Genomic DNA, 55858 nt, shown 5'->3' on the forward strand with positions numbered 1-55858 from the left:
CCGGCCCAACGTCTTCGGCACCATCGTCGGCGCGGTCTTCGTCGGGGTGCTGCTGAACGGCCTGACCATGCTGAACGCGCCCTACTATGCGCAGGATTTCGTCAAGGGTGCCGTCTTGGTCGGCGCGCTGGCGCTGACCTATGGCGTTGCCCGCGGGCGACGCTGATTTTCCATAACGAAACCGGGAGACACCCATGAATGCAATCCTGAAATCCCTGACCGGCGCCGTCGCGGGCGCCCTGCTTGCAGCCGGCACGGCCGCGGCCGGCGGCATCGCGGGCGCACCGGCGCCCTTCGACAAGGGCGATGTCGACATCGCCGTCGTCAGCTTCCTCGGCTCCGGCGACTGGCTTCAGGCCTTCGAGGCCGGCGTGAAGCGCCAGGCCGACGCGCTCGGCGTCAAGCTGACGATCTCGCAGGCGCGCAACGACAACGACACCCAGCGCAGCCTGATCGAACAGGCGATCAACCTCGGCGTCGACGGCATCATCATCAACAACGGCCGCCCGGAAGTGCTGCAGGACGTCGCCCAGAAGGCGCTCGACGCCGGCATCAAGGTCGTCGCCTACGACGTGAACCTCGACAACGAGCAGATCCCGCAGATCGAGCAGTCGGACGCCGACATGGCCCGCCTCGTCCTGGAGCAGGCGGTGAAGGACAAGGGCGACGGCTTCGTCGGCGGCGCCGTCTATGTCGCCGGCTTCGCGCCGCTCGACCGCCGCTACGCCGTCTGGCAGGACTTCGTGAAGAAGCACAACCTCACGGAGAAGGCCGTCTGGGGCGTCGTCAACGACACCGTCCCGGCCTCCGTCGCCGACCAGACCAAGGCGATCCTGCGCGCCAACCCGGACATTTCCGTCATCTTCACGCCGTGGGACGAGTTCGCCAAGGGCGTCAAGCTCGCCATCGACGAGCTGGGCGTCTCGCAGAACGTCAAGATCTACGGCGTCGACATCTCGACGGCCGACATCCAGCTCATGGCCGAGCCAGACAGCGCCTGGGCCGCGACCGCCGCGACCAACGCCGCCGTCGTCGGCGAGGTTTCCGTGCGTGCGGTCTCGCTGGCGATCGCCGGCCAGTTTCCCGGCCGCTCGGTCCTGCTCCAGCCGACGCTCGTCACCCGCGACGACCTCGTGAAGAACGAGATTTCGACGATCGAGGAGCTGCAGCAGAAATTCCCGGCCTTCCTGAAGAGCGATGCGGCCACCGCGTCCTGGATCCCGGCCGTCAACTGAGACCCGCGGGTGCCGCGCGAGCGGCGCCCCTTCCCCATCCCTGAAAGCAGATACCATGAGCCTCATCGCCCCGGACTTTTCCCGCAACATGACACTGATCGGTCATTCCGACATCGGCGGGCGCGGCGACGGGCTGCAGCTCATGGTGCACCGCGGCTTTGCCTATGTGGCGCATCCCTGGTCGCAGGGCTTTTCGATCATCGACGTGCGCGACCCGAAGAACCCCGGGAACGTCACCTATGTCCCCGCGCCGGCGAACACCTGGAACATCCATCTCCAGACCCATGACGACCTTCTCCTCGTCATCAACGCGCTCGATCTCTTCGCCGATGTCGAGACCTTCTCCGACGAGAAGGCCTATTACACGAAGTCCGTCGGCGAGACGGTGGCGGGCGCGAAGACGAAGCGCGCCTGGACGGCCGGCATGACGGTCTACGACATTTCCACGCCCGACCGGCCGCGCAAGATCGGCCAGCTCGACGTCGACGGCGTCGGCTTCCACCGGCTGTGGTATGTCGGCGGGCGCTATGCCTATGCCTCGGCGCTGCTCGACGGCTTCACCGACTATATCTTCGTCACCATCGACATGGCCGACCCGACGAGGCCGGAACTCGTCGGCCGCTGGTGGCTGCCGGGCATGAACAAGGCGGCCGGCGAGACCTCCAATGCGCCGGAGGGCCGGCGCCATGCGCTGCACCACGCGCTGGTGCACGGCGACACGGCCTATGCCTGCTGGCGCGACGGCGGGCTGACGCTGCTCGACATCACGGACCATTGCGCGCCGACGCTGATCAAGCACCACAACTGGTGCCCGCCCTATGGCGGCGGCACCCACTCGCCCCTGCCGCTCGTGGAGCGCGGCCTGCTCGTCGTCGCCGACGAGGCGGTGCTGGACAACGAGGAGGACGGGCGCAAGCACACCTGGGTCTTCGACATCCGCGCGCCGTCGAACCCGATCAGCATCTCGACCTTCCCGATCCCGGACGAGATCGACTACACGAAGAAGGGCGGCCATTTCGGCCCGCATAACCTGCACGAGAACCGGCCGGGCAGCTTCGTTTCCGACACGCTGATCTTCGCCACCTGGCAGAATGCCGGCATCCGCGCCTTCGACATCTCCGACCCCTACCGCCCCGTCGAGACCGGCGCACTCGTGCCGGCCGCCCCGCGGACGATGACCGACAAGCGCCCGGGCCGGCCGCAGGTCATCCAGTCGGCGGACGTCTTCGTCGACGCACGGGGGCTGATCTATGCGACCGACTACAATGCCGGGCTCGAAATCATCGAATACGGCGGCTGAGCCTGCGGCCCGTCATGCGGGCGGCCGGTCGAGGCGGCGCCCTTCCTCGTCGAAGAGGTGGAGCCTCTCCTGCGGCAGGTCGATGCGCACCGTCGCGCCGGGGGTGAGCATGGCGCGGTCGAGCGTGAAGATCTTCAGCGGCACGTCGTGCACGCTCACATGCATGATGATGCCGAAGCCGGTCGGCTCGATGAGGTCGACCTTGGCCTCCAGCGCACCGCCCCCGGCGATCGCCACATGTTCCGGGCGGATGCCGAGCGTTGCCGCCGCGCCGCTTTCGAGGCCCGCCATCCTGCGGACGGGCAGCATCACGCCGTTTGCGAGCCGCAGGTCGGCCCGGTCGCCGGAAACGATATAGCGCCCCTCGAAGAAGTTCATGCCGGGCGAGCCGATGAAGCCCGCGACGAAGAGGTTGGCGGGGCGGTCGTAGAGGTCGAGCGGCGAGCCGACCTGCTGTACCACGCCACCATGCATGGCGACGATGCGGTCGGCGAGCGTCATGGCCTCGATCTGGTCGTGCGTCACGTAGATGGAGGTGGCGCGCAGGTCGCCGTGCAGTTTCTTGATTTCGGCGCGCATCTGCTCGCGCAGGCGCGCATCGAGGTTCGACAGCGGCTCGTCGAAGAGAAAGGCCTTCGGCTGGCGCACGATGGCGCGGCCCATGGCGACGCGCTGGCGCTGGCCGCCGGAAAGGGCGCGCGGGCGGCGCTCAAGGAGCGGGTCGAGCCCGAGCTTCGCGGCCGCGCCGCTGACGGCGCTGGCGATCTTCTCCTTGGTGGAGCGGCGAAGGCGCAGGCTGTAGCTCATGTTGTCGGCAACGCTCATATGCGGATAGAGCGCGTAGGACTGGAACACCATGGCGATGTCGCGGTCCTTGGGCGCAAGATCGTTGACGCGCTTGCCGTCGATGCGGATGTCGCCGGCCGTGACCTCCTCAAGGCCGGCGATCATGCGCAGCAGTGTCGATTTTCCGCAGCCGGAGGGGCCGACCAGCACGATGAACTCGCCGTCCCTGATGGTGAGGTCGACGCCGTGCAGTACGGGAAAGGCGCCGAAGCTCTTGCGGATGCCCTCGATATCGATGGAAGCCATGGAAGGTCCTTTCAGCCTTTGACCGCGCCGGCCGTCAGGCCCTGCACGAGATAGCGCTGGATGAGCAGGAAGAAGAGGCAGGCCGGGATGAGCGCGAGAATGCCCGCCGCCATCATCTGCCCGAAATCGACGGAGAATTTCGAGACGAAGGTGAGAAGCCCGACCGGGAAGGTCGCCGCGTCGTTGCCCGAGATCAGCATCAGCGCGAAGAGCAGCTCGCTCCAGGCGGCGGTGAAGACGAAGCCGAGCGTGGCGGCGATGCCGGGCAGGGTCAGCGGCAGGATGATCTGGCGGAAGGCGATGAACTGCGTCGCCCCGTCGATCATCGCCGCCTCCTCCAGGTCCTTCGGGATGCCGTCGAAGAAGGACTGCATGAGGAAGGTCGCGAACGGCACGTTGAAGGCGGTGTAGACGATGACGAGGCCGGTCAGGCTGTTGGTGAGGCCGAGTGGCGAGAGCATCTTGAAGATCGGCGCGACCAGCATGACGAGCGGGAACATCTGCGTGATCAGCATCAGCGCGACGATCCAGTATTTCGCCCGGAAGCGAAAGCGCGACAGTGCGTAGCCGGCAAGCGAGGCGAGGATCGTCACCGTCACCGCGGTCGAGCCCGCGACGATCAGGCTGTTCTTGAAGAAGGTCGGGAAGGCGCTGTGGGCGATGACGAAGGTATAGTGCTCCAGCGTCGCGCGCGACGGCCACATGCGCACGCCCTCGCTGTAGAGCAGGTCGTTCGGCGTCACCGACACCTTGAGCAGCCAGAAGAGCGGAAAGAGCGCGAAGGCGATATAGGCGAGGATTGCGAGCCGGTGCGCGACGGTGAAGGCGATTTTGCGGGTTCGCATGGCGTCAGTCCTTGTTGAGCAGCGTCTGGCGCAGAAGCACGATCAGCAGCGAATAGACGAGAAGCAGGACGAGCAGCACGAGCGCGATGGCCGAGGCATAGCCGAAATCCAGCCGCTTGAAGGCCTGGGTGAAGATGTAGCTCGCGACGATCTGCGTGCGGTCGGCCGGCCCGCCATTCGTCATCACGACGATGAGGTCGGCGAAGTTGGAGATCCAGACGGTGCGCAGGAGGATGGTGATGGCGATGGTCGGCGCGAGGAACGGCAGCGTGATCGAGACGAAGCGCTGGACCGGCCCCGCCCCGTCGATGCTCGCGGCCTCGTAGAGATCGCGCGGGATCGCCTGCAGCGCGGCAAGCAGGGTGATCGCGAAAAAGGGAATGCCCCACCAGACATTGGCGACGATCGGCCCCCACATGGCAAGCTGCGGATCGGACAGGATGTTGTTGGGCGCGTCGAGAATGCCGAAGGCATACATCCAGTGCGGCAGCGGACCGATGACAGGGTTGAAGAGCCAGGCCCAGTTGAGGCCGGCAAGGAAGCTGGGCACCGCCCAAGGCAGGAAGCAGAGCGCCTGCGCCAGCCCGCGGCCGGCAAAGGGCTTGTCCAGCAGCAGCGCGAGGATGAGCCCGAAGACGAATTGCAGAAAGACCGAGGCGCCCGTCCACCAGAGCGTGTTGCGCAGGGCCCGGAAGAAGGCCTGGTCCTGCCCCAGCGCCCGGAAATGATCGAGCCCGATGAAGCCGCCGGAAAAGGGATTGAGAAGCTGGATATCGCGGAAGGCGTAGGAGATGCCAAGCACCAGCGGCACCAGCATCACGGCGACGATCAGGATCAGCGCCGGCGCGCTGTAGAGATAGGGCTCCGCAGCATCGGCGAACCGCTTTCTGAACGGCCGCGTGGCCGGGTGATAGGCAGCATGGGTCATCGTCTCGCTTCCGTCAGGCTTGCGGGGCGTTTCGTGGAAGAAGCCGGACGGAGCCTCGTTCTCCGTCCGGCGGCTCCCGGCGTTATTGCTTCGCCAGGAACTTCTGCTGCGCCTTGGTCAGGTAGTCCGCCCACTGATTGGCGAGGTCTTCCGGCGTGATGTCGCCGAGAAGGGCCTCCTGCGAGGTCTTGATCACCAGCGAATCCTTGAAGAAGGCGAATTCCTCCAGATGCGTCGGCATCACGGTCGGCACGGCATCCTTGTCCTCAAGCTCGGCGAACCAGCCCTTGAACTGCTCGCTCGAATAGAACGGATCCTTTTCCGCCGACGTGTGCACCGGCAGCGCGCCGGTGCGCTTGTTCCACTCGATATTGCCCTCCGGCCCTTCGAGCGTCTCGATCAGCTTCCAGGACAGGTCCTTGTTGGCGCTGGAGGCGAACATCGACCAGCCGGCAAAGCCGATGGTCGGGAAGGTCTTGCCGTCCGGGCCCTTCGGCATGGTCATGATGCCGTAGTCTTCCGCCTTCATGCGCTCGGCGATGGCGATGAGCGCATCCGGGTCCTGGTCGAGGAAGGCGCAGGTGCCGGAATAGAAGCCCGCGACGATCTCGTTGAAGCCCCAGTTGACGCTGTCCTTCGGCGCATAGCCGTTCTTGTAGAGGTCGATCAGGAAGGTAAGGCCCTTGACCCAGCCCTCGCTGTTGAAGGTGGAGGTGCCGTCCTCGTTGAAGAATTTGTTGGAGCCGGCCATGGAGGCGCCGAACATCACCCAGCCGTTGAGGCCGCCCGGCCCGCCGCGAAGGCAATAGCCGTACTTGCCCGGCAGGGCCGAGACCTTCTTTGAGGCTTCGGCGAATTCGTCCAGCGTCTTCGGCGGCTCGGAAACGCCGGCCTCGGCCAGCAGCTTCTTGTTGTAGAACATGGCGCGAAGATAGAAGCCGTAGGGCAGCATGTAGGCCGTGTTCTTGATGTCGCGGCCGAGTTCCAGGGCGCGTGCCGTCAGGCCCGGCGTGTATTCCCATTTTTCGAGATAGGGCTCCAGGCTCTCCAGCATGCCGTTATTGGCGTAGAGCGACAGCCAGGTGTCGGGCATTTCCATGACGTCCGGCACCTCGCCGGCCGAGACCATGGTCGCGAATTTCTGGAACGCCTCGCCCCAGGGCAGCGAGATGATCTCGACCTTGGTGCCGGGATTGGCCGCCTCGAACTTGCCGACGATGGATTTCAGCGTTTCCGTGCGCTCGGGGCTGGTGATCACCTCGACGAGCTTCAGCGTGGTATCGGCCAGCGCGCTGGAAGCCATCAGCGTGCTGAGAAGCGCCGCAGTCAGAAGTCTTTTCATGGTCGTTCCCTCTTTTCGTTTTGATTGATCGTTCGACGTCAGTTTTCGGTCGCGGCTTCCATCGCCGCTTCCAGATCCCTCCACAGGGCCTCGGTTCCCTCCAGGCCGACATGGAGACGCACGGACCGCGCATCGATGCCGAAGGCATGCGCGGAATTCGGTTGGGCCTTCTGCTGCAGAACCACCTCGCCCGGCACGATCAGGCTTTCGTGTCCTCCCCAGGAAACGCCGAGCTTGAAAAGTGTGAGGTGATCGGCGAAGGCGCGGATGTCGACGTCCTCGCGGAAGGTGAAGGAGAAGAGGCCGGACGTGCCGGTGAGCCCCGGCGGCAGGCGATTGGCGAGCGCCGGATGAAAGACCGTATCGACGATATCGAGCGCCTGCAGGCGCCTTGCGATGTCGAGCGCCGAGGCCTCGTGCGCCTTCATGCGGATCGGCAGGGTGCGAAGGCCCCGGACCAGCAGCCAGGCATCGAAGGGCGAAAGCTTGCCGCCGAGATAGGGATAGGCCTCCGCGCGGATGCGGCCGATGAGTTCCTTCGAGCCGGCGACAACGCCCGCGACGACGTCGCTGTGGCCGCCGAGATATTTCGAGGCGGAATGCAGCACGAGATCGACGCCGAGCGTCAGCGGCCGCTGGAAGACGGGGCTCGCCCAGCTGTTGTCGATGACGCTGATAACGCCGTGGCGCTTCGCAAGCGCGGCGAGCGCGCCGACGTCGTGCGCCTCCATGACCCAGCTCGTCGGGCTTTCGAGATAGAGGAGCTTGGCGCCCGGCAGGGCTTTCGCGACTGCCTCCTCGTCGCGCCCGTCGACATAGGTCACCTCCACCTTCATGCGCTTCAGGTGCGTGCCGAACAGGCGGAAGGCATCCGGGTAGCAATGGCGCACGGCGACGATGCGGTCGCCCGGCTCGACGAAGGAGAGCACGGTGGAGGAGATCGCCGCCATGCCGCTGGCAAAGCCCAGCGCATCCTCGCCGCCTTCGAGCTTGGCCAGCATCTCCTCGAAGGCGCGCACCGTCGGGTTGAGGCCGCGCGTATAGATCGGCCGGACGATCTCGCCGCGATAGGCGGCGACCATCTCGTCATAGCTGCCGAAGGTGAAGAGCGAGGTCTGGACGATGGGCGGCACCACCGCATCGAAAGCGTTCGTCGCGTCATGGGCGACGGTGAGGGAGGCAAGGTCGAACGGATCGGCTCCGTTGATCATCGGGACATTTCCTTGATGTCTTCCTCGACGACTTCGAGGATCCTGAGGGTTTCGATGCGCGCGGTCTCGGGGTCCTCGGCGGCGATCGCATTGAAGAGCGTGCGGTGGAACGGGAAGGAGCGGCGGGCGAAATCCGGCCGGTCGAACGGCTTTTCCCAGAAGCGCTCGAAGGCGCCGCGCATCTGTTCGAGAAGCTGCTTGAAGAGCGGGTTGTGCGTGGCGTCGTAGATGGCGAGGTGGAAGGCAAGGTCTTCCGGGCCGGAGCTGCCCTTGGCGATATGGACGCGCTCCATCGCGTCCAGCTTCGCCTCGATGATGGCAAGGTCCTGCGGCGTGCGCCGCCGCGCCGCCACCATGTTCGCCTCGCATTCGAGCCCGCGGCGGACCTCCAGCGTCTGGAGCAGCACGTCGCGCAAATGCGCCGCGTCGAAGGAGAGCGGCATGTGCACGGTGGCGGTGGTGACCGGCTTCAGGAGATAGGTGCCGCTGCCCTTGCGGCTTTCGATGACGCCGAGCGCCTGGAAATGGCGGATCGCCTCGCGGATGGTCGAGCGGCCGACCGCCAGCGCCGCCATGAGCTCGCGCTCGGCCGGCAGGCGGTCGCCTGCCTGAAGGCTCGCCCGGTCGATATAGGAGGCCAAAGCCTCCGTCACCTGCCGCGCCCGGTCGATGGGCGGCAAAGGCGCGATCTGCGGCCTGTCGCGAGTTCCGATTGGCATGATGCCAATTCCCCTGTTTCGTGCCAGCTTCTCGAATTGGTCTGACATCTTAGCATTATGCGGCACGGTCCGGCTGTCAAGCCCGGCCGTCGACCGGATTGTTGCGGGGACTTCCGTTTGGATACTGGAGGGGAAGGTCGTTCTTCGGGCGCCGCGCTCTGTCTTCATGAAGGACCAGCGAAGCGCCTTTCCGGCCGTTCCCGGAGGTCCCCTTGCGTGCAAACAGCATGGCCGCACCGCATCATCCGGGCGAGCCAGACCCGGATGGCGCGGAGACCGCGTTCGGCCTTGCGTGCCGGCGACCGGCGGGCGGCGCCTAGCCGGCGGACGGTCCGTCCCGCAGCATGGCGATGATGGCGGAGAAGTCCTTTTCGCCGAGCCCCTCGTCCGCGAAGCGCTGATAGAGCGCGGCCGCCTTGGCGCCGAGCGGGGTCGTGACGCCGGTGTCGTCCGCCGCCGCCTGCGACAGCTTCAGGTCCTTGAGCATCAGCGCCGCGGCGAAGCCCGGTTCGTAATCGTGGTTGGCGGGCGAGGTGGGGACGGGACCCGGCACCGGGCAATAGGTGGTCAGCGACCAGCATTGCCCGGACGAGACCGCGGCGACGTCGAACAGCGCCTGATGCGAGAGGCCGAGCCGCTCGCCGAGCACGAAGGCTTCGCCCACGGCGATCATGCTGATGCCGAGGATCATGTTGTTGCAGATCTTCGCTGCCTGGCCGGCGGAGGCGCCGCCGCAATGGATGATCTTCCGGCCCATCGCCTCGAAGACCGGCTTTGCCCCGGCAAAGGCCCCGGCGTCGCCGCCCACCATGAAGGTGAGCGTGCCGGCCGAGGCGCCCCCGGTGCCGCCCGAGACGGGCGCGTCGAGCGCCGGACAGCCATGCGCCTCGGCCAGCGCATGGGCCTTGCGGGCGCTCGCCATGTCGATGGTGGAACAATCGATGAGCAGCGTGTCTGACGGCACGGTGGCGACGAGCTCCTGCCACACCGAAAGCACATGCGTTCCGGCCGGCAGCATGGTGATGACGAGATCCGCGCCGGAAACCGCCTCGCCGATCGAGGCGACGGTCGCCACGCCGTTTTCCCGCGCAAGATCGAGCGAGGCGGCGGAAAGGTCGAAGCCGCGCACGGCATGGCCGACCTTCACGAGATTTGCGGCCATCGGGCCGCCCATATGGCCGAGGCCGATGAATGCGATGGAGCTCATGGGCGTTCTCCTTTTCCCGTTGCGCCGGCAAAAAGCGGCTTTGCCGGCGGCTCGAAGAAGGCGGCGACGTCCCGCTCGGTGACGTCGGCCAGTTGCGCCGGATGCCAGCGCGGATTGCGATCCTTGTCGACCACCGCGGCCCTGACGCCCTCGTAGAAATCGTGGCTGCGCAGCACCGCCGCCGTGGCAGCGAATTCCCGTTCCAGGCAGGCTTCCAGCGAGGCCTCCCGGCGCCCGAGTCGCAGCAGGCGCAGCGTCACCTTCAGGCTGAGCGGCGATTTCATGCGCAGGATGCCGAGCGCCCTTGCGGCGAAGTCCGATCCGTCCCGCTCCAGCGCCGCGAAAATCGCCTCCACCGTGTCGAAGGCGAAAAGCCGGTCGATCAGCACTCGCTGCCCGGCGATCTCTCCCGGCGGCGGTGCTTCCGCGAAGGCGGCAATGGTGGCCGAGACATCGGCATGGGAGGCGGTGGCCGGCAAGCCGGACAGCTTTTCGGCCAGTGCCGGCAGGCGCGCCGAAGGCACATGGCTGTCGGCAAGCCCGAAGGCGATCACGTCGCCCGCCGCAAGCTGCTCACCGGTGAGCGCGGCATAGGTGCCGAGTTCGCCCTTCCCGCGCGTCAGGAACCATGAGGCGCCGACATCGGGGAAGAATCCGATGCCGGTCTCCGGCATCGCGAACCGCGTCCGCTCCGTGACGATGCGATGGCTGCCATAGACCGAAACGCCGACCCCGCCGCCCATGACGATGCCGTCCATGAAGGCGATATAGGGCTTTGCCAGCCGGGCGAGGCGCGCATTCATGCGGTATTCCTCGCGCCAGAAATCGACGGGCTCCGGCGAGCCGGCCCTGCCGCCGTCATAGATCATGCGGATATCGCCGCCCGCGCATAGCCCGCGCTCGCCCTCGCCGGTGAGGAGCACGGCAGCGACCGCGGGATCGGCCTCGAAGGCGTCCAGCGCTGCCTGGATGTCCCGCACCATCGCAAGCGTCAGGCTGTTGAGCGCCTTCGGCCGGTTGAGCCGGATGCGCCCGAGCGCGCCGGTGCGGTCGATCAGGGTCTCAGATGTGGAGGGCATGGCCAAGGGCTTTCAATGCGGCCTCCTGGAGACCTTCGCTGCGGGTCGGATGGGCGTGGATGGTGCCGGCGATATCCTCCAGCCGCGCGCCCATTTCGAGCGCCAGCGAAAACGCGCTGGAAAGCTCCGATATACCGGCGCCGACCGCCTGAAGGCCGAGCACGAGGTTGGTGTCCGCACGCGCCACGGCGCGCACGAAGCCATCCTCCGACTGGGTCGTCATGGCGCGGCCGTTGGCGTTGAAGGGGAAGAGGCCGACGCGGACCTCGTAGCCCTGCGCGCGCGCCTCGTCGGGCGAAAGGCCGGCGGTGACGATCTCGGGATCGGTGAAGCAGACGGCGGGGATAGCGCGCTTGTCCCAGACGCGCTTGCGCCCGGCGACGATCTCCGCGACCATCTCGCCCTGCGCCATGGCGCGATGCGCCAGCATCGGCTCGCCGGTGACGTCGCCGATGGCGTAGACGCCGCGCATCGAGGTGCGGCAATGCTCGTCGATGCGGATGAAGCGGCCGGCGCGGTCGAGGTCGAGTTCTTCGAGGCCCCAGCCTTCCGTGCGCGGCCTGCGGCCGACGGTGACGAGCACCTTGTCCGCGGCGATCCGCTCCTCCTTGCCGGCAATCTCAACCGCCAGCGCCTCGCCCGAATAGTTCTTCGCCTTCGCGCCGGTCAGCACGCGCACGCCGAGTTCGCCGAGACGCTTGGCGACGGGCTTGACGAGTTCGCCATCGTATTGCGGCAGGATCTGCGCCATCGCCTCGACCACCGTCACCCGCGCGCCGAGCTTGGCGAAGGCGGTGCCGAGCTCCAGCCCGATATAGCCGCCGCCGACGACGGCAAGCGATTTCGGAACCTCCGGCAGCGACAGCGCCTCGGTGGACGAAAGGACCGCCCCGCCGAAGGGCAGCGCCGGCAGTTCGACGGGCTCGGAGCCGGTCGCGATCACCACCGTCTCGGCGCGGATGAGCTGGGTTCCCGTCTCGGTCTCCACCTCGACCGTCTTGCCGTCGCGGAAGCGCGCCGCGCCGTGCACGATCTTCACCTTGGCCTTGCGCAGGAGGCCGAGCACGCCGCTGTTCAGCCGGCCGACGATGCCGTCCTTCCAGCGGACGGTCTGGGCAAGGTCGAGCCGCGGCGTCTCGACGGTGATGCCGAGCGCGTTGAGGCCCGCAGTGTGGCGGAGCCTGTCGAATTCCTCCGCCGCATGGATCAGCGCCTTGGAGGGGATGCAGCCGACATTGAGGCAGGTGCCGCCGGCCTTCGTCTTCTCGACGATGACGGTATCGACGCCGAGCTGGCCGGCGCGGATGGCGCAGATATAGCCGCCGGGGCCGGCGCCGATGACGAGGAGCTTGCAGACGATCTCTTTCATGTCATCAGCCTTCGATGAAGATCAGCGCGGGGGTTTCGAGAAGCGCCTTGAGCCGCTGGACGAAGACCGCCGCATCCCAGCCGTCGACGATGCGGTGGTCGAAGCTCGACGACAGGTTCATGATCTTGCGCGGAATGAACTGGGTTCCGTCCCAGACGGGCCGCATCATGATCTTGTTGACGCCGACGATCGCCACTTCCGGATGGTTGATGATCGGCGTCGTGACGATGCCGCCGAGCGCGCCGAGCGAGGTGATGGTGATGGTCGAGCCGGAAAGCTCCTCGCGCGCCGCCGTGCCGTTGCGGGCGGCATCGGCAAGGCGAACGAGCTCGGCAGCGCTGTCCCAGATCGACCGCGCCTCGGCATGGCGCACGACCGGCACCGTCAGGCCGGCCGGCGTCTGCGTGGCGATGCCGATATGCACGGCACCGTAGCGCGTGACGATGCCGGCATCGTCGTCGAAGGTGGCGTTGACGCCGGGCTGCTCGGCGAGCGTCCTCACCAGCGCCCGCATCAGGAAAGGCAGGATGGTGAGCTTCTGCTGGTCGGGCTTGCGGCCGGCATTCATCGTGGCGCGCAGGTCCTCCAGGTCGGTGACATCGACCTCCTCCACATAGGTGATGTGGGGAATGCGGGAGGCCGCAAGGCGCATCTTCTCGGCGATGCGGCGGCGCAGGCCCGTGACCTTGATCTCCTCCGTCGCGGTCCTGCGGGCAAGCCCTGCCGGTGCGGCGGCGGGCTGGCCCCCACGCGCGATGAACCGGTCGAGGTCGTCATGGGTGATGCGGCCGGCCGGGCCGCTGCCCGATACCTGCCGCAGATCGACGCCGGCCTCCTGCGCCCGCAGCCGGACAGCGGGCGAGGCAAGCGGCTTTGTCTCCAGCATTGCCACTCTTCCCTTCTCCCCAGCGGGGAGAAGGTGGCCCGCAGGGCGGGATGAGGGGGGCGGCTCGCTCGGCGGCGGGGACGGCTCTTTCGCAACTTGCGGCGAGGCCCCCTCATCTGCCCTTCGGGCACCTTCTCCCCGCTGGGGAGAAGGGGTTTCCTCGGCAACGGCCTCGCCTTCGCCGGCAACCTCGATGCGCAGCAGCGGCGCCTTGACGGCGACGATGTCGCCGATCTCGGCGCCGAGCCAGAGCACCACGCCGTCGACCGGAGAGGGTATCTCCACCGTCGCCTTGTCGGTCATGACGGCGGCGAGCACCATGTCCTCGCGCACCGGATCGCCCGGCTTGACGTGCCATTCCACAAGCTCGGCCTCGGCCACGCCCTCGCCCACATCGGGCATCTTGATGACGAACTCGCCCATCCTCAGCCCTCCATCACTTCCTGCAGCGCCCGGCCGACGCGGGCAGGCCCCGGGAAATAGTCCCATTCCTGCGCATGCGGATAGGGCGTGTCCCAGCCCGTCACACGCACCACCGGCGCTTCGAGGCTGTAGAAGCAGTGTTCCTGAACCAGCGAAACGACCTCGCCGCCGAAGCCGGAGGTCAGCGTCGCCTCATGCACGACGACGCAGCGGCCGGTCTTCTTCACCGACTGCACGATGGTGTCGAGATCGAGCGGCAGCAGGCTGCGCAGGTCGATCACCTCGGCGTCGATCCCCGTTTCCTCAGCGGCGGCGAGCGCCACATGCACCATCGTGCCGTAGGCGACGACGGTGACGGCGCTGCCCGGCCGGCGGATTTCCGCCTTGCCGATGGGGATCGTGTAGTGCCCCTCCGGCACCTCGCCGAGCTCGTGCTTCGACCAGGGCGTGACGGGCTTTTCGTGATGGCCGTCGAAGGGGCCGTTGTAGAGGCGCTTCGGTTCGAGGAACATCACCGGGTCCGGGTCCTCGATGGCCGCGATCAGCAGGCCCTTGGCGTCGTAGGGATTGGAGGGGACGATCACCTTCAGCCCGCAGACATGGGTGAACAGCGCCTCCGGGCTCTGGCTGTGCGTCTGGCCGCCGAAGATGCCGCCGCCGGTCGGCATGCGTACGACGATGGGGCAGGTGAAATCGCCGTTGGAGCGGTAGCGGATGCGCGCCGCCTCCTGGGTGATCTGGTCGTAGGCCGGGTACATGTAGTCGGCGAACTGGATCTCGACGCAGGGCTTCAGCCCATAGGCCGCCATGCCGATGGCCGTGCCGAGGATGCCGGATTCGTTGATCGGCGCGTCGAAGCAGCGCGTCTTGCCGTATTTGGCCTGCAGCCCCTGCGTCGCCCGGAAGACGCCGCCGAAATAGCCGACGTCCTCGCCGAAGACCACGACCTCGTCGTCGCGTCCCATCGAGACGTCCATGGCGCTGCGCACCGCCTCGATCATCGTCATTCTTGCCATGTCAGTATCCTGCCTTCTGCCGCTGGCGGCGGATATGGGCGGGCATTTCCGCATAGACGCCCTCGAAGATGTCGCGCACCGAGGGCTTGCCGCCCGCATGCAGCGTGCCGTGGCTTTCGGCCTGCTTCTGCGCCTGGATCACCTCGTCGAGGATCTCGGCCTCGGCCTGCGCGTGGCGCTCCTCCGACCAGACGCCGCGCAGGACGAGGTGCTTCTTCAGCCGCAGCACCGGATCGCCGAGCGGCCAGGCCTCGGATTCGGTCTTCGGGCGGTAGGCGCTCGGATCGTCCGAGGTGGAATGGGCGCCGACGCGGTAGGTGACATATTCGATCAGCGTCGGCCCGAGATTGCGCCGCGCCCGCTCGGCCGCCCATTTCGCGACGGCATGGACGGCAAGGTAGTCGTTGCCGTCGACGCGCAGCGCCGGGATGCCGAAGCCGAGGCCGCGGGCGGCGAACGTGCCCGAGCCGCCGCGAGCGATGCCCTGGAAGGTCGAGATGGCCCACTGGTTGTTGACGATATTGAGGATGACCGGCGCCTTGTAAGTCGAGGCGAAGACGAGGGCGGAGTGGAAATCGGATTCGGCCGTCGAGCCGTCGCCGATCCAGGCGGCGGCGATCTTCGTGTCGTTGCGGATGGCGGACGCCATGGCCCAGCCGACGGCCTGCACATATTGCGTGGCAAGGTTGCCGGAGATGGTGAAGAAGCCGTGCGCCTTCGACGAATACATGATCGGCAATTGCCGGCCGCGCAGGGGGTCCGCCTCGTTCGAGTAGATCTGGTTCATCATCTCGACCATCGGATAGTCGTCGGCGATGAGGAGGCCCGCCTGCCGGTAGGTCGGGAAGTTCATGTCGCCCTTGGCGAGCGCCTTGCGGAAGGCGCAGCTCACCGCCTCCTCGCCGAGATGCTGCATGTAGAAGGAGGTCTTGCCCTGCCGCTGCGCCATCAGCATGCGCGCGTCGAAGGCGCGCAGCTTCATCATGTTGCGCAGGCCCGTCAGCAGTTCCTCGTCGGAAAGCAGCCCGGCCCAGGGGCCGACCGCCTCGCCATCGCGGTTGAGCACGCGGATGATGGAATAGGCGAGATCGCGGATATCCTCCGGCGCGACGTCCACCGCCGGGCGCGGTACCGCGCCGGCCTTGGCGATCTTGACGTTGGAGAAATCCGGCTGGCCGCCGGGCCGGACCGCCGGCTCGGGAACGTGAAGGCTCAGATGCGCAACCTCGTTCATGTCCTGTCATTCCTCCCTTGTGGACCGCCCCGCCGCCTCCCTGCGAAGGGTACGGTCCCGGCTTCAAAGATTGCGCGCGATGACGATGCGCTGCACGTCGCTCGTTCCCTCGTAGATCTGGCAGATGCGCACGTCGCGATAGATGCGCTCCACCGGATAATCCGCCATGTAGCCGTAGCCGCCATGGACCTGGATCGCGTCGGAGCAGACCCGTTCGGCCATTTCCGAGGCGAACAGCTTGGCCATCGAGGCTTCGGTGAGGCAGGGCTGGCCCGCCTCCTTCAGCCCGGCGGCATGCAGCACCATCTGGCGCGCCACCTCGATCTGCGTCGCCATGTCGGCGAGCCGGAAGGCGACGGCCTGGTGCTCGATGATCGGCGAGCCGAAGGCCGTGCGCTCGCGGGCATAGTCGCGCGCCGCCTCGAAGGCCGCCCGCGCCATGCCGACGGACTGCGCGGCAATGCCGATGCGCCCGCCTTCGAGGTTCGAAAGGGCGATCCGGTAGCCCTCACCCTCCGCGCCGAGCCGGTTTCCGGCGTGAACGCGCATGGCGTTGAAGGCGATCTGGCAGGTGTCGGAGGAATGGAGGCCGAGCTTCTGCTCCACCCGCACGACCTCGTAGCCCGGCGTATCGGTCGGCACGATGAAGGCGGAAATGCCCTTCTTGCCGGCATCGGGATCGGTGACGGCGAAGACGATGATGACATCGCCGTTCTTGCCCGAGGTGATGAACTGCTTGGCCCCATCGATGACGTAATGGTCGCCGTCGCGGCGGGCGCGGGTCTTGAGGTTGGAGGCGTCGGAGCCGGCCTGCGGCTCGGTGAGCGCGAAGCCGCCGATCCATTCGCCGCTCGCAAGCTTCGGCAGGAAGTGCTGCTTCTGCTCCTCGCTGCCGTATTTCAGGATCGGCACGCAGCCGACGGAGCTGTGCACGCTCATGATGGTCGAGCACGGCCCGTCGCCGCTGGCGATCTCCTCCAGCGCCACGGCATAGGCGACCGTGCCCGTCTCCGAGCCGCCATAGGCCTCCGGCACGAGCATGCCGAGGAAGCCGAGCTCGCCCATCTCCTTCAGTTCCGCGCGGGGGAAGCGGCTCTCCGCGTCACGCTCCGCCGCGCCCGGCGCCAGCCGCTCGCGGGCGAAATCGCGGGCCATGTCGCGGATCTGGGTCTGCTGTTCCGTCAGGATCATGGTCCGGTCTCCTCCCCAAACCGCTCAGTGCCGCTCGATGGCCACCGCCGTCGCTTCGCCGCCGCCGATGCAGAGCGTCGCCATGCCGCGCCGCAGATCGTAGCGTTCCAGCGCAGCAAGCAGGGTGACGAGCACGCGCGCGCCCGATGCGCCGATGGGATGGCCGAGCGCGCAGGCGCCGCCGTGGACATTGACCTTGTCATGCGGCAGGTCGAGATCGCGCATCGCCGCCATGGCGACGACGGCGAAGGCCTCGTTGATCTCGAAGAGGTCGACATCCTTGAGGTCCCAGCCGGTGCGCTCGCCGAGCCTGCGCAGCGCCCCGATAGGCGCGGTCGCGAAGAGATTGGGCGCCTGCGCATGCGTCGCGTGGCCGACGATGGTGGCAAGCGGCGTCAGGCCCTCGCGCTCGGCCCGGGAGCGCCGCATCAGCACCAGCGCGGCCGCGCCGTCCGAGATCGAGGAGGCGTTGGCCGCCGTCACCGTGCCGTTCTCGCGAAAGGCCGGCTTCAGCGTCGGGATCTTCTCCAGCCTGGCCTTGCCGGGTTGCTCGTCACGGCTAACGACAGCCTCGGAGCGGCCGGCCTTCACGGTGACGGGAACGACCTCGGCGTCGAATCCGCCGGTCTCGATGGCGCTGCGGGCGCGGGTCAGGGAGGTGACGGCATAGTCGTCCTGCGCCGGGCGGGTGAACTGGTAGGCCTCGGCGCAGTCCTCGGCGAAGGTGCCCATCAGGCGCCCCTTGTCATAGGCGTCTTCGAGGCCGTCGAGGAACATGTGGTCGATGACACGGCCATGCCCGAGCCGGTAGCCGCCGCGGGCGCGGTCGAGCAGGTAAGGCGCATTGGTCATGCTCTCCATGCCGCCTGCCACCGCAACCGATGCGCTGCCGGCGGCGATGAGGTCATGCGCCAGCATGACGGCCTTCATACCCGAGCCGCACATCTTGTTGACGGTCGTCGCCCCGGCCGCGAAGGGCAGGCCCGCGCCGATGGCAGCCTGCCGCGCGGGCGCCTGCCCCTGCCCGGCCGGCAGCACGCATCCAAACACCGTCTCATCCACGGCATCGGGCGCGACGCCGCTCCGCTCCAGCGCCGCGCGGATCGCGGCCGCGCCGAGCTCCGGCGCGGTGGCATGCCCGAGGTCGCCCTGGAAGCCGCCCATCGGGGTGCGGGCCGAACCGACGATGACGATGGGATCCTGCAGAACCATATCGAAACTCCCTCAGCGCGGCGCCATGCGCAACGCGCCGTCGAGGCGGATAACCTCGCCATTCAGCATGACGTTCTCACAGATGTGGCGCACCAGGGCGGCAAATTCCACCGGCTTGCCGAGGCGCTGCGGAAAAGGCACGCTCCGCCCGAGCGAATCCTGCACCTCCTGCGGCATGCCGGCCATCATCGGCGTCTGGAAAATCCCCGGCGCGACGGAGACGACGCGGATGCCGTGGCGGGCCAGCTCGCGGGCGACCGGCAGCGTCATGGCGGCAACCCCGCCCTTGGAGGCCGCATAGGCCGCCTGCCCGATCTGGCCGTCGAAGGCCGCGACCGAGGCCGTGTTGATAACAATCCCCCGCTCGCCGTCCGCCTCAGGCTCTTCCTTCGCGATGGCCACTGCTGCGAGCCGGGTCATGTTGAAGGTGCCGATGAGGTTGATGCCGACGGTGCGGGCAAAGCTGTCGAGCCGGTGCGGCCCGTCGCGGCCGAGCACCTTCTCGCCGGGCGCGACGCCGGCGCAATTGACCAGCCCGTGCAGGTGGCCGAAGCGCTCCAGCGCGAGATCGACGGCGGCCTGGCCGTCCGTCTCCTGCGTCACGTCGGTATGGATGAAGGCTGCGCCGGTCCCAAGCTCGCCGACGATGCCACGGCCGGCATCGACATTGACGTCGGCGATCACGACATGCGCGCCCTCGCCCACCAGCATGCGCGCCACCGCCGCGCCGAGGCCCGAACTGCCGCCGGTGACGAGAAAGGTCTTTCCGCGGATCAACATGGCTGCTCTCCTCCAGCGCATCCGAATTCCGTAGGACCGGATCGGCATGCCGTGCGGCCCTCCCAAGCCGCACAGCCTCGACAGGGGCGATCGCCCATCCGTCTTGCCCTAGTCTATGACGGTGCGATATTGCATGCGATGACCGAAGCGTCTTGAACCATCGGCCACTTTTACCACATCTTGCGGGCCATGACGATGACGGAAACCGGACGGCGGATGATCTCGCCCTTCTTCGTGGAGGAGGCGATCGACTGCCTGAAGCGGCAGGGCAAGGCGCCGGAGACGGTGCTGGCGGCGGTCGGCCTTCCCGCCCGCATCGACGCGCCGGTCTCCGCCGAAAGCTACGGCGCGCTGTGGCTCGCCATCGCGGCGGAGATGGACGACGAATTCTTCGGCATGGGCGGGCGGCCGATGCGGCGCGGCAGCTTCACGCTGCTCTGCCACTGCATCCTGCATGCAAGAACCCTCGACCAGGCGCTGCGGCGCGCGCTGCGCTTCCTCAACGTCGTGCTGGAAGACCCGCAAGGCCATCTCGAAGTCGCCGACGGCCTTGCCCAGATCGTGCTCCGCGACCAGGACGGCCCGCGCTCCGCCTTCGCCTACCGCACCTACTGGATCCTGCTGCACGGCATCACCTGCTGGCTGATCGGGCGGCGCATTCCGCTGCGGATGGTCGATTTCCGCTGCGGCGAGCCGGAAAACGGCGCGGACTACCGGCTTTTCTTCGGCGCGCCCGTGCGCTTTTCCCAGCCGGCGAGCCGGCTCGCCTTCGATGCCGCCATGCTGAAGCTTCCGGTCGCGCGCAGCGAGCAGGCGCTACGGCAGTTCCTGCGCAACGCCCCCGCCAACATCCTCGTGCGCTACCGCTACGACGCCGGCCTTGCCGCGAGCGTGCGCAAGCGGCTGCGGCAGGCGCCGCCCGCCTCCTGGAGCGCGTTCGACGATCTCGCCGCGCAGATGCACATGTCGCCCTCGACGCTGCGCCACCGCCTGCACGCCGAGGGCCAGAACTATGCCGCCATCCGCGACGAGATCCGGCGCGACCTTGCAATCGAGATGCTGCAGACCACGGCGCTCGGGGTGGGCGAGATCGCCGCGCGGCTCGGCTTTTCCGAGCCCAGCGCCTTCCACCGCGCCTTTCGCAAGTGGACGGCAAGGAGCCCGGCGGCCTTTCGCCGGGAGACGGCGGCGCGCCGATAAGCAGCGCTCATGTTCGCATGACAGCAACTTATTTGCGCCGCGGCATGTCGCAACATAGGCTTTCCCCATAGCCCGCAAGCAAGACGGGCGCTGTGACGGGTACACGAAATCTGTCTCCAGAGAGGAATTTCCATGTTCAGGACACGCATGTTTCCGGCAGCGACGACGCTTGCCTATGGCCTTTCGCTCGGCATGGCGCTTGCTGCCGAGCCGCTTTCCGTCATGAGTTTCGGCGGCGCCTATCAGGAAGCCCAGAGAAAGGCTGTTTTCACCGCCTATGCGGAGGAGACCGGAAGGCCCGTCTCCGAGCAGGAATACGGCGGCGAGATCGCCAAGATCAAGGCGATGATCGACAGCGGCAACACGACCATCGACGTCGTCGACGTCGACGCCCCGACGCTGCTCCAGGGCTGCGACGAGGGCATTTTCGAAACGATCGACTGGGAGAAGATCGGGCCGAAATCGGACTGGCTCGACGGCACGACGTCGGACTGCGGCGTCGGCACGATCGTCTATGCGACGATCCTTTCCTATGACGAGGACAAGCTGGCCAAGCCGCCGACGAAGCTGGCCGATCTCTTCGACCTTGCGAATTTCCCCGGCAAGCGCGGCCTGTGGAAGAACCCGGCGACCAATCTGGAATTCGCGCTGCTGGCCGACGGCGTCGCCCCGCAGGATGTCTATACGGTGCTCGCCACGCCCGAGGGCCTCGACCGCGCCTTCGCCAAGCTCGACACGATCAAGAAGGAGATCGTCTGGTGGGAGGCGGGCGCGCAGGCCCCGCAACTCCTCGCATCGGGCGAGGTGACCATGACGACGGCGTGGAACGGGCGCATCTTCAACGCCAACAAGGAAGGGCGCCATTTCGGCATCGTCTGGGACAACCAAATCCTCGATTCCAACTACTGGGTCATCCCGAAGGGCGCGAAGGACATGGAGGGCTCGCTCGCCTTCATCCATTTCGCCGTCGAGCCGAAGGTGCTGGCCGGCATCGCGAAATACATTCCCTATGGCCCCGTCCGCACGACGGCCGCCGCGGAAGTGGGCTCGGACGATGCCAGGAACCTGCCGACCAGCCCGGAGAACCTGACGACCTCCCTGACGCTCGACAACGCCTTCTGGGCGGACCATGGCGACGAGATCCGCAAGCGCTTCACCACCTGGCTTTCCAACTGAGGAGCGCGCGGATGAACACGATGACGATGGAAAGGGGGCGCCTCGGCGAGGCGCCGCCGACCACGAGCGGCAGCGAGACCATGGTCGCCTTCGAGCGCGTGCAGAAGACCTATGACGGGCGCACGCTCGTCGTCGAGGACCTGAACCTTGCGGTGCGGCGCGGCGAATTCCTCACCATGCTCGGGCCTTCCGGCTCCGGCAAGACGACGACGCTGATGATGCTCGGCGGCTTCGAGCAGCCGACCAACGGGCGCATCCTGCTCGAAGGGCAGGCCGTGGAGCGCCTGCCGCCGGAGCGCCGCGACATCGGCTTCGTCTTCCAGAACTATGCGCTCTTCCCGCATATGACGGTGGCCGAGAATGTCGGCTTCCCGCTGCGCTATCGCGGCATCAGGGGAGCGGAGGCAAAGCGCCGGGTCGAGGAAGCGCTTTCCATGGTCAAGCTCACCGGCCTTGGCGAACGCCGCCCGGCGCAGCTTTCCGGCGGGCAACAGCAGCGCGTCGCGCTCGCCCGCGCCATGGTGTTCAAGCCGAAGCTCATCCTGATGGACGAGCCGCTCGGCGCGCTCGACAAGCAATTGCGCGAGCACATGCAGGTCGAGATCAGGCGGATCCAGCAGCAGCTCGGCATCACCATGGTCTATGTGACGCACGACCAGTCGGAAGCGCTTACCATGTCGGACCGCATCGCGGTCTTCCACGAGGGGCGCATCCAGCAGCTTTCCGACCCGATGACGCTCTACGACCGGCCGGAAAACCGCTTCGTCGCCGGCTTCATCGGCGACAACAACACGCTTGCCTGCGAATTCGCCGGAACGGAAAACGGCCTCGGCGTCGTGCGGATGCCGGACGGAACGCGGCTCTTCACGACCGGGCCGTCCGGCCAGGCGCGCGCGGACCTCACGGTCTCGCTCCGCCCCGAGCGGCTCGGCCTCGACGGTCCCGACCGTAGAAACGCCGAAAACCGTATCCCCGCCCGCGTCCTCGACAGGACCTTCCTCGGAGACCGGGTACGGCTGACGCTGGAGGCCTTCGGCAGCGAGCGCATCGTCGCTTCCGTGCCGGCAGCCGAGGGCGCGGCGATCCTGCCGGGAAGCCGCATCGGCATGGCCTGTTTCGCCGCCGATTGCCGAACGCTGACGAGGTAGCCATGACCGAGACCCTCTCCCTTGCCGTTCCGCCCACGTCGGGCAGCCTCGGCGCGGCCCTGCGCCGGGCCGAGCGGCCGAACCGCCTTCGCGCCTTCGCCCTCGCGCTGCCGGCGCTCCTCTTCCTCGTCGTCACCTTCGCCGCGCCGATCGGCCTCTTCCTCACCACCGCCGTGCGCAACCCGGAGGTCCGCAGCGTCCTGCCGCAGACCGTCGCCGCGCTCGACGGCTGGGACGGGCGCGCCACACCGGGCGAAGAGGCCTTCGCCGCGCTTGCCGCCGATCTTGCCCGCGCGAAGGAGGACAACACCGCCGCATCGCTCGGCAAGCGGCTGAACTACGAAAGCGCCGGCATGCGCAGCCGCATCATGTCCGTGGTCCGCCACCTCGGCAATCTCAAGGATGGCGCCCTCGCCCCGCAATTTGCGGCGCTCGATCCGGTCTGGGCCAGTCCCGACCTCTGGGCGATCATCAAGCGCAACGGCAGCGCCGTCACGCCCTATTACCTGCTGACATCCGTCGACCTCGCGCAGGACGCCTCCGGCGGGATCGAGCGGGTGGAGGCGAGCCAGGCGGTGTTCCTCGACATTCTCGGGCGCACGCTCTGGATCGCGGCCCTCGTGACCGCCGCGACGCTCGTCCTCGGCTTTCCCACGGCCTATGTCATCTCGTTGGCGCCGTCGCGCATCGCCGGATTCCTGCTGCTTCTGGTGCTGCTGCCGCTCTGGACGTCGCTTCTGGTGCGCACCACCGCCTGGGTCGTGCTGTTGCAGACGGACGGGGTGATCAACCAGATCCTCCTGGCGCTCGGCCTCACCACGGAAAAGCTCCAGCTCATGCTGACCCGCTTCGGCACCGTCACGGCGATGACGCATATCCAGCTCCCCTTCACGATCCTGCCGATCCTCAGCGTCATGAAGTCCATTCCGGAGGGTCAGATGCGGGCGGCGCGCTCGCTCGGCGCACCGCCCTTCTTCGCCTTCTGGCGGGTCTACGCACCGCAGACGCTGCCGGGTGTCGCCGCCGGCTGCCTGATGACCTTCATCCTGTCGCTCGGCTACTACATCACCCCGGCCCTCGTCGGCGGCCCGCGCGACCAGATGATGTCGAACTTCATCGCCACCTACATCAACCGCGACCTGAACTGGGGCATGGCCGCCGCGCTCGCCTGCCTGCTCCTCGTCATGACGCTTTCCATCTACCTCGTGTTCCTGCGCCTCGTCGGCGCGGAGCGCATCAAGCTCGGGTGAGAACAATGTGGCTTCCCGCTTACGCAACCCGCGGCGAACGGCTCTGCCGCCTCGCCGTCGTCACCTTCGCCTTCGCCGTGCTCGTCTTCCTGATCGGGCCGCTCTTCGTCGTCTTCCCGCTCTCCGTCTCGAAGGATCCGTTCTTCACCTTCCCGATCCAGGACTATTCCTGGCGCTGGTATGCGGATTTCTTCGAGAACGCGCGCTGGACGCAGAGCCTTTTCAACAGCCTCGTCGCGGCCGCCTGCAGCACGGCGCTCGCCACGCTGCTCGGCACGCTCGCAGCGCTTGGCATCAGCCGGCCGGGCTTTCCGGCGCGAAAGGCGGTCATGGCGCTGATGATCTCGCCGATGATCATGCCCGTCGTCATCGTCGCCGTCGGGGCCTACATGTTCTTCGGTTCTCTGGGGCTTACCAATACGCGCACCGGGCTGGTGCTCGCCCATGCGGCGCTTTCCATCCCCTTCGTCGTGGTCACGGTGCTTTCGTCGCTTTCCACCTATGACGCCAACCTCTCGCGGGCCGGCGCGAGCCTCGGCGCGGGACCCGTCAGCGTCTTCTTCGCCGTCACGCTGCCGCTCATCCTGCCCGGCATCGTCTCCGGCGCGCTGCTCGCCTTCGCCGTCTCCTTCGACGAGGTGATCGTCGCCCTCTTCCTGACGGGCGCCGAACAGCGCACCCTGCCGGTGCAGATGTTCTCCGGCATTCGCGACCAGATCAACCCGACGATCATGGCGGCGGCGAGCCTGCTCACCACCGTTTCCATCGCGCTGTTCCTCGCGCTGAACCTCATCCGGCGCCTGCGGCAGGCGTGATCCCGGGCCGCCGTCGGCCGAAGCGCTCTTACGGCTGCGGCCATCTGAGCAGGGCCTCGCGGCCTGCATCCGTCAGGCCGTAGACGCCCCGGTCGAGCCGGTCGAACCAGCCGTAGACGTTGGAAAGGAGGATCTTCCCGGCTTCCGGTACGCCGGCCCTCACCTCGCGCACGCGCAACGGCCCCGCCGCCAGCGCCGCCGCGCAGCCGAGCGCCTGCTGGCGGTAGGCGGTCATGACGGGCGCGCGCGTGCTGCCGCCGAGCGCGGGATCGCCGCGCCGCTTCTGGTGCTCGCGCATGAGCCGCGAACGCCGTTTCGGGTTGGTCCGCGGCATCGGCGAAACGGAGCCGACGATGACGCTGACCTCGCCGGCGTCGGAGATGGCGAGCATGCCGATGCCGAGCCTGCGGCAGAGATCGCGGTAGCGCTTGTCCGCCTCCCGCCCCCGGCCTCTTGCCGAAACCCTTGCGGCGATCCAGACCTCGTCCGACACCGCGGCCCGGTCCACGGCCTGGAGGATCAGTTCCAGGTTGAAGCTCAGCTTCAGCTCGCAGACGACCAGCACGGGCGGATCGGCATCGCTGAGACCGACGATGTCGCAGCCGGCGACCTCTCCCTTGACGATATAACCGGCCTTCTCGAGAAAGCCTTTGACGGGCATGTAGAGCGACGTTTCCATGGGCCTGCGGATCGAAGTGGCGATTCGTTCCGCAAATTACATCGATCCCTCGCCGGGCGACACCGCCTCCCGCCGGTCAGCTCGACATGAAGCGGTTGAGGCGCTTTTCGTCCAGCAGCGAGCGGGTGACGCCGCCGAACGCCCATTCGCGCAGGCGGCTGTGGCCGAAGGCGCCCGAAACGACGAGGTCGATCTCGTTCGCGTCGATGAATTCGAGCAGCCTCTCGCTTTCCCGCGGGCTTTCGATGGCCTCCTTGCGCGCCGTGATGCCATGGCTTGCGAGAAACGCGGCGACGTCGGCGACCCCCTCGCGGGCCCACTGGTCAATCGTCGCGGCGACGGTGACGACGGTTACCTCCTCGGCATGCCGCAGCAGCGGCACCGCATCCATCACCGCGCGCCGCGCTTCGCGCGCGTCCTTCCAGGCGATGGCGACCTTGCGGCCCGGGGCGGGCGCTGCGCCGGCGCCGGCGATCAGAAGCGGACGGCCCGCCTGCAGCACGACACTTGCCGGATCGGCCATGCGGGACCGGTTGCCGGTCGCCGCGCCCTCCCTCGCCTCAGTCAGGATGAGATCGGCCATCCTCGACACCTGCACGAGCGCATATGTCGGATTTTCCTGCGCATCGCGCCATTCCGTCTCGACCGCGCCGAAGACCAGTTTCTCGAATTCCTCGCGCAGCTCGTTGAAGCGGCGGCGGTCGTCATCCTGCATCTGCCGCATCACCTCGGCCGCCAGCACGGCGCCCTCCGGGCCCGTCACCGGCAGATAGGCGTCGGCCGCGCAGAAGCCGATCAGCCTGGCATTCGAGCGGCGCGCCACCTCCACCGCCGTCTTCACGATAGAGGCGATCGAACCGTCGACGTCCAGATTCACGAGAATGGATTTGTAGCTCATGTCACCGTTCCTCCGTTTCACCCGCATTGGCCGGAATGATAGTCTCTTTCCGGGCGTTTTCGTCCTTCGCGACGATGCCGCCCAGCCGCAGGCGATCCACAATTCGCAGAGGATGCGCCCGAATGACCCGCATCGCTTTGACCCTTGTCAAGGCCGGGCCGCGGCGGGGCGCGCACAATCGGCACGATCCGCAAGCGATCGCGAACCCGTGCGAAGGAGAAAGTCGATGAAGGCGCTCGTCTACGAAGGACCGGGACGGAAATCCCTCATGGAACGACCGATGCCGACGCTCGCCGCGGCGACCGACGCCATCGTGAGGATCACGCGGACCACGATCTGCGGCACAGACCTGCACATCCTCAAGGGCGACGTGCCGAGTTGCACGCCCGGCCGCATCCTCGGGCACGAGGGCGTCGGCATCGTCGAGGAGACGGGCGCCGGGGTGACGCAGTTCGCCCGCGGCGACCGCGTGCTGATTTCCTGCATCTCCTCCTGCGGCAAATGCGAATACTGCCGGCGCGGCATGTATTCCCACTGCACCACCGGCGGCTGGATCCTCGGCAACACGATCGACGGCACGCAGGCCGAATATGTCCGCATCCCGCATGCCGACACCAGCCTCTACCCGATCCCGCAGGGCGCCGACGAGGAGGCGCTGGTCATGCTGAGCGACATCCTGCCCACCGGCTTCGAATGCGGCGTCCTGAACGGCAAGGTACAGCCGGGCGGCACGGTCGCCATCGTCGGCGCGGGGCCGATCGGGCTCGCGGCGCTGCTGACGGCGCAGTTCTATTCGCCGGCCGAGATCGTCATGATCGACCTCGACGAGAACCGGCTCGCCGTGGCGCAGCGCTTCGGCGCCACGCGCACCGTCCGGGCGAGCGGCGAGGAGGCCGCGCGGCAGGTGCTGGCGCTGACCGGCGGCAAGGGTGTCGACACGGCGATCGAGGCGGTCGGCATTCCCGTGACCTTCGAGTTGTGCCAGGAGATCATCGCGCCCGGCGGCGTCATCGCCAATGTCGGCGTCCACGGCGTCAAGGCCGACCTGCACCTGGAGAAGCTCTGGTCGCAGAACATCTCCATCACCACGCGGCTGGTGGACACGGTCACCACGCCGATGCTGCTGAAGACGGTGCAATCGGGCAAGATCGACCCGAAGAAGCTGATCACCCACCGCTTCGGGCTCGACCATATCCTCGATGCCTACGAGACCTTTTCCAGCGCCGCGAGCACACAGGCCCTGAAGGTGATCATCGAAACTGCCGCCGCCGGGGCACTTCCGGCACAGGCGGGCGAGGCGGCGACCGGCGGAGACGGGAAAACCGACCTCGTGACCCACACCGGGCTCACGCTGCACGTTCGCCCGGTCCGCCCCGAAGACGAGGTGCTTCTGGCCGAATTCTTTGCCCATGTGGCGCCCGCGGACCTTCGCTTCCGGTTTCTCGGCGGCGTGCGCGAGGTGAGCCGCGAGCGCCTGCTTGCCATGACGCAGGTCGATCACCGGACGACGGAGCACTTCCTGGCCTTCGCCGATGGCGACGCGGCGGTCGCCGCGGCGGTGATGGTCGCCTGCGACCCCTCGACGCAGACGGCGGAGGTGGCGATTTCCGTCCGGGCCGAGCACAAGCACAAGGGCATCGCCTGGGAAATGCTGCGCCATGCCGCCCGGCATGCGAAGGCGCTCGGCGCCAGGACGCTGGAATCGCTCGAGAGCCGAGAAAACCACGAGGCGATCGAGCTGGAACGCGAACAGGGCTTCGTCGCGGTTCCCTATCCCGACGACCCGACGCTGATCCTCATCCGCAAGGAACTCGGCGACTGAGGCGGAACACCGCGACGCCTCAAAGCTCGAATTCCTGGTCGAGGCGCGGGACGACCGCCGGCCATCCGAGTTCCCGGCCGATGCGGATCCGCAGCGCTTCCGCGGCCTCCGGCTCGCCGTGCACGATGAAGACCTTGCGCGGCGGGCGCGGGCAGGCGGAAAGCCAGCGCATCAATTCGTGCGCGTCGGCATGGGCCGACAGCATGTCGAGATGCGCCACCTCCGCGTTGACCGGCACCCAAAGGCCGTGGATCTTCAGTTCCGGGGCGCCTTCCTGCAACGCGCGGCCGCGCGTGCCGGCGGCCTGGAAGCCGGCCAGCAGGATCGTGTTGCGCGCATCGGGCGCGAAGGCTTTCAGATGATGCAGGACGCGCCCGCCCGTCGCCATGCCCGAGGCGGAGATGACGACCTTTGGAAAGCGGTTGGCGCTGATCGCCTTGGAGGCCTCGACGTCATCGGTATAGCGGGCGATGGCGAACACCTGCCTGCAGGTCTTACTGTCGAGCCGGTGATCGCCCATGTGGCGGCTCATGAGTTCGGTCGCATCGATGGCCATGGGGCTGTCGAGGAAGAGCGGCACGGCCGCCAGGCGCCCCGCCCGCTTCAGCTTCCAGAAATGGTAGAGCAGTTCCTGTGCCCGGCCGACGGCGAAGGCCGGGATGACCAGCGTGCCGCCGCGCGCGATCGTCCGGTCGACGATCGCGCCCAGCGCCTCGGTGGGATCGGCCTTGTCGTGGATGCGGTTGCCATAGGTGGATTCGATGAGGATGTAGTCGGCCTCCGGCGGTGGCACCGGATCGGGCAGGAGCGGATCGTCGTAGCGGCCTATATCGCCGGAAAAGACAATCCGCCGGCCGCCCCATTCGAGATCGACGCTCGCCGCGCCGAGGATGTGCCCGGCGGGGCGGAAGCGGAACGATGCGCCGCCGGCAAGCCGGACCGTCTGGCCGAAGGCCGCCGTCGAAAAATGCCCGACGGCCCTTTGCGCATCCCGAACGCCGTAGAGGGCAAGCGCCGGCTGGTGCCGCGACAACTGGTGCCGGTTGAAGAATTCCGCATCCTTTTCCTGCAAATGGCCGCTGTCCATGAGGATGAGCTCCGCGACGTCGCGGGTGGCCGGCGTCGCGTAGACCTTGCCGCGATAACCGCCCTGCACCAGGCGCGGGAGGTATCCGCTGTGGTCGAGATGCGCGTGGGTCAGGATCACCGCGTCGATGTCGCGCGGGGAGACCGGCAGCGGCTGCCAGTTGAGGTCGCGCAGGTTCTTGAGGCCCTGGAAGAGGCCGCAATCGACAAGGATCCGTTCGTCGCCAAGGGAAAGCAGGTGCTTCGACCCGGTGACGGTTCCCGCTCCGCCGAGCGATTTCAAGGACAGCACGTTCGTTCTCCCCCAGGCCGGCATGGGTGGCCGCGCGTTTATCCCTCCGACGGAGCCGGCCGCGGATAGGGCCATTTCCAGTCGCGGATCTCCGGCATGTCCTCGCCGTGTTCGCGGACATAGGCATGATGTTCTGCGAGCTTGCCCTCCAGCGCGGCGACGATGCCGGCTGCCCGGTCCCGTAGGGCCGGCAGGCGCTCGATGGCCTCGATGGCGAGGTGGTAGCGGTCGAGCTCGTTCATCACCGCCATGTCGAAGGGCGTGGTGGTCGTGCCCTTCTCGATGAAGCCGCGGACATGGACGTTCGGATGATTGGTCCGTTTATAGACCAGCCGGTGGATGATGTAGGGATAGCCGTGATAGGCGAAGACCACCGGCCGGTCGCGGGTGAAGATGCGATCGAAGTCCTCGTCGGAAATGCCGTGCGGGTGGTGCTGCGGCGATTGCAGCGTCATCAGGTCGACGACGTTGACGACGCGGATGCGCAGGTGCGGCACCGCCCGGCGCAGGAGATCGACGGCGGCGAGCGTCTCCATGGTCGGCACGTCGCCGGCGCACGCCATCACCACGTCGGGATCGATCCCCTCCTCCGTGCCCGCCCAGTCCCAGATGCCGAGGCCGGCCTCGCAGTGGCGAACCGCCTCCGCCATCGTCAGCCATTGCGGCGCCGGCTGCTTGCCGGCGACGATGACGTTGATGCGGTTCCAGGTCTTCAGGCAATGGTCGCCCACCCACACGAGCGTGTTGGCATCGGGCGGCAGGTAGACGCGCACGATGTCCGCGCTCTTGTTGGCGACGAGGTCGATGAAGCCCGGATCCTGGTGGGAAAAGCCGTTATGGTCCTGCCGCCAGACATGGGAGGTCAGCAGGTAGTTGAGCGAGGAGACGGGCTTTCGCCACGGCAGCTCGCGCGCCACCTTCAGCCACTTGGCATGCTGGTTGAACATGGAATCGACGATGTGGATGAAGGCCTCGTAGCAGGAGAAGAAGCCGTGCCGGCCGGTCAGCAGGTAGCCTTCCAGCCAGCCCTGGCAGAGGTGCTCGCTGAGCACTTCCATGACGCGGCCCTCGGGCGCGAGGTGATCGTCCGTCGGCAGCGTCTCGGCCATCCATACCCGGTCCGTCGCCTCGAAGACGCTGGCGAGCCGGTTCGAGGCTGTCTCGTCCGGGCCGAAGACGCGGAAATTGCTGTCCGCCGCGTTCAGCCGGATCACGTCGCGCAGGTAATCGCCGAGGATCTTCGTCGCCTGCGCGTCCACAGCGCCGCGCCTTTCCACGGCGACCGCATAGTCGCCGATGCCGGGCGTGCGCAGGTCCTTGCGCAAGAGCCCGCCATTGGCGTGCGGAATGGCGCTCATGCGGCGTTCGCCCCTTGGCGCGAGTGCCCGCAATTCCGGCCTGAGGCGGCCCGCCGCATCGAAAAGGTCCTCCGGATCGTAGCTGCGCATCCAGGTTTCGAGAATGTCGCGGTGGGCGGGGTTCGAGCGGCATTCGGACACGGGCACCTGGTGCGAGCGCCAATGGTTCTCGACCATCTTGCCGTCCACCTCCTTCGGACCCGTCCAGCCCTTGGGGCTGCGCAGCACGATCATCGGCCATCGCGGGCGGCGGGCGGGATCGTCCTTGGCGGCCGCGCGGATGGCCGCGATGCGGTCGAAGGCCGTGTCGAGCGCGGCCGCCATGTCGCGGTGCATGGCTTCCGGCTCGTGGCCCTCCACGAAGATCGGATCGTAGCCGTGGCCGGTGAAGAGATGGGTCAGTTCCTCGTCGGGCAGGCGCGCCAGCACGGTCGGGTTGGCGATCTTGTAGCCGTTGAGATGCAGGATCGGCAGCACCGTGCCGTCGCTGACGGGGTTCAGGAACTTGTTGGAATGCCAGGCGGCGGCGAGCGGGCCGGTCTCGGCCTCGCCGTCGCCCACCACGCAGGCGACGACGAGGCCGGGATTGTCGAAGGCCGCGCCATAGGCGTGCACCAGCGCATAGCCGAGTTCGCCGCCCTCGTGGATCGAGCCGGGGGTCTCGGGCGCCGCATGGCTCGGAATGCCGCCGGGGAAGGAGAACTGGCGGAACAGCCTGCGCAGCCCCGCCTCGTTCCCGCCCACCTCGGGATAGATTTCCGAATAGGTGCCCTCCAGCCAGGCATTGGCCACCATGCCCGGCCCGCCGTGGCCCGGGCCGCAGATATAGAGGACCTCGGCATCCCGCGCCCGGATGATGCGATTGAGATGGGCATAGATGAAATTGAGGCCCGGCGTCGTGCCCCAATGGCCGAGAAGGCGCGGCTTGACGTGCTCGGCCTTCAGCGGCGCGCGCAGCAGCGGGTTGTCCATCAGGTAGATCTGGCCGACGGAAAGATAATTGGCCGCGCGCCAGTAGCGGTCTGTCAGCGCAAGGTCGTCGGCGTTCGGAACATTGGTCATCCTGCGTCTCCCTGGTCGCCCTTCCGAAGAAGTCAACGTATGAGTGCCCGGCTTGCTCCCCGTGACGCAGACGAGCCTAGCCGTCGCCCGGCACGACCACAATGGCCTTCGTCAACTGCCGCCGGAGCGCGCCGGCAGCGCCGCCTTCCGGCGCAGCACGAAGCCGAGCAGCGAGACGGCAAGCAAGCCGGCCACCACCGCCTGGGCGAGCAGCGCCTCGTAAACAGGATAGAGGCCGAAATAGATCTGCAGCCAGGGCCGGTCCGGGAACCAGGCGACCGGGGTCGCGGAAACAAGGGCGGCGGTCTGCAGGCCGCGGATGCCGCTGCCGACCAGCATGACGCAGAGGACGGCAAGCAGCCCGCCCGTCAGCCGGAAGAAGGCCGCCACGGGCAGCTTCGCTTCGAGGCCGAGCATGAGATAGCCGATCGCGACGGCAAAGACGCCGCCGACGGCCAGCCCGGCGAGCACGGGCGCGGCCGGCGCGTCGATCAGCAGCGCCTCGTAGAAGAGGACCGTTTCGAAGCCTTCCCGGAAGACGACGAGGAACGAGAGCGAGAACAGGGTGAGCCAGCCGGGATAGCCGCCGGAGCCGGCCTTTCTGCCCGTGGCGGCCGCCGCCTTGCGGCGGATCTGCGCGATCCAGTCGCCGACATAGGATTTCCTGAAGATCCAGTGGGTCACATAGAGGAGCACCGCGGCGGCGGCCAGTGCCGAAAGACCTTCCAGCAGCTCGCGCTGGAGCGTGCTGAGGGCGAAGAGGCGGCCGACGGCGAACCAGAGGGCGAAGGAACCGGCGAGCGCGGCCGTCACGCCCCCGGCCACCGGCCAGCGCCACCCTCCGGGCCCGCGGGCCGGAACGCCGCTCGCCTTCAGCGCGCCGATCATGCAGGCAAGGACGAGAACCGCCTCCAGCCCCTCGCGCAGGAGAATGGCGAGCGATTGCAGGAAGGCTCCAAGGCCGGAGAGCCTGACGTCGAGGATGCGGGCCGCCTCCTGCGTGGCGGCCTTCATGCGGGTCACCGCCAGCTTCAGGGCCTCTTCCGGGCCGCGAGCGGCGACGATGCGGCCCAGGCCGGGGCTTTCCGCGCTGCCCTCCCAGAAATCCGCCTCCATCTTCAGCGCCAGCGCCGGCGCGCGCGGCATCAGGCGCTGCTCGACATCGGGATCGAACAGCGCATAGGCTTCGAGCCGCTTGAGTTCAGCCTCCTGCCAGTCACCAGCCCCGCCGGCCAGCAGGATCTCGTCGAGAATGTCGGGCAGCAGGGAGAGCGCCGCGCCGTCGCCGCCCTTCGACAGGTCCGCCCCGTAGGTTTCGGCGAGGAGCGTTCCCGCTTCTTCCGCAAGTCTGTCGACCTGCGCCCCGTCGCCCTTCCGTGCGATCAGCGCCTGCATGTCCTTGAGAATGGCCGCCAGCCTGTCGAAGGACTGCGGCGCGCGGGCGGCCAGATCGTATCCGAGGTCGCCGAACAGCATCTGCGCGCGGTCGCGAAACAGCCCGGCCTCGAAATATTCGAAGGGAATGGCGATCTCCCCGTCCCTCACGCCCTTGCCGTATTCGACCGGCACGAGCGCCACGAACCGGGCGAGCAGGCGGACGCGGCGGTCCCGTTCCTCGGGAGAAAGGCTCGCCGGCGCATAGGTGGCAAGCAGCGTCTCGATGCGGACGAGCAGCGCATCGAGCCCTGCCCCCTGCGGGCGATCCGGACCGTCCAGCCGTGCGAAGGCCTCCGCGATCCGGTTCGCCTCCTGCGTGCCGAGACGCGCCGCAAGGCTCTCCGACAGCAGCGCGTGCAGGCCGCCCGCCCGGGCGAGCGCGCCGGCGAGCTGGACGCCGTAACCGGCGGCGAGGTGGCCGCGCGCCTCGGCGACGGCCTTGCGCAGTTCGCCGGCGTAGACGCCGAGCAGTTCCGTCTCGATCACGCTCCGCGCATCGCCCGGCGCCATCCGCCCGGCAAGCGCCTCGCGCATGGCGATGCTGGCGGCCGTGTCGCGCGACGTGCGGGCATATTCGCGAATGTTGAGCCAGCCGGCCGCTTCCTGCGTCTTGCCCTCGTCGAGGCGGGCAAGGGCCGCACGGAAGGCGCCGTCGACCAGCCCGGTCCAGATCCGGGCGCGGGCCGACGCCGCGGCCGCGGGGTCCCAACGCCCGGCCGCCTCCGCGAACGCGTCGACCGCCTCGTCAAGGGGCCGCATCCGGGATGGCGCCGCCTCTTCATAGGCAGGCCGCAGCCGCGTGGACCAGAGCCGGCGGACCTCCTCCAGCCGCGCCGCGACATCCTCCCGCAGCGCCGCGTCCGGCGCCCGGAACAGGCGCCGCTGGATCTGCGCGCTTTCCCCGCGCAGGGCTTCGGCATCCTGCCATGGCACGTCCGCGCCCGCCGCCGCGCCCAAGGGGGCGAAGAGAACGGCCAGCGTAAAAAGGAGGGTGCGAACGGCATGAGCGATCATGGATTTGCTTCTTTCCCGGCGGGCAGGGTGAATTGCCCCGATGCAAGCTCGAAGGGGGGAATGATCAGGTCCGTCTTCAACGTGTTGTAGGCGAATTCCTGCGTGGCGACGCGATACCAGAGCCGGGCTTGAAGGGTGAACGGCCCCGTGGCGCCGGACGGAAGCGGCGCCACGTAGGCGACGACATCCTCGCCTCTTGGCGGAACGCCCTTGCGGACATGGGTGATGGCGGCCGTGATGAAGGTGCGGTGGTCGGGGATGCGCTTGCCGTCGGAATCGACGAAGTCCTCGCGCCAGATCACGGCATCGGGGCCGACTTCGCCGCGCTCGGCGTCGAACGCGCCGGAATGGTAGATCTCCGTGCCTGACGCATCCAGGACGGCAACTTCGAGCCACATGTATTTCTGGTCGATCACGCCGGTCGGCAGGTTGTGGCCGGCGCCGAGATTCTGCACCGCAACGGCAAAGCGCAGCCTGCCGCCGGCAACGGCCGTATCGCGCAGCGCGAGCCCGGCAGCCGAGCGCAGCAGCGCGCGGGTCGCCTCGCCCTGCCTTGCGATCAGCTCGGTGTTTTTCGCCTCGGTGAGGCCCGGCGGAATGCCGCCGCGCAGGAAGGTGAGATTTGAGCCGAGGCCGGTGTCGAACATCAGGTAGTTCGAGCCGGTGAAATTGTGCGCATAGCGCTCGGGCTTGGCGAGGTTGCCGGCCCGAACCTGGCGGACATAGGCGGCGGGGTCGGGCGCCATGTGACAATCCTGGCAGTTGACGCCGTTGCGCGCATACCAGCTCGCCTGCCATTCGGCGAAGGTCGTCTGCACATGCTGCGGGCTCTCGGCCTTCGACATGGAGGCATCGTAGGTCTCGGTATGGCAGCCGCCGCAGAAATCGGAACTCGCGATCAGCGCGTTCGTGCCCGCCGCGCCGAAGGCACGGGCGTGGTCGCGCGGCGCGGCGAGGATCATCGGATCGGAGAGCCGGTCGACGCCGGTATTGACCGCCAGCGTCAGCGCGCCGTTGCCCTCAACGGGGTCGGCATGGGTGGCGGTGTGGCACATCACGCAGGTGATGCCCTCCCTGCCCGCCTTCGACGGCATGACGGACTTGAACCGGTTCGTCCGGCCCGCCAGCACCTCGCCGGGCGCATGGCATCCCTCGCAAAAGCGGGTCTTCTCGACGCCGTCCCTGTGCAGCGCCTCGTTGACCCGCACCGCGCGCTCGTAGACCGTGTCGCGGTCGGCAATGGCATGGAGCGACGGCGCCCACTCCTCGAATTCCCGCCGATGGCAGGTCGCGCAGCGGGACGCCGACTGGATCGAGGCGGGGTCGGCGAACCTGCCGTTCTCCGTCTGGAGGCGCGAGGGCCAGAAGGGCCGTTCGCGGCCGGCCGCGTCGGGGCCGAAGGGCAGGCGGTAGAACGGCACGTCGGCAAGTGCCACGCCGGGCTCGGGTGCCGCCGGCGCCAGGACGCCCGCCCCCAGGATGAACACCAGGGCGAGGAACGCGCCGAGCACGACCGGCGGGAGATGGGTCCTGAACTGGTACTTCATGACGGTCGCCGCCCGTGCCGGACTGCCCGCGGTTCCCAGTGCCGCATGGCCAGATGCGCGAGAAGGCCCACGGCGGCCGCGAGCGAGCCCCACAGGTGCAGGAAGGTCAGGACATGGGTCGCCTCGAAGCTCCAGAACCAGACCCCGCCGGCAAGAAAGAAGGCGGTCGGCAACGCCATCATCAATCCCGTCCCGATGACGAGGACGAATTTCGCGAGGAGAAGCCAGCCGAGCACGCTGAAGACGGGCCGCTCGCTCCTCGGCAGGCCGCGCAGGACATGGCCGCCGATCCAGGACAGGAACAGCGCCGCGAACGGCAGCCCGACGGCAAGATGCGCGAGGAGGACGGCCTCCCCCGCATTCCAGTTGCGCCCGGCGAGGAATTCGAGATGCAGGCCCGTGCCGACGAGGACGGCGAAGAGGAGCGACAGCGCCAGGGCACGCCGCACACCCGCGCGCTTCGGGCCGTATTCCAGCACGAAGCGCCGGCAGGCGGGTTCGGGGAGGGTTTCGAGGCTTTTCATCGGTCCGTTCCTCCGGCCGGCAGGGTCCCGCCGGCCGCTCGTCCCGCGGCCTTCGCTCAGCCGCGGATCTGCACCTCGGCCTTGGCTGCGGCCTGCAGCACCATGGCGACGATCCGGTCGGCGATGTCCTGCGCCTCGTTGCCCAGCGCATCGGCCTCCTCGGCGCCGAACCTCGTGCCGGCCGCCTCGCGGGCACGGGTGTCCTCCACGAGGGCCAGCAGTTCCTCGAAGCCGGCCTTGATGCGGCTGTCGAGGTCCGCATCGCTTTCGGCCACGACCGGGGAAAGCGCTTCGGCATACATCTTGCGGCAACCGCTCATGATGCCCTGCACGTCCGTCAGGCGGCTCTGCGCGACGAAGGCGCCGATCTCGCCGGAGATGAACTGCGATTCCTTCCACTCGCCGAAATAGTCGCCGACCGTCGGGGTCATCACGACCACGGAGGTGAAGGCGTCTTCGCGGTTCGGCTTCCACGCCGCCATGTCGGCCTCCAGGGCCTTGGACCAAAGGGCGAGCGCCTGCGCGGCGCCGAGGCCGAGATTGGCATCGAAGAGCATCTCGCCGCGCGTTACCTTCCCGTCACCGTTGAGGTCCGCCTGCAGCTTGACGCCCTTTTCGTCCATGCCCCAGAACAGCGGCTCGGTGATGCCGTGGAACAGGTTGCCCGGCCGTTTCAGCACGTTGCCGTCCGGCAGCGGCAGGTCGTATTCCGCGACATCCTCGGCGTCCGTGCCCGGATTGCCGGCATCCAGGATGAGGTCGTATTTGGCGGTCGCGGGAAGGCCGGCGACGATCCCCTCGATCGTCTCGTAATGGTTGGACGCCTCCAGCCAGAGGGCTCGGATGGCGGCGACCTGGCTGGCGAGCTTTGGGCCATCGGCAGCCCAGGCCGCCGCATAGTCCCCGCCATGCGCGGCGATCACGCCGTGGTAGTCGGCAAGGCCGGCCTCCAGCAGCTCCGCCTGTGCGACCAGCCGGCGGCTGTGATCGAGCGTGAATTCCTTGACATTGGCAAGGCCGCGACTTTCCGCACCATCCGCCGCGATGCCGGCCACGGGCATCACAAGCAGAGAGCCCAGCGCCACAGCCACGACCAATCCCTTTGTATTCATAGCGAAATCCCCCAGACAACTTCCAGATGCGGCTTCACCCCGGCGGGATGGACACCCTGCCGCGGACGAGCCGATGTCGCGAATGGTTATCGATCGCGGGAGGGCCGCTCTTTGCGCCAGCGCAAATGTGGATAAATTCAGGAAGGTTTTTATCGGGACGGTGTGTCCGCCGGCCGCAGCGCCCGCTGCGCGCTCAGCAGGGGAAAGGGAGCGGGCCTCGGCAAGGCCGGCACATGGACCGACAGGAACAGCAGCCAGGCGGCGGACCAGCCGATCCCCGCCACCGCCAGCCATATCGGCGCCTGCCCGGACAGTTCCGCGAACGCGCGCGCGACGGCCGCGCCGAACACCAGCCCGAGGGCCGCCAGATGCCGGCGGCGGGGCAGAAGCTCCGCCCCGGCCATACGCCGCATCGTCACGCGCGCGGCAACCGCGAGGATCATCGGCCCCATGGTCGCCATGGTCAGCGCATGCACCTCGACCAGGTGCGGCACCATACCGGACCGCGCCGCGGCGATGGCGAGCAATCCGGGAACGAGGCCGGCGTAGCCGATGCACAGCATCCGGTTCGCCTGTCCGAGCCGGAGGCCGTCGAAGCTGCGGGCGAGAACCCAGAGCATCGCGGCAAGCAGCGCGAGCGTTCCCATGAAGCCCTCATTCAGCAGGCCCGCCCCCAGCAGGATCGCCCCCAGCCAAAGGGGTGGTCTGCTCGGCGCGCCAAGGGCGCGCCGGCGGCGTGCTTCGGCGAGGAAGGAGGGCACGAGCCGCCCCCCGACCACGAAGACGAGGGCCGCCATGGCCTCGGGGAGAAGGCCGGCGAGATCCGGTCGGTCGAGAAGCATCGCCTCGGCGGCGACGAGCATCAGCGGCACCATCGCCAGCGGCGCCTTGTCCCATCGACGTCCCCGCAATACGGGCCACAGGATCATCAGGGCGACCGGCAGCGACAGCAGCAGAACCGGCCAGAAATCCTCCGGAAAGCCAAGGCAGGCCAGCCGTGCGCCGAGGGCGAGCACCCCGGAGAAAAGGGCCGGCATCGGAAACCGGCGACCCGTCCAGGCCTTCTGCGCCGTCATGATGTAGCCGCAGATGGCCATGCCGCCGAAGCCGAACAGTCCAAGCCTTGCATGCGCCAGCCGCGCATCCTCCAGCGGCAGCAGCCAGACCCAGGGCAACGCGACGGCCATGAGCGCGGCAAGCGCGAAGAACACGCCCGCGGGATGGACGATCAGCAGCGAACGGTTCCTGCCGGCTTCCTCCACGCGCAACACCTCCCGGAACGTCCGCAGGGCGGCTCAGCCTGATGAGGAGGGCGCGGGCCGGAACGCCTTCACGCGGGCGGGATCGGTATCCATCCAGTCCGCCCCGATCAGGTCGAGGCAATAGGGCACCGCGGCGAAGACGGCATTCAGGCTGAAACGGATCGAGGACGGCTTTCCGGGCAGGTTGACGATCAGCGTCCTGCCACGGGTCCCGGCCATCTGCCGCGAGAGGATCGCGGTCGGCGTCTGCTCCAGGCTTGCACGCCTCAACTGCTCGCCAAAGCCCGGCAGTTCCCTCGTCACGACCGCGCGCATGGCCTCCGGCGTCTCGTCGCGCGGGGCAGGTCCCGTTCCGCCGGTGGTGAGGATCAGGTCGGCATGCTCCTTGTCGCACAGCGCCACAAGCACCTCGCGCACCGGCTCGATGCCGTCGGGCACGATCCGCCTGACGATCTCGAACGGCGTCACGACGGTCTCCCGCAACCATGCCTCGATGGCCAGGCCGCTCAGGTCCTCGTACTGCCCGCGGCTGGCGCGATCCGATATGGTGACGACGGCTATGCGCATGTTCGGTCTCCGGTCGCGCGCCTTGCGTGGGTCACGCCGGCGTCAGGAAGAGGGAGGAAAACCCGCTTGCCGGGTAGACCGCGCGGACCGGCTCGGCGCCGGGGAGAAGCGAAAAAGGCGGGAGGCCATCGAGCAGTTCGTCGAGGACGATGCTCAACTGCATCCTCGCCAGTTGCGCTCCCGGGCAGACATGGATGCCCGCGCCGTAAAGCAGGTTCTGCGACTGGTCGCGCCCGGGATGGAACTCTTCGGCATCCGCGAAAACCGCACCGTCGCGGTTCGCCGACGCCCACAGCACCGTTATGCGGTCCCCTGCCCCGAGCGCGTGGCCGCCGACCGTCACCGCGCGTGTCGCGACGCGGCGGTTGGAGATCAACGGTCCGTGAAGCCGCAGGATCTCGTCGATCGCCGGCGCAAGCCCGGCCCGATCGACGCGCAGCCGCTGCTGGACGTCGGGACGCCCGGCGAGGAAATGCAGGATGATCCCGACGCAGGCGGCGATGGTTCCGAGCTCGCCCACCGTCCAGTTGCGCAGGATGCTGACGATTTCGGCATGGTCCAGCCGCCTGCCGCCGACGGTCTGGCGGAGCAGGCAGGTGGTGAGGTCGTCGGCGGCGTCAGCGCCCGCCCGCTCGCGCATGTCAAGCTGCGCGCGGATATGGCCGTCGAATTCGAGGGCGACGGCCGCCATGGCCTCCGGATCGCGGGCGAGTGTCGCCGCGCGGTTCCGGTAGACCCATTGCAGGAGGGGCGCATGCAGGCTTTCGGGCCAGCCGAGAAAGCCGCACTGGATGCGCACGGCGCAGGGCTCCGCGAACTCCCTGATGACATCGCATGAGGGGTTCCTGCCGAGATGGTCCACCAGCCCGCGCGCGATCCGGCGGAACACCGGCTCGAACGCCGCGATGCGTTCCGGCGCGAAATAGGGCTCGATCATCCCGCGATAGAGCGTGTGCTCCGGCGGGTCCATCCCGTTCGGAACCGAGGGGTGGCGGGAAACGACGTTGCTGAAGGTCTCGTGGTCGCCGAGAATGCGCAGCACATCCTCGTGCCGGAAGACGGACCATCCGAGATAGTCGCTATAGGCGACGGGGCACGTCTGGCGCATCCGGTCATAGGCGGCGATCTGGTCCGCCAGAACCTCGGGGCTGCGCGGATCCCAGTCGACCGGGCAGGCCTTCTTGCGCTGGATGTGCTGTTCCATTCGTCTTCAACCCTCCTGCCGTCTGTGCGAGTAACACAGCAGAAATGCGCGGCATTCTTTGTTCCCACACAAAGAAATTAACGTCAGGCCGCTCGCCGGCCGGAAAGAGAAGGATCGGGCGGCCCCGGCGCCCTATACGAAGACCATCACGCCCACGGCGCCTAGCGCGATGAGGACGAGCCCCGCGATGAGCATCGGCATCAGGCTGTTTCCATTTATATCCCGCCCGCTGACGTGCTCGCCGGAAAATACCAGGGGCCTGCGTGTTTCGTTCGTGTCCATGCGTCTCTCCATCAATGTGGTAACTCATATGCCACTTTAACGGCGAATGCGACGTGACAAAATACCGCCGCGGCCACGGCAGGCCGGGAAGACTTACGGAACTTGATCTTCGATCTTGAGTTTTCCCGTGCGAGGGGCGAGGATCGACGCCCAACAACGCCTGGAGGCCATCATGACCACCGTCGCAGTTCTCGTCGGCAGTCTTCGCAAGGAGTCGTTCAGCCGCAAGGTCGCCCATGCCCTTGCGGCGCTGACACCGAACCTGAAGTTCGATTTCCTCGACATCGGTTCGGTTTCCTACTTCAACCAGGACCTGGAGGCGACGCCGCCGGCCGACTGGACGGCGCTGCGCGAGCGTGTCGCGGCGGCCGACGCGGTGCTCTTCGTGACCGCCGAGTACAACCGCTCGGTCCCGGGCGTTCTCAAGAACGCCATCGACGTCGCCTCGCGCCCCTATGGCCAGGGCGCGCTGATGGGCAAGCCCGCGGCGATCATTTCGACGTCGATCGGCGCGATCGGCGGTTTCGGCGCCAATCACCACCTGCGCCAGTCGCTGTGCTTTCTGAACATGCCCGTGCTGGAGCAGCCCGAAGCCTATATCGGCGGCAGCGGCAGCCTGTTCGACGATGCCGGAAAGCTGACCAATGACGGAACGCGCGAGTTCCTCACCGGATTCGGCAAGGCGTTCGAGCAGCACATCGCGCGCAATGCGAAGCGATAGGCACGCGCGGCCTCACATGATCACGCCTTGCGCCCTTCGCCTCGAACGAGGCTGAGGGCGCTGCCCTTGTGGGCGGCGATGTGGTCGGTCTTGTCGCTCTTGATCTCGTATTGCGGTTCGTCGGGGGAGGCGCGGTGGGTGTGGCCCTTGTAGTCGAAATCGCTGGTGTGGACGGCGATGATGGTGCCCGACACGCGGCCGGCCTCCGAATTCCAGGCGACATGATCGCCGACGGCGAAACGCCTGCTCATTGCGGCCTCCCTTCGTCATGCCCGGTCTTCGCCCCGGTGATGAGGCGGGCGCTGCGCTGGCCGGTCGAATAGATCCACAGCCAGCTCAGGGCGACGGCGAGGCGGTTGCGCAGGCCGATCAGGAAATAGACATGGGCGATGCCCCAGGTCCACCAGGCCAGCCGGCCCTTCAGCCTGATCCAGCCGAGATCGACGATGGCGGCGCGCTTGCCGATGGTGGCGAGATTGCCGTCGTTGCGGTAGGCGAACGGCGCGGGCGCCGGCTTTCCCTCGCGGCGGGCGCGGATCACGCCGGCAACGTAGCGGCCTTCCTGCTTGGCCGCCGGCGCGATGCCCGGCACCGTCCGGCCCTCGCCCATCGCGACATGGGCCGTGTCGCCGATCGCGAAGATGTCCGGAAAGCCCGGAACGGAAAGGTCGGGCGCAACGATGACCCGTCCGGCACGGTCGGCCGGCACGTCCAGCCACTCGGCCGCCGGCGAGGCGGCGACGCCCGCCGCCCAGAGGATCGTCGCGGCGGGGAGCATCTCGCCGCCGAGCTCGATGCCCGCGGCGCTGCACCGGGATACCGCATGGCCGGTGCGCACCTCGACGCCCAGCCGGGCGAGCGCCCGCTCGGCATAGGCCGAAAGGTCCTCGGTGAAAGCCGCGAGGATGCGCGGGCCGGCCTCGACGAGCACCACCCTCGCCTCGCGCGTGTCGATGGTGCGGAAATCGCGGCGCAGCGTCTCGTGGGCGAGCTCGGCAATGGTGCCGGCAAGTTCCACGCCGGTCGGCCCGGCACCGATGATGGCGAAGGTCAGCAGGCGGCGGCGCTCGCCGGCATCCGCCTGCCATTCCGCCCGCTCGAAGGCGCAGAGGATGCGACGGCGGATCGTCGTCGCATCCTCCAGCGTCTTCAGCCCCGGGGCGTGGGGCTCCCATTCGTCATGGCCGAAATAGGCGTGGCGCGCGCCGGTGGCCAGGATCAGCGTGTCGTAGGCGACCTGTCGCCCGTCCTCGACCAGCACGGCCTTTCCGACCGGGTCGACGCCGCTCACCGCGCCGAGCAGCGTCGTCGCATTGCGGTGGCGGCTAAGGAGGGAGCGGATCGGCCAGGCGATCTCCGACAGGGCGAGCGAGGCGGTCGCCGCCTGGTAGAGCAGAGGCTGGAACAGATGGTGGTTGCGCCGGTCGAGCACCGTGATGCGGAAGGGGCCTGCCGCAAGGTTGCGGGCCGCCTCCAGCCCGCCGAAGCCGCCGCCGACGATGACGACGTGATGTTCGTCCTTCTGCGTCATGCCGGCCTCCTGCCGTTCGGCTCACTCCGGCGAAAGGGCCACGGCCGCTTCCGTCGTCAGCGTGCGGAAGGTGAAGCTTTCCTGCACGTAGAGATCGACGGTGGTTGCGGAATGGGAGAGATAGCCGATGGAGAAATCCTGGCCGACGGTCAGCTCGAAATCGCCGCCGCGCAGCGACAGCACGAGCCCGCCCTCGATGGCCGGCGCCCAGATGATGCCGCCGTCGACGATCCGCTCGATATGGTGGAAGACGGGATAGCCGTCGTCGCTGCCGCCGCTTGCAGCCATATAGGCATCGCCCCCGAGAACGAGCGCATAGGGGCCTTCCACGCCGGCAAGGCGAAGCGCGCCGACCGCCCGCGCCACCGCATCCGGATAGCGCTTCACGCCTTGCGGCAGCGGCACGGCCGGGTTGCTCGCGGCGGCGCGGATGCCCTCGATACCGGCGGCCGCGTAGCCGTCGAACACGGCGCGGTCCTCGGCAAAGGCGATCTTGCGCATTGCCTCCTTGACGGGGGACCAGTCGCTGTCGAGCGCGCCGCGCTCCACGTCGTCGATGGCGCTGCGCGAGAGCTGGAAGGGCACGCGGAGCTCGACCAGCGCCTTGACCTCGCGCCTTGCCGCCTGCACGCCCTCGTCCGGCGGCGCGACGGGCACGACATGGCCCGTGCCGACCGCCGAAAGGCCGAGGCCGGACGGGCCGGCCATGTCGACGACGCGGCGGGCGGCGAGGTGCCGCTTGAGCGTGCGCGTCGCCTCTTGCCCGATCTCGGCCCAGGCGGCCTCGGAAACGGGCGCGAGTTCGCGGTGCAGGTTATTCATGGGAAACCCCTTTCCTGAGGGAGCCGATGCCGAGCGATCCGTCGCCGCGCGGTGCGGATTGTTGCGAGGGTTCCTGCGCGGGCGCTTCGGACGCCGGGGCGGCATCCGGCGCCACGGTGTCGAGGAACGAGGCGGAGGGGACGAAGAACAGCGTGCCCGTCACGGCGCGGCTGAAATCGAGCAGCCGGTCGTAATTGCCCGGCGGCAGGCCGATGAACATGTTCTCCAGCATGCGCTCGATGCGGTGCGGCGAACGCGCATAGCCGATGAAATAGGTGCCGAACTCGCCCTTGCCGACATCACCGAAGGGCATGTTGTCGCGCAGGATCTCCAGCGGCACGCCGTTCTCCTCTATGGAGGTGAGGACGTTATGGGCGTAGCTCGGCTTGGCGGCGTCGTCGAGCTCGATGTCGGAGAGCTTCTCGCGGCCGATGATCCTCTCCTGCTCTGCGACCGGGATGCGGTTCCAGGCCGCAAGGTCGTGCAGGTATTTCTGCACGATGACATAGCTGCCGCCGGCAAAGCCGGGGTCTTCCGCGCCGATGATCGTGGCCGCCGCCGCGGCCGCGTCGACGGGGTTCTCCGTGCCGTCGACGAAGCCGATCAGGTCGCGGTCGTCGAAATAGCTGAAGCCGTGCACCTCGTCGACGACCTCGACCGCACCGTCCAGCCGCTTCATGATCTGCGTCGCCAGCTCGAAACACAGGTCCATGCGCGTGGCGCGGATGTGGAACAGGAGGTCCCCGGGCGTGGCGACCGCGTGATGGCTGCCACGGATCTCGCGGAACGGGTGCAGGTCGATCGGGCGCGGGGCGCCGAAGAGCCGGTCCCAGGCATCCGAGCCGATGCCCGTCACGCAGGAAAGGCCGCCTTCGAGGTCGCGGAAGCCGACCGCGCGCAGGAGGCCCGAAAGATCGGCGCAGAGCTTGCGCACCGCCGTCTCGGCTTCATGGCCGGGTTCGAGTGTCACGACGAGAAAAATTGCTGCCTTCGTCAGCCGCGCGGCGACCGGCTGCGGGAGGACGGAGGGAAGGACTGCATCCATGCGGGATCCATTCGGCAGGGCTTGAAGGCGGCAAGCCGGCTGGTACCGGCTCAATCCATGTCGCGGAAGGCGTGTCCGTTCTCCGCGACCGCCTTCACCACGTCGGACGGTAGCGCGTCTTTTTCCATCGTGCCATCGAAAATCCAGTCCTTCGCATCGGCAAGATCGGGAAGGCCCGCGCCGGCGCGCACATAAAGGCCGATCGCCGGCTTTGCGGGATTGAGGTAGAGGTCGTAGCTTTGCATGGCGACGCCATGCGCTGGAGGAAAAGCGGGGCGGCCGGAGGCAAGCCGCCCCGGAACGGGTCAGAGGTCGACCGGACGGCCGGACTGTTCCTCTTCGAGCGTCACGGCGACATCGGCATTGGCCGACAGGCGCACCTTCTCGCCCTCGACGCCGGCCACGAAGCCCATCTCGATATAGTGGTGGTGGCCTTCGTGGTGGCCGAAGCTGTCGCTCTTCTTCAGCTTGATGCGATTGTCTTCCACGCGATCGACCGTGCCCACATGCACGCCGTCCGCGCCGATGACTTCCATGTCTTCCCTGACCTTGTCGCTCATGCCATTTCTCCCTTTCGATGTTCGGACCATGTCGAATTCGTCTTCAGCGACGAATTCGGGGCTGGGGACGCGAACGCCCGTTCGCTCGCGCAACCTGTACATAGCGCCGGATCGTCCGTTTCAAGGGCCGCGGCAGCCGCCGGGCGGCGCATCCATGCGGCCGGCGGGCGCAAATGCCCGGCGGTATTTTATGGCGCGGCGGCGCCGGTCAGGGGCGGCGGCGCCTTCTTCCCGCATGGCGGCGCTCGCGCGTGAAGAACCGGTGCTTCACGGCCTCGGACGCAGCCAGATAGGCAAGCGTGATCGCGACCAGCCCACCGACGACCGGGAGCGGCAGGGCGACGAAGCCGAACCAGTCCGCGCCCGGCAGGAAGGGGATCATGATGGCGAACACCCCGACGGCCAGCGTCAGCCATGAAAGCAGGGCACTCGGCCGGCTTCGCCAGAAGGCCTTGCGGGTTCGCACCACGAGCACGATCGCCAGCTCCGTGATCAGGGATTCGACGAACCACCCGGTCTGGAAGACCTGCGCCGTCGCCCCGGCGACCAGAAGGAGGAAGGCGAAGGTGACGAAATCGAAGAGAGAGCTGACCAGCCCGAAGGTCACCATGAAGCGGCGCACGAAGCCGATGTCCCATCGCCGGGGCGTGCGCACCTGATCGGGATCGACATTGTCGGTGGCGATCGCCAGCGAGGGCACGTCCGACAGGAAGTTGTTGAGCAGGATCTGCGGCGCCAGCAGCGGCAGGAAGGGCAAGGCGAGCGAGGCGAAGGCCATCGAGACCATGTTGCCGAAATTCGCGCTTGTCGTGATCGAGATGTATTTCATCGTGTTGGCGAAGGTCCTGCGGCCGTCATCGACCCCGCGCAGCAGCACGCCGAGGTCGCGTTCGAGCAGGATAAGGTCCGCGGCCTCGCGCGCCACGTCCACCGCGCCGTCGACGGAAATGCCGACATCGGCCTCGTGGAGGGCGGGCGCATCGTTGATGCCGTCGCCGAGATAGCCGACGACGTGGCCGTGCCCGCGCAGCGCCGCGATGATGCGCTCCTTCTGGTTCGGATCGATCTCGGCAAAGATGTCGTTCTGCGTGACGCGGGGAACGAGCGCCTCCTTCGTGAGCGTGCTCACCTCCCCTCCGGTCAGGATACGGCCGTGCGGCAGGCCGATGATCTCGGCAAGATGGGCGGCGACGTAGCGGTTGTCGCCGGTGATGACCTTGACCTTGATCCCGCGGTCGGCCAGCGCCTTCAGCGTTTGCGCCATGCCCGGCTTGGGCGGGTCGAGAAAGAGCAGGAAGCCGGCGAAGGAAAGGCCCGCCTCGTCCTCGCGGCCATAGGCCTGCCTTGCGGGAAACCGGCGGATGGCGATGCCGAGGACGCGGTAGCCCTGCCCGCTCCAGGCGCGCACCTTGTCGTCGATCGCCCTCGCCCGGGCCGCGTCCATCGGCACGGGCGTGCCTTGGGCGAGGACGGAGGAGCAGGCCTCGACGACGTTCTGGACCGCACCCTTGCATATCAGCAAGTCTTCGGCCCGGCCCGCCACGCGGACGGTCACCGAAAGCCTCTTGCGGATGAAATCGTAGGGGATCTCGTCGATCTTGGCATAGCCGGCAAGGTCGTCCTGCTCGCTTTTTCCCGCCGCGATGGCGGCGTCCAGCGGGTTCGCCATGCCCGTCTGCAACACGGCATTGAGGAGCGCCCAGAGCCGGACCTCGGGAGCGTCCTGCCCCGCGGCGTCCTTGCAGGCGTCGAGATGGATGACGCCTTCGGTCAGGGTGCCGGTCTTGTCGGTGCACAGGAGATCCATGCTGCCGAGATTTTCGATGGCATCGAGGCGGCGCACGATGACGCCGTTCGCCGCCATGGCGCGGGCACCGCGCGCAAGGGTCACGCTGATGATCGCGGGCAGCAGTTCCGGCGTCAGCCCGACCGCAAGCGCCAGCGAGAACAGCAGCGAATCCACCGCCGGGCGATGCAGCAGGAGATTGGCGAAGAAGACGACGATCACGATGACCAGCATGATCTCGGTCATCAGATAGCCGAAGCGGCGGATGCCCCGCGCGAAATCCGTCTCCGGCGCGACATGCGCAATCGATGCGGCGATGGAGGCGAATTCGGTGTGCCCGCCGGTCTTCACCACGACCATGGAGGCCGTGCCGCTGCGCACGGACGTGCCGGTGAAAACCGCGTTCGCACGCTGACCGATCTGCGCATCCGGCGGGGAAAGACCGGCGGCCTTGACCACCGGAAAGGTCTCGCCGGTCAGCGCGGCCTCGCTGACGTTGAAATCGCGGGCCTCAAGGAGGATGCCGTCGGCCGGGATGAGGTTTCCCGCCGAAAGCCTGACGATGTCGCCCGGCACGATATCCGAAACGGCAAGCGACGTCTCCCGGCCGTCGCGCAGCGCCACGACCTTGGGCGAGATGCGGGCGGTCAGGGCCTGCATCGCGCGCGAGGCACCATATTCCTGCGTGAAGGAGAGGACGCAGCTCGCCAGCACGATGACGCCGATGATGACCGCCTCGCTGCCCTCGCCGACGAAGCCCGACACGATGGCCGCGAAGATCAGGATCAGGACGAGCGGGCTGCGGAACTGGCGAAGGAACGCCGCCAGGGCCGATGTGCCGCGACCGGGGCTGATCGTGTTGGGACCCGCTTCCCGCAGGCGGGCTTTCGCCGCCTCGGACGAAAGGCCGGTCCGGCGGGTCTCCAGTCCCGCCAGGAGTGCCTGCGCCGGGACCGCCCAATAGGCCTGCCCGACGCCGGCGGATTGTTGCAAGGACTGTTCCGGCTGCATGCGCTGTTCTCCTGGCCGAGCTTTGCTACTGCTACTCCTTTTCGGGCCGGTGAAACATGCCTTGCCGCAAGACGGGCAGGAAACGGTCGGGCAGGATTTCGTCGCGGCTTCAAGGCCGTGCTCACCCGGCGCGGGGCTCGGCTATGCCGGCTTGTGGCAAACCGCCTCGACGTTGATCCCGTCCGGATCGAGCACGAAGGCTGCGTAGTAATTCGGATGGTAATGCGGCCTGATCCCCGGCGCGCCGTTGTCGCGCCCCCCGTGCGCCATCGCGGCGGCATGGAAGGCGTCGACGGCAGCCCTGTCGTCGGCCGCAAAAGCGATGTGGATGCCCTCCCCCGGCGCGTCGTTCCCGGCGGGACGGTGGGCGTCGCTCGACACCCAGAAGGACGGCTTGCCAGGGCGGCCATAGCCGACGCCGTGGTAACCCCCGCTTTCTTCCGGCGTGACCTCCATCACCATCGCGATGCCGAGCGGGGCGAGCGCAGCATCGTAGAAGCGGCGCGCGACGGCGAGGTCGCGCACTGTGACACCCATGTGATCGATCATGAACCTGCCCTTTCCCGGCGCATCGTCCAACTGGCTTGCGTCCAGCCATCTATCGGCATTTGTCCGCCGGAGGCAAGCGGGCGGAGACGGCCGATCGTGCCGGCATCGCGCCGCCAATCGCCAACCGGACGGCCAGCCCGCTCAACGATTGAAAGGCAGTCTCAACGTGGCCGAAGCACCGCCCCGAGGCGGCGCATCGGCGGGTTCGGGGTGCCTTAGTAAACACTCTCATATGCGGCGCAGATTTCCGCCTGGGTCTTGCCCGAGAGATAGGCGATCTCGCCCTTCTTGTGCTTGACATAGACGTCGGCGAAGCCTTCCGGGAACCAGCCGCAGACCGTGGCATTGCCCTCGAAGCGCTGGAGGGCGGCTTCCAGCGTCTGCGGCAGGCGGACATAGCCGCGCTCGGACAGCGCCTTGACGCTCAGGAGCGAGAGGTCCTCCTGCGTCGCCTCCGGCACCGTCAGTCCCTCCTCGATACCCTGCACGCCGGCATGGACGATCGCGGCGAGCGCCAGATGCGGGTTCGCCGCGCCATCGGCGGCGCGGAACTCGAAATTGAACTGCGCAGCCCGGGCGATGTCGCTGATGTCGGAGACGGGGCAAATGCGCACCGATGCCTCGCGGTCGCGGAAACCGAGATTGTTGAAGGCGGCGCTCCAGCGGTGCGGGGTCAGGCGCAGGTAGGAGACGACGCTCGGCGCGGTGATCGCGATGATCGTATCGAGGTATTTCAGGATGCCGGCGACGAACTTTCCGGCGACATCGGAAAGCTCGTGCTTGCCGGCGGGATCGTGGGTGACCGGATTGCCCGAGGCATCCAGCATGCTCATGTGGACATGCACGCCGTTGCCGACGCCGGCCGGATCGCGGATCGGCGTGAAGGTCGGATCGTAATCGAGCTCGCGCGCGACGAGGCCGACGATCTCACGCGTGATGACGGAATGGTCGGCGATGGTGACGCCCTTCTGCGGGCCCATCGTCACCTCGAACTGGCCGGCGCCGAACTCCTTGAGGATTGTGTCCGGCGTGACGCCGGCGGTGCGCATTCCGGCGATGATCGCCTCGCAGAAATGACGCTCCTTCTGGAAGCCGCCCAGCGTGAACGCGCCGTCGGTCTGCGAGACCAGATGCTTGATCTGGAACTCGTGCTCGAAGGCGCCGTAGAGCGTGACGCCGGCGACCCTTTGCAGGCGTTCGAGGGCCGCTTCGAGAATGGAGCGCGTGCAGAATTCCCACGGCCGGCCGTCGGTGTAGCGGATATTTCCGAGCACGAAGTTCTCGTTCGGCGCCCCCTCCTCGCTCTCGATGCTGACGCTGGTCGAGGGATCGGGAATGAGCACGAGGTCGCCGAGCGAGCCGAAGGGGCTTTCGGCGATCGCGTCGAAGCAGGTGATCTGCACATTGGTCGGCGTCCAGCCCACGCCGCGCTTCAGGCGCTTTTCCATCTGCGCCAGCGGAAAGGCCTTGCCGCGCACCTTGCCCGAAAGGTCGCCGCAGCAGGCGACCATCATCTCTTCACGTTTCATCGTCGTCCCCGTTGATGGTGTCCTGATCGTAGCCCGGCATGGAAAACCGGACGCCGTCCCAATCCCTGATGCGTTTCTGCGTCGCCTCCCAATCGGTCTCGGAGACGCGCACGATGAGCGCCTCAACGAGAACGATCGCGGCGGCCACCGTGTCCCATGCCGTGCCGGCGTCGATGGGCAGCGCGACGATGTGGTCGGCGCTGCGGGCGGCCGGCGACATCCACTTGTCCGTGACGACGACGATCGTCGCGCCCCGCGCTTCGGCGATCGTTTCGGCAAGGCGCGCAAGGCTGAGCTGGTAGCGCCGGAAATCGAACAGCACCACGACGTCCTTCCTGCGCATGCGCAGCACATGCTCGGGCCAGAATTCCGGGTTGTCCGCCATGTGGTAGATGCCGCTGCGGATCTGCCGCAGATGGATCGAGAGGAAGGACGCGACGTTGTCGCTGACGCGGCCGCCGAGCAGGAAGATGTTGCGGGACGGGTCGGCTACCAGATCGGCAAGGATGTCGAACTGGGCCTGGGAGACGGTCGCCGCCATTTCCTGGATGACGGACGAAATCCGCGTCACGTATTCCGACAGGAACTCCGAATGGCCGACCGGCTTCTGGCTCGTCTTGAGGTCGAGCGGCGAGCGCTGCCCCTCCTTCAGTTCGGCGATCAACTGGCGCTGCAGGTCCTGGAAGCCGGAGCAGCCGATCTTGCTGACGAAGCGCGTGACCGAGGGGGCGCTGACGCCGGTTTTCGCCGCAAGCTCCTGGATGCTTTCGAGCCCGGTGAAGGGATAGTCGGCAAGGATCGCATTGGCGATCTTGCGCTCACTGGCGGTCAGTTGCGCCGCGGCGTCCCGTATCCTCGTGCGAACCGTGGTCGATGATTTCCCATCGCTCATTGCCGTTTGTTCCCTTTGTTGGGGCGGGATATTTGCTCCATGAAAAAAATTAGTCAAACGGAAAAATCAGATTGACTATGATTGAAAAATTTCTTTGACTGATCCTCATCGAAGCCCCGCGCACCGGCCGTTGCCGTGGCGCTCGACGGATGCCATTCCATGCTCAGCCCCGCAGATCGCGACATGTCCAGATTGCTGAACGCTGGCGACCCCGCCCCTGTGGAGTGGATCAATGCCGAAGGCGCGTCGACCATCTTCCTGACCTGCGAACATGCCGGCCGCGCCATTCCCGCCGCGCTCGGCGATCTCGGCATCGCGCCCGAGGAGATGGACCGGCACATCGCCTACGACGTCGGCGCCGAGGGCGTCGCCCGCGGCCTTGCCGAACGGCTCGACGCCCCGCTCGTTCTCCAGCGCTACAGCCGCCTCGTCATCGACTGCAACCGGCCGTTCGAGGCGGAAGACTGCGTCCTCAGGCAGAGCGACGGCACGCTCGTGCCGGCCAATGCGGACGTGTCCGACGAGGAGCGCCGTGGCCGCTACGTGGAAATCCATCAGCCGCTGCATGAAGCCATCAGCGTCGGGCTCGCGCGCCGGCAGGCCGCCGGCAGGCCGCTCTTCCTCGTCTCCGTGCACAGTTTCACGCCGGTCATGCGGACCACGGGCGCCGTGCGGGATTTCGAGCTCGGCCTTCTCTACAATCGCGATGCGCGTTTCGCCGAGCGGCTGGCGGAGACCTTCCGGGCGACGAACGGCGACGTCACGGTGAAGCTCAACGCACCGTACCACGTCGACGACCTATCGGACTATACGATCCCCGTGCATGGCGAACGGCGCGGCATTCCGCATGTGCTGATCGAAGTGCGCAACGACCTTATCAACGACGTGCGCGGGCAGGCGGAATGGGCAGAGCGCCTCGCCGGCCCCCTCCGCCTTGCCGCCCAGAGCCTTGAAGGAACCACCGATGGCCGCTGACCATCCCTCCACCCGCAACCTGCCGCTCGATCCGGCCGCCTCGGCCATCCTCTTCATCGACGTGCAGAATTTTTCCGTGCGCCGTGAAGGCGGGGAATTCAAGGACGTCCCCGACGCCGATATCGAGGGCAAGTACGGCTATTATTTCAAGCGCATCCACGAGGTCGCGATCCCCAACATGCAGCGCCTGCTGGCGGGCTTCCGCAAGGCGGGCATCGAAGTGCTGCACACCACGATCGAAAGCCTGACGAAGGACGGGCGCGACCGCAGCCTCGACTACAAGATCACCGGCTTCAACGTGCCGAAGGGGTCGTGGGACGGCAAGGTCATCGACGAGCTGGAGCCGCTGGAGGACGAGATCGTTTTCCCGAAAAGCTCGTCGAGCGTCTTCGTCTCCACCCATATCGACTATATCCTGCGCAATCTCGGCGTGAGGCAGATCGTGCTGTGCGGGCTTCTCACCGACCAGTGCGTGGAATCGGCCGTGCGGGACGCCTGCGACCTCAACTACCTCGTGACGCTGGTGCCGGACGCGTGCGGCACCTATTCGCAGGAACGGCACAACACCTCGCTCAATGCGATCAAGGGCTACTGCCGGCAGATTTCGACAGACGAACTCCTGAAGGAAATCGGGCAGTAAGACCGCCCGAGACAGCATAGCGACGGGATCAACAAGGAGCTTTCCAGGCGGGCCGCACAGAAAACAAAAGACCGGGCCGCATCAACTCACTGCCGCAAGGCAATATCAAGGGGAACGACCATGATGAAAACTTCCAAACTGCTTCTGGCGGCGGGCCTCGTGCTCGCCTCTTCCGCTGCCTTTGCCGACGACGACAAGATCGTCATCGGCGGCGCACTCTCGATGACGGGCATCCAGGCCCCGCTCGACACGCCCGGCTTCAACGGCGCGCAGGTCGCCGTGAAATACCTCAACGACAATGGCGGCGTGCTCGGCAAGAAGGTCGAGTTCATCAACATCGACGGCAAGTCCGATCCGGTCACGGTCGGCAACGTGGCGGTCGAGCTGATCGACAAGGGCGCCCAGGTCATCGTCGCACCCTGCGACTTCGACTTCGGTTCGCCGGCAAGCCGCGAAGCGCAGTCGGCCGACATCGTCGGCATCTCGACCTGCGCCTCCGACCCGCTCTATTCGTCGTGGTCGCTCGGCGACAAGCAGTTCACGCTCTCCATGTGGAACACCACGATGGGCGCGACGGCGGCCGATTTCGCGGCCAAGGAAAAGGGCTGGAAGACGGCCTATGTCGTCACCGACCAGTTCATCGCCTATACCAAGTCGCTCTCCAAGTATTTCGTCGAGCAGTTCAAGGCGGACGGCGGCGAGATCCTGCTGGAAGACACCTATACGAACGGCGACAACAACTTCTCGGCCCAGCTCGCGCGTCTCCAGGCGCTCGGCAAGAAGCCGGACGTGATCTTCGTCTCCTCCTACGGCACCGATATCGGCGTGATCATCCGCGCGCTGCGGGAAGTCGGCTACGATGCGCCGGTCCTCGGGGGCGATGCCTATGACGACCCGGCCATGCACGAGGCGCTCGGCGAGAAGTTCGGCAACAATGTCTACTTCGTCACCCATACCTGGATGGGCGCGGGAGCCGATCCGGAAATGGAGAAGTTCATCGGCCTCTACAAGGAGATGTTCGGCAAGGACCCGGACACGTCCTTCGTCTCGACCGGCTGGGATACGATCATGATGATCGCCCAGGCGATCACGGCGGCCGGCACCACCGAGGGCGGCGCGCTCGCCAAGGCGCTCGAGGACGGCCAGTTCAAGCTTTTGACCGGCGAACTCGACTACGGCACGGCCGAGGAAGGCCACGTCCCGAACAAGGCCGCGGCGGTGATCGAGCTCAAGGGCGGAAAGCCGACCTTCGTCGGCTGGCGCAAGCCGGAATCCCTGCCGAAGCCCTGATGTCCCCCGTTCGGGCCGGCCGCAAGGCCGGCCCATGACCTTCGGAAAAGCCATGTCTGAAACACGTCTTGCGGTAAACGACGTGTCGGTGGAATTCACCGGCCTCCGCGCTCTCGACCATGTGTCGCTCTCCGTCGCCACCGGCGAGGTCGTCGGCCTCATCGGGCCGAACGGCTCCGGCAAGACGACGCTCATCAACGCCATCACCGGCCAGGTGAAGCTGGCGACCGGCACGATCACCGCCGGTCCGGTGACGCTTTCGGGCCTGTCGCCGCGCGACATCGCGCTTGCCGGCGTCAGCCGCTCGTTCCAGATCGTGCGCCTTTTCAACACCATGACGGTGCTGGAGAACGTCGAGGCGGCGGCGCTCGCCAAGGGCGTGTCCCGCGCCGCCAGCGCGGAGCGGGCGAAAAAGCTGCTCGACGAACTCGGCCTGACCGACAAGGCGGACGAGCTCGGCGAGAGCCTCAGCTACGGCGACAAGCGCCGCGTCGAGATCGCCCGGGCGCTCGCCGCCGAGCCGCGCTTCCTGCTGCTCGACGAGCCGGCGGCCGGCATGAACGACGCCGAGACCGAGACGCTGCTGCATACACTCTCCGAACTGCCGGCCAAACGCGGCCTCGGCCTCCTCATCATCGACCACGACATGGGCCTTATCATGCGCCTCTGCCACCGCCTGCATGTGCTGGCCTCCGGCCGCACCATCGCGGAAGGCGACGCCGCGCATGTGAGAACCCATCCGGCCGTCATAGAAGCCTATCTCGGCAAGGGGGCGACCCATGCTTGACGTGCGCGATCTCTCCGTCAGCTACGGCACGATCCGCGCGGTTCGCGGGATCAGTTTTTCCGTCGGCAAGGGCGAACTCGTCAGCCTGCTTGGCGCGAACGGTGCCGGGAAATCCTCGACCATCAAGTGCATCGCCGGCGCGCTGAAGGCCTCCGGCGGCTCGATCACCCTCGAGGGCAAGGACATCACCGCCACCAGCCCCGAGCAGGTCATCCGCGCGGGCCTGGCGACGGTGCCGGAAACCCGCGACGTCTTCCCCGACCTGACGGTCGCCGAGAACCTGATGCTCGGCGCCTATATCCACCGCCGCGACCAGGCCGGCAACCGAGAGAACCTCGAACGGCTGCACACGCTCTTCCCGCGCCTTGCCGAACGCTCGGCCCAGGCGGCCGGCACGCTTTCCGGCGGCGAGCAGCAGATGCTGGTCATCGCGCGCGCCCTGATGGCCCGCCCCAGCGTGCTCCTGCTCGACGAGCCGTCGCTCGGCCTTGCGCCCGCCATCGTCGAGCGCATCTTCGAAATGATCGAGACGCTGAAGACATCCGGCCTCACCATCCTGCTCGTCGAGCAGAACGTGAACCAGGCGCTCGCCGTCGCCGACCGCGCCTATGTCATGCGGCTCGGCGCCATCGTGGCGTCGGGCACGGCCGAGGAGATCCGCTCCACCAGCGATCTCAGCTCACATTACCTGGGAGGCTGATCCATGGCTTTCGCGATCCAGTTCGTCATCGACGTCCTCAGCCTCGGCGGCGCCTATGCCCTCATGGCGCTCGGCCTCGTCATCATCTACGGCATCCTGCGCCTCGTGAACTTCGCCTATGGCGAACTCATCATGGTCGCCGGCTATACCATGTACCTCACGAGCGGCTCCGGCCTGCCTTGGCTCCTCATGGCGGCGCTCGCCGTCGTCATGGCG

At 67.4% G+C, this 55858-nt stretch carries 51 protein-coding genes and 3 pseudogenes (2 of these 54 cut by a window edge); 17 read left to right on the forward strand and 37 right to left on the reverse strand.

Annotated elements, in window-relative coordinates; genetic code table 11:
* The 3 genes in view from L0976_RS14750 to L0976_RS14760 are tightly spaced (at most 55 nt apart) and all read left to right on the forward strand, a layout consistent with a single transcriptional unit that may run on beyond the window.
* Positions 1–166: the 3' end of an ABC transporter permease gene (locus L0976_RS14750; protein ID WP_203317912.1), read on the forward strand. It extends 854 nt beyond the left edge of the window; 166 of the gene's 1020 nt are visible here — the last part of the coding sequence; its start codon lies off the left edge, out of view; it ends in the stop codon at positions 164–166.
* Between the two features lie 28 nt (positions 167–194).
* Positions 195–1235, forward strand: coding sequence for a substrate-binding domain-containing protein (locus tag L0976_RS14755; RefSeq protein ID WP_234188067.1), 1041 nt, complete (start codon positions 195–197; stop codon positions 1233–1235).
* Positions 1236–1290: 55 nt separating this feature from the next.
* A complete protein-coding gene (locus tag L0976_RS14760) occupies positions 1291–2535 on the forward strand; it encodes an LVIVD repeat-containing protein (protein WP_234188068.1) in 1245 nt (414 codons plus the stop codon).
* Positions 2536–2547: 12 nt separating this feature from the next.
* Here L0976_RS14760 and L0976_RS14765 read toward each other — a convergent pair whose 3' ends face one another.
* The 15 genes from L0976_RS14765 to L0976_RS14835 all read right to left on the reverse strand — a co-directional run bounded on the left by L0976_RS14765 (position 2548) and on the right by L0976_RS14835 (position 19069).
* Positions 2548–3627 carry an ABC transporter ATP-binding protein gene (locus L0976_RS14765; RefSeq protein ID WP_234188069.1) on the reverse strand — a complete coding sequence of 360 codons (1080 nt, stop codon included), beginning with the start codon at positions 3625–3627 and terminating at the stop codon, positions 2548–2550.
* An 11-nt stretch (positions 3628–3638) separates the two neighbouring features.
* The gene (locus L0976_RS14770) at positions 3639–4472 is read right to left on the reverse strand and encodes a carbohydrate ABC transporter permease (RefSeq protein ID WP_234188070.1); all 834 of its coding nucleotides are present in this window, start codon (positions 4470–4472) and stop codon (positions 3639–3641) included.
* A 4-nt stretch (positions 4473–4476) separates the two neighbouring features.
* A complete protein-coding gene (locus tag L0976_RS14775; protein ID WP_234188071.1) occupies positions 4477–5400 on the reverse strand; it encodes a carbohydrate ABC transporter permease in 924 nt (307 codons plus the stop codon).
* Between the two features lie 82 nt (positions 5401–5482).
* Positions 5483–6742, reverse strand: a complete 1260-nt coding sequence (locus L0976_RS14780; RefSeq protein WP_234188072.1) for a sugar ABC transporter substrate-binding protein — start codon at positions 6740–6742, stop codon at positions 5483–5485.
* A 38-nt stretch (positions 6743–6780) separates the two neighbouring features.
* On the reverse strand, positions 6781–7953 hold the full coding sequence (locus L0976_RS14785) for a PLP-dependent transferase (RefSeq protein WP_234188073.1): 1173 nt from the start codon (positions 7951–7953) through the stop codon (positions 6781–6783).
* Entirely contained in the window at positions 7950–8672 is a 723-nt protein-coding gene (locus L0976_RS14790) for a FadR/GntR family transcriptional regulator (RefSeq protein ID WP_234188074.1), read from the reverse strand. Before L0976_RS14790 ends, L0976_RS14785 begins: the two co-directional genes overlap by 4 nt.
* 316 nt (positions 8673–8988) lie before the next feature.
* Positions 8989–9879, reverse strand: a complete 891-nt coding sequence (mmsB, locus tag L0976_RS14795) for a 3-hydroxyisobutyrate dehydrogenase (protein ID WP_234188075.1) — start codon at positions 9877–9879, stop codon at positions 8989–8991.
* A complete protein-coding gene (locus L0976_RS14800) occupies positions 9876–10958 on the reverse strand; it encodes an enoyl-CoA hydratase/isomerase family protein (RefSeq protein WP_234188076.1) in 1083 nt (360 codons plus the stop codon). The genes mmsB and L0976_RS14800 overlap by 4 nt, the downstream gene beginning before the upstream one ends.
* Complete coding sequence (gene lpdA, locus L0976_RS14805; protein ID WP_234188077.1) at positions 10942–12327, reverse strand: dihydrolipoyl dehydrogenase; 1386 nt, start codon at positions 12325–12327, stop codon at positions 10942–10944. The genes L0976_RS14800 and lpdA overlap by 17 nt, the downstream gene beginning before the upstream one ends.
* Before the next feature lie 4 nt (positions 12328–12331).
* Positions 12332–13636 carry a dihydrolipoamide acetyltransferase family protein gene (locus L0976_RS14810; protein WP_234188078.1) on the reverse strand — a complete coding sequence of 435 codons (1305 nt, stop codon included), beginning with the start codon at positions 13634–13636 and terminating at the stop codon, positions 12332–12334.
* A 2-nt stretch (positions 13637–13638) separates the two neighbouring features.
* The gene (locus L0976_RS14815) at positions 13639–14652 is read right to left on the reverse strand and encodes an alpha-ketoacid dehydrogenase subunit beta (protein WP_234188079.1); all 1014 of its coding nucleotides are present in this window, start codon (positions 14650–14652) and stop codon (positions 13639–13641) included.
* Between the two features lies 1 nt (position 14653).
* Positions 14654–15886, reverse strand: a complete 1233-nt coding sequence (locus L0976_RS14820; protein ID WP_234188080.1) for a 3-methyl-2-oxobutanoate dehydrogenase (2-methylpropanoyl-transferring) subunit alpha — start codon at positions 15884–15886, stop codon at positions 14654–14656.
* A 63-nt stretch (positions 15887–15949) separates the two neighbouring features.
* On the reverse strand, positions 15950–17077 hold the full coding sequence (locus L0976_RS14825; protein ID WP_234188081.1) for an acyl-CoA dehydrogenase family protein: 1128 nt from the start codon (positions 17075–17077) through the stop codon (positions 15950–15952).
* Between the two features lie 24 nt (positions 17078–17101).
* Positions 17102–18289 (reverse strand): acetyl-CoA C-acyltransferase, encoded by a 1188-nt coding sequence (locus L0976_RS14830; protein ID WP_234188082.1) that lies wholly within the window; start codon positions 18287–18289, stop codon positions 17102–17104.
* Positions 18290–18301: 12 nt separating this feature from the next.
* On the reverse strand, positions 18302–19069 hold the full coding sequence (locus tag L0976_RS14835; protein ID WP_234188083.1) for a 3-hydroxyacyl-CoA dehydrogenase: 768 nt from the start codon (positions 19067–19069) through the stop codon (positions 18302–18304).
* Between the two features lie 195 nt (positions 19070–19264).
* On the opposite strand from L0976_RS14835, the gene L0976_RS14840 reads away from it, so the two are divergent.
* The 5 genes from L0976_RS14840 to L0976_RS14860 all read left to right on the forward strand — a co-directional run bounded on the left by L0976_RS14840 (position 19265) and on the right by L0976_RS14860 (position 24658).
* On the forward strand, positions 19265–20269 hold the full coding sequence (locus tag L0976_RS14840) for an AraC family transcriptional regulator (RefSeq protein WP_234188084.1): 1005 nt from the start codon (positions 19265–19267) through the stop codon (positions 20267–20269).
* 132 nt (positions 20270–20401) lie between these two features.
* Positions 20402–21445 (forward strand): ABC transporter substrate-binding protein, encoded by a 1044-nt coding sequence (locus L0976_RS14845; RefSeq protein WP_234188085.1) that lies wholly within the window; start codon positions 20402–20404, stop codon positions 21443–21445.
* An 11-nt stretch (positions 21446–21456) separates the two neighbouring features.
* The gene (locus L0976_RS14850; protein ID WP_234188086.1) at positions 21457–22593 is read left to right on the forward strand and encodes an ABC transporter ATP-binding protein; all 1137 of its coding nucleotides are present in this window, start codon (positions 21457–21459) and stop codon (positions 22591–22593) included.
* A 2-nt stretch (positions 22594–22595) separates the two neighbouring features.
* The gene (locus L0976_RS14855; RefSeq protein WP_234188087.1) at positions 22596–23843 is read left to right on the forward strand and encodes an ABC transporter permease; all 1248 of its coding nucleotides are present in this window, start codon (positions 22596–22598) and stop codon (positions 23841–23843) included.
* A gap of 5 nt (positions 23844–23848) precedes the next feature.
* Complete coding sequence (locus L0976_RS14860) at positions 23849–24658, forward strand: ABC transporter permease (RefSeq protein ID WP_234188088.1); 810 nt, start codon at positions 23849–23851, stop codon at positions 24656–24658.
* A gap of 28 nt (positions 24659–24686) precedes the next feature.
* Here the strand turns inward: L0976_RS14860 and L0976_RS14865 are convergent, their stop codons facing one another.
* Both L0976_RS14865 and L0976_RS14870 read right to left on the reverse strand, forming a co-directional pair.
* Entirely contained in the window at positions 24687–25337 is a 651-nt protein-coding gene (locus L0976_RS14865; protein ID WP_234188089.1) for a DUF2161 domain-containing phosphodiesterase, read from the reverse strand.
* A gap of 76 nt (positions 25338–25413) precedes the next feature.
* Positions 25414–26235: a universal stress protein gene (locus tag L0976_RS14870; RefSeq protein WP_234188090.1), complete on the reverse strand. Its 822-nt coding sequence runs from the start codon at positions 26233–26235 to the stop codon at positions 25414–25416.
* A gap of 226 nt (positions 26236–26461) precedes the next feature.
* On the opposite strand from L0976_RS14870, the pseudogene L0976_RS14875 reads away from it, so the two are divergent.
* Both L0976_RS14875 and L0976_RS14880 read left to right on the forward strand, forming a co-directional pair.
* Positions 26462–27493, forward strand: a pseudogene (locus tag L0976_RS14875) (zinc-dependent alcohol dehydrogenase family protein); the annotation flags it as partial.
* Between the two features lie 105 nt (positions 27494–27598).
* A pseudogene (locus L0976_RS14880) lies at positions 27599–28057 on the forward strand (N-acetyltransferase family protein); the annotation flags it as partial.
* A 19-nt stretch (positions 28058–28076) separates the two neighbouring features.
* On the opposite strand, the gene L0976_RS14885 reads toward L0976_RS14880, so the two are convergent.
* The 10 genes and pseudogenes from L0976_RS14885 to L0976_RS14930 form a co-directional block, all read right to left on the reverse strand.
* A complete protein-coding gene (locus tag L0976_RS14885; protein WP_234188091.1) occupies positions 28077–29435 on the reverse strand; it encodes an MBL fold metallo-hydrolase in 1359 nt (452 codons plus the stop codon).
* Between the two features lie 38 nt (positions 29436–29473).
* On the reverse strand, positions 29474–31855 hold the full coding sequence (locus tag L0976_RS14890) for a phosphoketolase (RefSeq protein WP_234188092.1): 2382 nt from the start codon (positions 31853–31855) through the stop codon (positions 29474–29476).
* Positions 31856–31966: 111 nt separating this feature from the next.
* The gene (locus L0976_RS14895) at positions 31967–34306 is read right to left on the reverse strand and encodes an FTR1 family protein (RefSeq protein ID WP_234188093.1); all 2340 of its coding nucleotides are present in this window, start codon (positions 34304–34306) and stop codon (positions 31967–31969) included.
* A complete protein-coding gene (locus L0976_RS14900; RefSeq protein ID WP_234188094.1) occupies positions 34303–35853 on the reverse strand; it encodes a multiheme c-type cytochrome in 1551 nt (516 codons plus the stop codon). Before L0976_RS14900 ends, L0976_RS14895 begins: the two co-directional genes overlap by 4 nt.
* The gene (locus L0976_RS14905; protein WP_203317883.1) at positions 35850–36377 is read right to left on the reverse strand and encodes a hypothetical protein; all 528 of its coding nucleotides are present in this window, start codon (positions 36375–36377) and stop codon (positions 35850–35852) included. The genes L0976_RS14900 and L0976_RS14905 overlap by 4 nt, the downstream gene beginning before the upstream one ends.
* A gap of 56 nt (positions 36378–36433) precedes the next feature.
* The gene (locus tag L0976_RS14910) at positions 36434–37468 is read right to left on the reverse strand and encodes an imelysin family protein (RefSeq protein WP_203317882.1); all 1035 of its coding nucleotides are present in this window, start codon (positions 37466–37468) and stop codon (positions 36434–36436) included.
* Positions 37469–37638: 170 nt separating this feature from the next.
* Complete coding sequence (locus L0976_RS14915; protein WP_234188095.1) at positions 37639–38751, reverse strand: NnrS family protein; 1113 nt, start codon at positions 38749–38751, stop codon at positions 37639–37641.
* A gap of 33 nt (positions 38752–38784) precedes the next feature.
* On the reverse strand, positions 38785–39318 hold the full coding sequence (mog, locus tag L0976_RS14920; protein WP_234188096.1) for a molybdopterin adenylyltransferase: 534 nt from the start codon (positions 39316–39318) through the stop codon (positions 38785–38787).
* Between the two features lie 31 nt (positions 39319–39349).
* Positions 39350–40515: pseudogene (locus L0976_RS14925) on the reverse strand (cytochrome P450); the annotation flags it as partial.
* Between the two features lie 139 nt (positions 40516–40654).
* Positions 40655–40804 (reverse strand): hypothetical protein, encoded by a 150-nt coding sequence (locus tag L0976_RS14930; RefSeq protein WP_234188098.1) that lies wholly within the window; start codon positions 40802–40804, stop codon positions 40655–40657.
* A 172-nt stretch (positions 40805–40976) separates the two neighbouring features.
* Here L0976_RS14930 and L0976_RS14935 point away from each other — a divergent pair, with 172 nt between their 5' ends.
* Positions 40977–41525 carry an NADPH-dependent FMN reductase gene (locus L0976_RS14935; protein WP_234188099.1) on the forward strand — a complete coding sequence of 183 codons (549 nt, stop codon included), beginning with the start codon at positions 40977–40979 and terminating at the stop codon, positions 41523–41525.
* A gap of 20 nt (positions 41526–41545) precedes the next feature.
* Here L0976_RS14935 and L0976_RS14940 read toward each other — a convergent pair whose 3' ends face one another.
* The 10 genes from L0976_RS14940 to L0976_RS14985 all read right to left on the reverse strand — a co-directional run bounded on the left by L0976_RS14940 (position 41546) and on the right by L0976_RS14985 (position 51250).
* On the reverse strand, positions 41546–41776 hold the full coding sequence (locus L0976_RS14940; protein WP_234188100.1) for a DUF2945 domain-containing protein: 231 nt from the start codon (positions 41774–41776) through the stop codon (positions 41546–41548).
* Positions 41773–43056, reverse strand: coding sequence for an NAD(P)/FAD-dependent oxidoreductase (locus L0976_RS14945; RefSeq protein WP_234188101.1), 1284 nt, complete (start codon positions 43054–43056; stop codon positions 41773–41775). Before L0976_RS14945 ends, L0976_RS14940 begins: the two co-directional genes overlap by 4 nt.
* A gap of 21 nt (positions 43057–43077) precedes the next feature.
* Positions 43078–43878, reverse strand: coding sequence for a family 1 encapsulin nanocompartment shell protein (locus tag L0976_RS14950; protein ID WP_234188102.1), 801 nt, complete (start codon positions 43876–43878; stop codon positions 43078–43080).
* On the reverse strand, positions 43871–44923 hold the full coding sequence (locus L0976_RS14955) for a Dyp-type peroxidase (protein WP_234188103.1): 1053 nt from the start codon (positions 44921–44923) through the stop codon (positions 43871–43873). The genes L0976_RS14950 and L0976_RS14955 overlap by 8 nt, the downstream gene beginning before the upstream one ends.
* Before the next feature lie 50 nt (positions 44924–44973).
* Positions 44974–45168 (reverse strand): hypothetical protein, encoded by a 195-nt coding sequence (locus L0976_RS14960; protein WP_203317872.1) that lies wholly within the window; start codon positions 45166–45168, stop codon positions 44974–44976.
* A gap of 60 nt (positions 45169–45228) precedes the next feature.
* Positions 45229–45483 carry a DUF2171 domain-containing protein gene (locus tag L0976_RS14965; RefSeq protein ID WP_234188104.1) on the reverse strand — a complete coding sequence of 85 codons (255 nt, stop codon included), beginning with the start codon at positions 45481–45483 and terminating at the stop codon, positions 45229–45231.
* Positions 45484–45691: 208 nt separating this feature from the next.
* Complete coding sequence (gene mgtA, locus L0976_RS14970) at positions 45692–48280, reverse strand: magnesium-translocating P-type ATPase (protein WP_234188105.1); 2589 nt, start codon at positions 48278–48280, stop codon at positions 45692–45694.
* A 141-nt stretch (positions 48281–48421) separates the two neighbouring features.
* Positions 48422–48829, reverse strand: coding sequence for a VOC family protein (locus L0976_RS14975; RefSeq protein ID WP_234188106.1), 408 nt, complete (start codon positions 48827–48829; stop codon positions 48422–48424).
* Between the two features lie 215 nt (positions 48830–49044).
* Positions 49045–50358, reverse strand: a complete 1314-nt coding sequence (locus L0976_RS14980) for a glutamine synthetase family protein (RefSeq protein ID WP_234188107.1) — start codon at positions 50356–50358, stop codon at positions 49045–49047.
* Entirely contained in the window at positions 50348–51250 is a 903-nt protein-coding gene (locus L0976_RS14985; RefSeq protein ID WP_234188108.1) for a MurR/RpiR family transcriptional regulator, read from the reverse strand. The genes L0976_RS14980 and L0976_RS14985 overlap by 11 nt, the downstream gene beginning before the upstream one ends.
* Positions 51251–51409: 159 nt before the next feature.
* On the opposite strand from L0976_RS14985, the gene L0976_RS14990 reads away from it, so the two are divergent.
* The 6 genes from L0976_RS14990 to L0976_RS15015 all read left to right on the forward strand — a co-directional run.
* Positions 51410–52225: an N-formylglutamate amidohydrolase gene (locus L0976_RS14990; protein WP_234188109.1), complete on the forward strand. Its 816-nt coding sequence runs from the start codon at positions 51410–51412 to the stop codon at positions 52223–52225.
* Positions 52215–52865, forward strand: coding sequence for an isochorismatase family cysteine hydrolase (locus L0976_RS14995; RefSeq protein WP_234188110.1), 651 nt, complete (start codon positions 52215–52217; stop codon positions 52863–52865). The genes L0976_RS14990 and L0976_RS14995 overlap by 11 nt, the downstream gene beginning before the upstream one ends.
* A 120-nt stretch (positions 52866–52985) precedes the next feature.
* Positions 52986–54155 carry an ABC transporter substrate-binding protein gene (locus tag L0976_RS15000; protein ID WP_234188111.1) on the forward strand — a complete coding sequence of 390 codons (1170 nt, stop codon included), beginning with the start codon at positions 52986–52988 and terminating at the stop codon, positions 54153–54155.
* 52 nt (positions 54156–54207) lie between these two features.
* Positions 54208–54942: an ABC transporter ATP-binding protein gene (locus L0976_RS15005; RefSeq protein ID WP_234188112.1), complete on the forward strand. Its 735-nt coding sequence runs from the start codon at positions 54208–54210 to the stop codon at positions 54940–54942.
* Complete coding sequence (locus L0976_RS15010) at positions 54935–55642, forward strand: ABC transporter ATP-binding protein (RefSeq protein ID WP_234188113.1); 708 nt, start codon at positions 54935–54937, stop codon at positions 55640–55642. The genes L0976_RS15005 and L0976_RS15010 overlap by 8 nt, the downstream gene beginning before the upstream one ends.
* 3 nt (positions 55643–55645) lie before the next feature.
* A protein-coding gene (locus L0976_RS15015) for a branched-chain amino acid ABC transporter permease (RefSeq protein ID WP_234188114.1) crosses the window boundary here: on the forward strand, positions 55646–55858 show its start. The gene runs 678 nt beyond the window's last position; only the first 213 of its 891 coding nucleotides appear in the window; the start codon lies at positions 55646–55648; the stop codon falls past the right edge of the window.

The sequence above is a fragment of the Shinella sp. NM-101 genome, from assembly GCF_021401195.1.
GTDB lineage: Bacteria > Pseudomonadota > Alphaproteobacteria > Rhizobiales > Rhizobiaceae > Shinella.

Bases quoted from the DNA above. Each gene is read 5' to 3' on its own strand.
- L0976_RS14775 (WP_234188071.1), bottom strand. From the start codon at position 5,400: ATGACCCATGCTGCCTATCACCCGGCCACGCGGCCGTTCAGAAAGCGG.
- L0976_RS14870 (WP_234188090.1), bottom strand. From the start codon at position 26,235: ATGAGCTACAAATCCATTCTCGTGAATCTGGACGTCGACGGTTCGATC.
- L0976_RS14850 (WP_234188086.1), top strand. From the start codon at position 21,457: ATGAACACGATGACGATGGAAAGGGGGCGCCTCGGCGAGGCGCCGCCG.
- L0976_RS14955 (WP_234188103.1), bottom strand. From the start codon at position 44,923: ATGGATGCAGTCCTTCCCTCCGTCCTCCCGCAGCCGGTCGCCGCGCGG.
- L0976_RS14930 (WP_234188098.1), bottom strand. From the start codon at position 40,804: ATGGACACGAACGAAACACGCAGGCCCCTGGTATTTTCCGGCGAGCAC.
- L0976_RS14845 (WP_234188085.1), top strand. From the start codon at position 20,402: ATGTTCAGGACACGCATGTTTCCGGCAGCGACGACGCTTGCCTATGGC.
- L0976_RS14935 (WP_234188099.1), top strand. From the start codon at position 40,977: ATGACCACCGTCGCAGTTCTCGTCGGCAGTCTTCGCAAGGAGTCGTTC.
- L0976_RS14760 (WP_234188068.1), top strand. From the start codon at position 1,291: ATGAGCCTCATCGCCCCGGACTTTTCCCGCAACATGACACTGATCGGT.
- L0976_RS14975 (WP_234188106.1), bottom strand. From the start codon at position 48,829: ATGATCGATCACATGGGTGTCACAGTGCGCGACCTCGCCGTCGCGCGC.
- L0976_RS14800 (WP_234188076.1), bottom strand. From the start codon at position 10,958: ATGCCCTCCACATCTGAGACCCTGATCGACCGCACCGGCGCGCTCGGG.
- L0976_RS14980 (WP_234188107.1), bottom strand. From the start codon at position 50,358: ATGAAACGTGAAGAGATGATGGTCGCCTGCTGCGGCGACCTTTCGGGC.
- L0976_RS14790 (WP_234188074.1), bottom strand. From the start codon at position 8,672: ATGCCAATCGGAACTCGCGACAGGCCGCAGATCGCGCCTTTGCCGCCC.
- L0976_RS14865 (WP_234188089.1), bottom strand. From the start codon at position 25,337: ATGGAAACGTCGCTCTACATGCCCGTCAAAGGCTTTCTCGAGAAGGCC.
- L0976_RS14810 (WP_234188078.1), bottom strand. From the start codon at position 13,636: ATGGGCGAGTTCGTCATCAAGATGCCCGATGTGGGCGAGGGCGTGGCC.
- L0976_RS14830 (WP_234188082.1), bottom strand. From the start codon at position 18,289: ATGGTTCTGCAGGATCCCATCGTCATCGTCGGTTCGGCCCGCACCCCG.
- L0976_RS14765 (WP_234188069.1), bottom strand. From the start codon at position 3,627: ATGGCTTCCATCGATATCGAGGGCATCCGCAAGAGCTTCGGCGCCTTT.
- L0976_RS14780 (WP_234188072.1), bottom strand. From the start codon at position 6,742: ATGAAAAGACTTCTGACTGCGGCGCTTCTCAGCACGCTGATGGCTTCC.
- L0976_RS14825 (WP_234188081.1), bottom strand. From the start codon at position 17,077: ATGATCCTGACGGAACAGCAGACCCAGATCCGCGACATGGCCCGCGAT.
- L0976_RS15000 (WP_234188111.1), top strand. From the start codon at position 52,986: ATGATGAAAACTTCCAAACTGCTTCTGGCGGCGGGCCTCGTGCTCGCC.
- L0976_RS14965 (WP_234188104.1), bottom strand. From the start codon at position 45,483: ATGAGCGACAAGGTCAGGGAAGACATGGAAGTCATCGGCGCGGACGGC.
- L0976_RS14890 (WP_234188092.1), bottom strand. From the start codon at position 31,855: ATGACCAATGTTCCGAACGCCGACGACCTTGCGCTGACAGACCGCTAC.
- L0976_RS14855 (WP_234188087.1), top strand. From the start codon at position 22,596: ATGACCGAGACCCTCTCCCTTGCCGTTCCGCCCACGTCGGGCAGCCTC.
- L0976_RS14940 (WP_234188100.1), bottom strand. From the start codon at position 41,776: ATGAGCAGGCGTTTCGCCGTCGGCGATCATGTCGCCTGGAATTCGGAG.
- L0976_RS14990 (WP_234188109.1), top strand. From the start codon at position 51,410: ATGCTCAGCCCCGCAGATCGCGACATGTCCAGATTGCTGAACGCTGGC.
- L0976_RS15010 (WP_234188113.1), top strand. From the start codon at position 54,935: ATGCTTGACGTGCGCGATCTCTCCGTCAGCTACGGCACGATCCGCGCG.
- L0976_RS14840 (WP_234188084.1), top strand. From the start codon at position 19,265: ATGACGGAAACCGGACGGCGGATGATCTCGCCCTTCTTCGTGGAGGAG.
- L0976_RS14995 (WP_234188110.1), top strand. From the start codon at position 52,215: ATGGCCGCTGACCATCCCTCCACCCGCAACCTGCCGCTCGATCCGGCC.
- L0976_RS14755 (WP_234188067.1), top strand. From the start codon at position 195: ATGAATGCAATCCTGAAATCCCTGACCGGCGCCGTCGCGGGCGCCCTG.
- mog (WP_234188096.1), bottom strand. From the start codon at position 39,318: ATGCGCATAGCCGTCGTCACCATATCGGATCGCGCCAGCCGCGGGCAG.
- L0976_RS14835 (WP_234188083.1), bottom strand. From the start codon at position 19,069: ATGTTGATCCGCGGAAAGACCTTTCTCGTCACCGGCGGCAGTTCGGGC.
- L0976_RS15005 (WP_234188112.1), top strand. From the start codon at position 54,208: ATGTCTGAAACACGTCTTGCGGTAAACGACGTGTCGGTGGAATTCACC.
- mgtA (WP_234188105.1), bottom strand. From the start codon at position 48,280: ATGCAGCCGGAACAGTCCTTGCAACAATCCGCCGGCGTCGGGCAGGCC.
- L0976_RS14860 (WP_234188088.1), top strand. From the start codon at position 23,849: ATGTGGCTTCCCGCTTACGCAACCCGCGGCGAACGGCTCTGCCGCCTC.
- L0976_RS14895 (WP_234188093.1), bottom strand. From the start codon at position 34,306: ATGATCGCTCATGCCGTTCGCACCCTCCTTTTTACGCTGGCCGTTCTC.
- L0976_RS14820 (WP_234188080.1), bottom strand. From the start codon at position 15,886: ATGAACGAGGTTGCGCATCTGAGCCTTCACGTTCCCGAGCCGGCGGTC.
- L0976_RS14905 (WP_203317883.1), bottom strand. From the start codon at position 36,377: ATGAAAAGCCTCGAAACCCTCCCCGAACCCGCCTGCCGGCGCTTCGTG.
- mmsB (WP_234188075.1), bottom strand. From the start codon at position 9,879: ATGAGCTCCATCGCATTCATCGGCCTCGGCCATATGGGCGGCCCGATG.
- lpdA (WP_234188077.1), bottom strand. From the start codon at position 12,327: ATGAAAGAGATCGTCTGCAAGCTCCTCGTCATCGGCGCCGGCCCCGGC.
- L0976_RS14785 (WP_234188073.1), bottom strand. From the start codon at position 7,953: ATGATCAACGGAGCCGATCCGTTCGACCTTGCCTCCCTCACCGTCGCC.
- L0976_RS14960 (WP_203317872.1), bottom strand. From the start codon at position 45,168: ATGCAAAGCTACGACCTCTACCTCAATCCCGCAAAGCCGGCGATCGGC.
- L0976_RS14945 (WP_234188101.1), bottom strand. From the start codon at position 43,056: ATGACGCAGAAGGACGAACATCACGTCGTCATCGTCGGCGGCGGCTTC.
- L0976_RS14950 (WP_234188102.1), bottom strand. From the start codon at position 43,878: ATGAATAACCTGCACCGCGAACTCGCGCCCGTTTCCGAGGCCGCCTGG.
- L0976_RS14985 (WP_234188108.1), bottom strand. From the start codon at position 51,250: ATGAGCGATGGGAAATCATCGACCACGGTTCGCACGAGGATACGGGAC.
- L0976_RS14900 (WP_234188094.1), bottom strand. From the start codon at position 35,853: ATGAAGTACCAGTTCAGGACCCATCTCCCGCCGGTCGTGCTCGGCGCG.
- L0976_RS14770 (WP_234188070.1), bottom strand. From the start codon at position 4,472: ATGCGAACCCGCAAAATCGCCTTCACCGTCGCGCACCGGCTCGCAATC.
- L0976_RS14815 (WP_234188079.1), bottom strand. From the start codon at position 14,652: ATGGCAAGAATGACGATGATCGAGGCGGTGCGCAGCGCCATGGACGTC.